42 protein-coding genes and 2 tRNA genes (2 of these 44 cut by a window edge) are annotated in these 57,671 nt (G+C 48.2%); 20 read left to right on the plus strand and 24 right to left on the minus strand.

Going from position 1 to position 57,671, the window contains the following annotated elements:
• Positions 1 to 2,213, minus strand: partial view of an alpha/beta fold hydrolase gene (locus JMX98_RS04635; protein WP_201584973.1) — the 5' portion only. 454 nt of this gene lie to the left of the window's left edge; 2,213 of the gene's 2,667 nt are visible here — the first part of the coding sequence; the start codon lies at positions 2,211 to 2,213; the stop codon falls past the left edge of the window.
• Between the two features lie 196 nt (positions 2,214 to 2,409).
• Here JMX98_RS04635 and JMX98_RS04640 point away from each other — a divergent pair, with 196 nt between their 5' ends.
• Positions 2,410 to 3,321 carry a lysine exporter LysO family protein gene (locus JMX98_RS04640; RefSeq protein WP_201584975.1) on the plus strand — a complete coding sequence of 304 codons (912 nt, stop codon included), beginning with the start codon at positions 2,410 to 2,412 and terminating at the stop codon, positions 3,319 to 3,321.
• 5 nt (positions 3,322 to 3,326) lie between these two features.
• Here the strand turns inward: JMX98_RS04640 and JMX98_RS04645 are convergent, their stop codons facing one another.
• The 3 genes from JMX98_RS04645 to JMX98_RS04655 form a co-directional block, all read right to left on the minus strand.
• Positions 3,327 to 4,568, minus strand: coding sequence for a PIN domain-containing protein (locus JMX98_RS04645; protein WP_201584977.1), 1,242 nt, complete (start codon positions 4,566 to 4,568; stop codon positions 3,327 to 3,329).
• 36 nt (positions 4,569 to 4,604) lie between these two features.
• Complete coding sequence (locus tag JMX98_RS04650) at positions 4,605 to 5,858, minus strand: FAD-dependent oxidoreductase (protein ID WP_201584979.1); 1,254 nt, start codon at positions 5,856 to 5,858, stop codon at positions 4,605 to 4,607.
• A gap of 367 nt (positions 5,859 to 6,225) precedes the next feature.
• Positions 6,226 to 7,521: an FAD-dependent monooxygenase gene (locus tag JMX98_RS04655; protein WP_413786514.1), complete on the minus strand. Its 1,296-nt coding sequence runs from the start codon at positions 7,519 to 7,521 to the stop codon at positions 6,226 to 6,228.
• 564 nt (positions 7,522 to 8,085) lie between these two features.
• Here JMX98_RS04655 and JMX98_RS04660 point away from each other — a divergent pair.
• Both JMX98_RS04660 and ybeY read left to right on the plus strand, forming a co-directional pair.
• On the plus strand, positions 8,086 to 9,180 hold the full coding sequence (locus JMX98_RS04660; protein WP_105244971.1) for a PhoH family protein: 1,095 nt from the start codon (positions 8,086 to 8,088) through the stop codon (positions 9,178 to 9,180).
• A 272-nt stretch (positions 9,181 to 9,452) separates the two neighbouring features.
• On the plus strand, positions 9,453 to 10,058 hold the full coding sequence (gene ybeY, locus JMX98_RS04665) for an rRNA maturation RNase YbeY (protein ID WP_201584983.1): 606 nt from the start codon (positions 9,453 to 9,455) through the stop codon (positions 10,056 to 10,058).
• A 103-nt stretch (positions 10,059 to 10,161) separates the two neighbouring features.
• On the opposite strand, the gene JMX98_RS04670 is transcribed toward ybeY, so the two are convergent.
• Positions 10,162 to 11,037 (minus strand): mechanosensitive ion channel family protein, encoded by an 876-nt coding sequence (locus tag JMX98_RS04670; RefSeq protein ID WP_201584986.1) that lies wholly within the window; start codon positions 11,035 to 11,037, stop codon positions 10,162 to 10,164.
• A gap of 122 nt (positions 11,038 to 11,159) precedes the next feature.
• Positions 11,160 to 12,047, minus strand: coding sequence for an energy transducer TonB (locus JMX98_RS04675; protein ID WP_201584988.1), 888 nt, complete (start codon positions 12,045 to 12,047; stop codon positions 11,160 to 11,162).
• Between the two features lie 381 nt (positions 12,048 to 12,428).
• Between JMX98_RS04675 and JMX98_RS04680 the strand changes: the two genes are divergently transcribed.
• A complete protein-coding gene (locus tag JMX98_RS04680) occupies positions 12,429 to 13,202 on the plus strand; it encodes a hypothetical protein (protein ID WP_105246581.1) in 774 nt (257 codons plus the stop codon).
• Positions 13,203 to 13,382: 180 nt separating this feature from the next.
• Here JMX98_RS04680 and JMX98_RS04685 read toward each other — a convergent pair whose 3' ends face one another.
• The 14 genes from JMX98_RS04685 to ndhC form a co-directional block, all read right to left on the minus strand.
• Positions 13,383 to 14,201, minus strand: coding sequence for a ferredoxin--NADP reductase (locus tag JMX98_RS04685; protein WP_413786515.1), 819 nt, complete (start codon positions 14,199 to 14,201; stop codon positions 13,383 to 13,385).
• 394 nt (positions 14,202 to 14,595) lie between these two features.
• The gene (gene nuoN / locus JMX98_RS04690; protein ID WP_201584990.1) at positions 14,596 to 16,074 is read right to left on the minus strand and encodes an NADH-quinone oxidoreductase subunit NuoN; all 1,479 of its coding nucleotides are present in this window, start codon (positions 16,072 to 16,074) and stop codon (positions 14,596 to 14,598) included.
• Between the two features lie 3 nt (positions 16,075 to 16,077).
• Positions 16,078 to 17,703, minus strand: coding sequence for an NADH-quinone oxidoreductase subunit M (gene nuoM / locus JMX98_RS04695; RefSeq protein WP_201584991.1), 1,626 nt, complete (start codon positions 17,701 to 17,703; stop codon positions 16,078 to 16,080).
• Position 17,704: 1 nt separating this feature from the next.
• Positions 17,705 to 19,579 (minus strand): NADH-quinone oxidoreductase subunit L, encoded by a 1,875-nt coding sequence (nuoL, locus tag JMX98_RS04700; RefSeq protein ID WP_201584992.1) that lies wholly within the window; start codon positions 19,577 to 19,579, stop codon positions 17,705 to 17,707.
• 4 nt (positions 19,580 to 19,583) lie between these two features.
• On the minus strand, positions 19,584 to 19,892 hold the full coding sequence (nuoK, locus tag JMX98_RS04705; RefSeq protein WP_075101564.1) for an NADH-quinone oxidoreductase subunit NuoK: 309 nt from the start codon (positions 19,890 to 19,892) through the stop codon (positions 19,584 to 19,586).
• A 98-nt stretch (positions 19,893 to 19,990) separates the two neighbouring features.
• Positions 19,991 to 20,725: an NADH-quinone oxidoreductase subunit J gene (gene nuoJ / locus JMX98_RS04710; RefSeq protein WP_201584993.1), complete on the minus strand. Its 735-nt coding sequence runs from the start codon at positions 20,723 to 20,725 to the stop codon at positions 19,991 to 19,993.
• Complete coding sequence (gene nuoI / locus JMX98_RS04715) at positions 20,722 to 21,270, minus strand: NADH-quinone oxidoreductase subunit NuoI (protein WP_198335865.1); 549 nt, start codon at positions 21,268 to 21,270, stop codon at positions 20,722 to 20,724. Before nuoI ends, nuoJ begins: the two co-directional genes overlap by 4 nt.
• A gap of 55 nt (positions 21,271 to 21,325) precedes the next feature.
• Positions 21,326 to 22,318: an NADH-quinone oxidoreductase subunit NuoH gene (nuoH, locus tag JMX98_RS04720; RefSeq protein WP_201585024.1), complete on the minus strand. Its 993-nt coding sequence runs from the start codon at positions 22,316 to 22,318 to the stop codon at positions 21,326 to 21,328.
• 52 nt (positions 22,319 to 22,370) lie between these two features.
• Entirely contained in the window at positions 22,371 to 25,442 is a 3,072-nt protein-coding gene (nuoG, locus tag JMX98_RS04725; RefSeq protein ID WP_201584994.1) for an NADH-quinone oxidoreductase subunit NuoG, read from the minus strand.
• 10 nt (positions 25,443 to 25,452) lie between these two features.
• Complete coding sequence (nuoF, locus tag JMX98_RS04730; protein ID WP_198335863.1) at positions 25,453 to 26,877, minus strand: NADH-quinone oxidoreductase subunit NuoF; 1,425 nt, start codon at positions 26,875 to 26,877, stop codon at positions 25,453 to 25,455.
• Positions 26,874 to 27,383 (minus strand): NADH-quinone oxidoreductase subunit NuoE, encoded by a 510-nt coding sequence (gene nuoE / locus JMX98_RS04735; RefSeq protein ID WP_075101455.1) that lies wholly within the window; start codon positions 27,381 to 27,383, stop codon positions 26,874 to 26,876. The genes nuoF and nuoE overlap by 4 nt, the downstream gene beginning before the upstream one ends.
• 173 nt (positions 27,384 to 27,556) lie before the next feature.
• Positions 27,557 to 29,347 carry an NADH-quinone oxidoreductase subunit C/D gene (nuoC, locus tag JMX98_RS04740; protein WP_105244961.1) on the minus strand — a complete coding sequence of 597 codons (1,791 nt, stop codon included), beginning with the start codon at positions 29,345 to 29,347 and terminating at the stop codon, positions 27,557 to 27,559.
• A 145-nt stretch (positions 29,348 to 29,492) separates the two neighbouring features.
• Positions 29,493 to 30,161 carry a NuoB/complex I 20 kDa subunit family protein gene (locus JMX98_RS04745; RefSeq protein ID WP_075101453.1) on the minus strand — a complete coding sequence of 223 codons (669 nt, stop codon included), beginning with the start codon at positions 30,159 to 30,161 and terminating at the stop codon, positions 29,493 to 29,495.
• Between the two features lie 122 nt (positions 30,162 to 30,283).
• The gene (ndhC, locus tag JMX98_RS04750; RefSeq protein WP_192994816.1) at positions 30,284 to 30,907 is read right to left on the minus strand and encodes an NADH-quinone oxidoreductase subunit A; all 624 of its coding nucleotides are present in this window, start codon (positions 30,905 to 30,907) and stop codon (positions 30,284 to 30,286) included.
• 1,006 nt (positions 30,908 to 31,913) lie between these two features.
• Between ndhC and JMX98_RS04755 the strand changes: the two genes are divergently transcribed.
• From JMX98_RS04755 to JMX98_RS04780, 6 genes are all read left to right on the plus strand, one after another.
• Positions 31,914 to 33,947 (plus strand): UvrD-helicase domain-containing protein, encoded by a 2,034-nt coding sequence (locus tag JMX98_RS04755; RefSeq protein WP_201584995.1) that lies wholly within the window; start codon positions 31,914 to 31,916, stop codon positions 33,945 to 33,947.
• A gap of 163 nt (positions 33,948 to 34,110) precedes the next feature.
• The gene (gene mgtE / locus JMX98_RS04760) at positions 34,111 to 35,514 is read left to right on the plus strand and encodes a magnesium transporter (RefSeq protein WP_201584997.1); all 1,404 of its coding nucleotides are present in this window, start codon (positions 34,111 to 34,113) and stop codon (positions 35,512 to 35,514) included.
• A 128-nt stretch (positions 35,515 to 35,642) separates the two neighbouring features.
• On the plus strand, positions 35,643 to 36,107 hold the full coding sequence (gene dut, locus JMX98_RS04765; protein ID WP_201584998.1) for a dUTP diphosphatase: 465 nt from the start codon (positions 35,643 to 35,645) through the stop codon (positions 36,105 to 36,107).
• A 104-nt stretch (positions 36,108 to 36,211) separates the two neighbouring features.
• On the plus strand, positions 36,212 to 37,987 hold the full coding sequence (locus JMX98_RS04770) for a phosphomannomutase (RefSeq protein WP_201584999.1): 1,776 nt from the start codon (positions 36,212 to 36,214) through the stop codon (positions 37,985 to 37,987).
• 62 nt (positions 37,988 to 38,049) lie between these two features.
• A complete protein-coding gene (argB, locus tag JMX98_RS04775) occupies positions 38,050 to 38,961 on the plus strand; it encodes an acetylglutamate kinase (RefSeq protein ID WP_201585000.1) in 912 nt (303 codons plus the stop codon).
• Between the two features lie 18 nt (positions 38,962 to 38,979).
• On the plus strand, positions 38,980 to 39,210 hold the full coding sequence (locus tag JMX98_RS04780; protein ID WP_201585001.1) for a hypothetical protein: 231 nt from the start codon (positions 38,980 to 38,982) through the stop codon (positions 39,208 to 39,210).
• A gap of 64 nt (positions 39,211 to 39,274) precedes the next feature.
• On the opposite strand, the gene JMX98_RS04785 is transcribed toward JMX98_RS04780, so the two are convergent.
• Together JMX98_RS04785 and JMX98_RS04790 are read right to left on the minus strand one after the other, a co-directional pair.
• A complete protein-coding gene (locus JMX98_RS04785) occupies positions 39,275 to 39,634 on the minus strand; it encodes a hypothetical protein (protein WP_198335856.1) in 360 nt (119 codons plus the stop codon).
• Positions 39,635 to 39,788: 154 nt separating this feature from the next.
• Entirely contained in the window at positions 39,789 to 40,169 is a 381-nt protein-coding gene (locus JMX98_RS04790) for a Spx/MgsR family RNA polymerase-binding regulatory protein (RefSeq protein WP_201585002.1), read from the minus strand.
• A gap of 238 nt (positions 40,170 to 40,407) precedes the next feature.
• On the opposite strand from JMX98_RS04790, the gene leuS reads away from it, so the two are divergent.
• The 7 genes from leuS to JMX98_RS04825 all read left to right on the plus strand — a co-directional run bounded on the left by leuS (position 40,408) and on the right by JMX98_RS04825 (position 49,097).
• On the plus strand, positions 40,408 to 43,140 hold the full coding sequence (gene leuS / locus JMX98_RS04795) for a leucine--tRNA ligase (RefSeq protein WP_201585003.1): 2,733 nt from the start codon (positions 40,408 to 40,410) through the stop codon (positions 43,138 to 43,140).
• Between the two features lie 170 nt (positions 43,141 to 43,310).
• Positions 43,311 to 43,997 (plus strand): hypothetical protein, encoded by a 687-nt coding sequence (locus JMX98_RS04800; protein WP_227680035.1) that lies wholly within the window; start codon positions 43,311 to 43,313, stop codon positions 43,995 to 43,997.
• A 91-nt stretch (positions 43,998 to 44,088) separates the two neighbouring features.
• Positions 44,089 to 45,180 (plus strand): DNA polymerase III subunit delta, encoded by a 1,092-nt coding sequence (locus tag JMX98_RS04805; protein ID WP_201585004.1) that lies wholly within the window; start codon positions 44,089 to 44,091, stop codon positions 45,178 to 45,180.
• 219 nt (positions 45,181 to 45,399) lie between these two features.
• Positions 45,400 to 46,713, plus strand: a complete 1,314-nt coding sequence (locus tag JMX98_RS04810; protein WP_201585005.1) for an efflux RND transporter periplasmic adaptor subunit — start codon at positions 45,400 to 45,402, stop codon at positions 46,711 to 46,713.
• A gap of 61 nt (positions 46,714 to 46,774) precedes the next feature.
• Positions 46,775 to 48,772 (plus strand): MacB family efflux pump subunit, encoded by a 1,998-nt coding sequence (locus tag JMX98_RS04815; protein WP_201585006.1) that lies wholly within the window; start codon positions 46,775 to 46,777, stop codon positions 48,770 to 48,772.
• A 151-nt stretch (positions 48,773 to 48,923) separates the two neighbouring features.
• Positions 48,924 to 48,999, plus strand: a tRNA-Lys gene (locus JMX98_RS04820).
• A 22-nt stretch (positions 49,000 to 49,021) separates the two neighbouring features.
• Positions 49,022 to 49,097: transfer RNA gene (locus JMX98_RS04825), tRNA-Lys, on the plus strand.
• A gap of 63 nt (positions 49,098 to 49,160) precedes the next feature.
• Here the strand turns inward: JMX98_RS04825 and JMX98_RS04830 are convergent.
• Entirely contained in the window at positions 49,161 to 49,955 is a 795-nt protein-coding gene (locus JMX98_RS04830; protein WP_201585007.1) for an MBL fold metallo-hydrolase, read from the minus strand.
• A 535-nt stretch (positions 49,956 to 50,490) separates the two neighbouring features.
• Here JMX98_RS04830 and JMX98_RS04835 point away from each other — a divergent pair.
• Together JMX98_RS04835 and JMX98_RS04840 are read left to right on the plus strand one after the other, a co-directional pair.
• The gene (locus JMX98_RS04835) at positions 50,491 to 52,650 is read left to right on the plus strand and encodes a hypothetical protein (RefSeq protein WP_201585009.1); all 2,160 of its coding nucleotides are present in this window, start codon (positions 50,491 to 50,493) and stop codon (positions 52,648 to 52,650) included.
• Between the two features lie 18 nt (positions 52,651 to 52,668).
• A complete protein-coding gene (locus JMX98_RS04840; protein ID WP_201585011.1) occupies positions 52,669 to 53,562 on the plus strand; it encodes a DUF3142 domain-containing protein in 894 nt (297 codons plus the stop codon).
• A 62-nt stretch (positions 53,563 to 53,624) separates the two neighbouring features.
• Here JMX98_RS04840 and JMX98_RS04845 read toward each other — a convergent pair whose 3' ends face one another.
• Positions 53,625 to 55,712, minus strand: a complete 2,088-nt coding sequence (locus JMX98_RS04845; RefSeq protein ID WP_201585013.1) for a catalase — start codon at positions 55,710 to 55,712, stop codon at positions 53,625 to 53,627.
• Between the two features lie 697 nt (positions 55,713 to 56,409).
• Here JMX98_RS04845 and ppc point away from each other — a divergent pair.
• Positions 56,410 to 57,671, plus strand: partial view of a phosphoenolpyruvate carboxylase gene (gene ppc, locus JMX98_RS04850; RefSeq protein WP_201585015.1) — the 5' portion only. Its footprint extends 1,519 nt past the window's final position; only the first 1,262 of its 2,781 coding nucleotides appear in the window; the start codon lies at positions 56,410 to 56,412; its stop codon lies off the right edge, out of view.

Consider the following 57,671-nt stretch of genomic DNA (forward strand, 5'->3'; position numbering starts at 1 on the left):
TCAGTGATACCTAAGCGTTCAGCTTTTGCTTGTAGCGCTTGAATATTATGTACCTCATAATCTCGCAGCTCAGCTTGGAGTCCCGTAAATTCCGTCAACAGATCAAATGCATAATAACCATGACCACTGGCGATATCTAGCAGCTTTGGTTGATGCAGCTTTGGTTGATAGCGCTTAGGGCTACTTGGTTTTTTACCTTGGGGGTTGTTGTCTTCGATAGCTGTCAGTGCGGTACGCGCCAGCTCTAATATATGCTCGCGGCGGATACGAATGCCTTGCCAGCCGATGTTATTAAGATAGAATTTATCGACCGCTTGACCAAACTTGTTTTGGCCACTAGGCTGGTTTTGATAGACATGATCGAGCGAATGCCCTGAGTCAAAGCCATGCTCAAGCCCTGTGGCAATCGCATCGCTGACATGACCAAATGTTTGCATCGCCAACCGAGTCAGCGCAAAGCTTGGATTAAATGGCTTGATGGCCAGTCGATCAACCTTGTCTTTGCTGGCGCTATGTAAATGCGCCGCCCTTAAATCCGCTGTTTGTACCGGTGTGCTAAATACCTCCTCGGCAAACGCTAGACAGTCGGCAAACACGTCGGCTTTGTTGGTCTCATGAAAGATGGCATGGTAGCTATCAGGATACAGTTGCCAGCGTTTGCTTGGACTATTGATTGCCTCATAAAATGTCCGCTCTGCTTGCTTATCCACCACATAGTCTTTGCCAGCACACAAGACAAAGGTCGGTACGGTGATGGCCTCTGCATCATCGAGCAGACGCTGACCGGTCGCGTGCGTGTCGATCAGCAGGTCGGTTGAGATGCTGCTAGAGATCAGCGGGTCGGCATTGTAGGCGTGCTGCGCGTCTTGGTCATGGGTGAGTACTTGCGCTTTGACGTAGCTGCTGACGCGTGACATCAGCCCAAGCGTACGCGCTACCTTTAGCGACGGTATGGCAAAAGGCAGATACAGACGAATCTTGAGCGCAGGTGTGCCGAGTATCATGCCGCGGATGTTGGGCGCATAATCATGCACCCACGCGGCGGCGAGCACGGCACCGATACTACTGGCGACGATTAATGTGTCGTCGATGGCGATGCCGGTTTGTCCCATCACCAGCTGAACAAAGTCATTTAAATCGCGCTCAAGCTCGGTGACGCTCTCGGCATGATCTTTGATACCGCCTGATCGGCCATTGCCGCGCGCATCCCACGCAAACACCTGATAGCCTGCCGCTGCAAACTGCTGCCCCAGCTCTGCCAGACGTCCTGAATGCTCATGACCACGGTGCAACAAAATCACTTGCCGTAAGCATTGATCGGCGTTTTTTAACTGCTCAATAGGCATCGTTAGCCAATAACGGTAATAAATCGCTGTGCCATCATACGCGTTATAGCAGCTCTCGCCTTCTATCACGGCAGCTTGTAATACTTCTGTAGCCGCGCTAGGAGAGGCTGGCATATCCTGCGCCGCTGTATCATTTATATTTATAAAATCAGAAGACATGGTCTGGGACTCCAAAGTAGTATGGACTGCGCGCGGTACAGGCGGCTGATGCTGTAGATACAATGCGGCCATATAGCGCAGACGATTGAGGCACGTTTTTAGCAGTAGTATTTCTATTAGCATAAAAAACGGACTTGCTGAGCGATGAGACAATGATATCGGTACGCTAAGGCTTTTTGCCGCCCCAAGCATGCCCAACACAAACGCACGGTCACTTTTGCCCAGCGGCCCTTGATTGGCTCGAGCGCCCACCGCAGCATCGCAGGCGATGGCTATCAGCTCAGTGCTGACACTCAGTATCATCATCCCAAAGACATGACGCTGCTGATGAGCCTGTTGGTCAATCACATTTTTAGATGGACAGCTTGGCTGAGCGCTATGAGGTAGCAAGCTGCTGATGAGCGCCGTATCGGCAATAATGTCACCTGCTTCATTGAGCACACCGCCCAGCGCAGATGCCTGTGCATGCTCACGCGCCATCATGCCATCGATGGCGTTGAGCGCCATACGCACAAACAGCGACGACGGTAGCAGCGCCCAAAGCGCCTGATGGTGAGCCGCAGGCTTGGCAATCACATAGGCCGTCCCTAGGCTGAGTATCACAGCGGATATCGTCACTTGATTGGCGCTGCATCCTGACTTAGCCAATGTATCGCTTATGGGGCGCAACTGGTCTTGAAACTGAGATTTGAGCTGATAGAGCGACATAGGGCTGACCACAGAGGTTGAGTGCCTTAATGTAGCAACAAAAGTTGATCAGGTAAAGATAAGCCAAGCATATAAAAGTACTATTCGCGGCCAGTATCGTTCTATTTTATGATGAATATCATGCGCGGATAGCCGTATTTATAAATGAATATGATACAATCTTCGGCTTGTTTAAAACCGCTGCGAGCCTGCCGACATGCAAAGCCTGATTACCCTTGTCCTGGTATTAATGCCAATGTTTATTGGCTTTGCCATTCCCTCGAATCCCAAAATGACCAAGCTTGCGGATAAAGGCTTGTCGTACTTGGTGTTTATTATCTTGGCGCTCATCGGTATCGAGCTGTCACAAGTGGAAGGGCTGGGCAGTCAGATAGGTGAGATTGCCTTGTATGTCATTATATTGTCGATATTGACCATAGGTACGGGGCTATTTAGCCTAATGCTCTTTGATCATCTAAAACCTTGGCAAGCCAAAAAACCAGTAGCCAAATCTAAAGAGCACCGCGTCAGTATCCGCGGTAGCTTGGCACAAGTGGTTTGTGTCGTCATCGGCATGGTGATTGGTTATTTTTTACCGGCAGGTTATATGCCGCCTGAAAACACCATGACCGTCCTGCTGATGATATTGATCTTATTGGTCGGTATCGGTCTCAAAGGCTCAGGCATCACCCTAAAAGAAGTGCTACTAAATAAGCGCGGGGTGGAGATGAGTATTATCTTTACCCTCTCGATATTGGTAGGCGGGCTTGTCTTTGCGCTGATGTTTAGCGATGTATCGTGGACCAAAGGCTTGGCGCTGGCGTCTGGATTTGGCTGGTACTCGCTATCGGCCATCGTCATGACCGATGCTTATGGGGCGATTTGGGGCAGCGTGGCGCTGTTTAATGACTTGATACGTGAGTTTTTTGCGCTGCTATTTATTCCCGTCTTTATGCGTAAGTATCCGTCAGCAGCGGTTGGACTTGGCGGCGCAACGAGTTTAGACTTTACCTTGCCGATTATTCAACAATCTGGCGGTCTAAAAGTGGTGCCACTGGCGATTAGTTTTGGCTTTTTGATTAATATTGTCTCGCCTGTACTGATGGTGGCGTTTTCGGCGTTGGGGTAAGTTGACTATATATTATAACTAAGCTTGTTGTTACTAGATATCGTGACAACCTGATTGCCAATCATTTGTTTGACAATATTATCAATTGTTTTAGGGTCTTCATCGCGCAGATGACTGTTAAGGTAATTGATTAAACTCGATTTTTTTGCAGGTCGTGAGCTGACAGGCCGAGCCTTAATAGATGCAATAGCGCATTGATATACGGTACGTTGGTCTATCGTCTTTGAGCTTACGTTTTTGACACTGGTTTTTGTTTTATGGACTGATAAATCATCTAAGGTTGGATAACAAACTTTTTGATTGTTTTGCTTTATCAGTCCTTGACTTTTTAGCCATGTAATAACTAGGTTTACTTGTGACTCGTCGTTTTTTTGACGATAGCTGGCAAGTTTTTGTTTGATGACGTTGATTAATCCAGTCATAGTCTTAGCTTTACTTAGTAATACTTTTTCGGCTACTAAATTTAGTACACCCTGACTGTCTGTGTTGTAGCAGAGTTTTTCGTTTTTACTATCGAGCTCTATCAGGCCTTTCTTGATAAATTTATCAAAAACTTTTTCAACGATATTGTTTTGTTCGGCTTCATCAAATTTAACCAAAGCTTCTGCTAACGCGTATTTCTTCATCGCAGAGAGTAGGTTTGATTTATAGCTTGGCAAAAACATCTTGCGATTTACTATGCTATCGAACACCAAAACATAGCAGTCATGAATGATAGATTGAGGCATTTTTTCTTCACTGATTGGTACTGTAGCGGTCTTCGTATCTATCAGACCATCGCTGCTAGCATCGTCATAGAACACTTCGTTTTGACTGGTATCAAAGATGAGTTGAGTTTGTTCTATATCAGCCTCTATCGTGTTCTCTACCTCATAGGCGAGGCTTAATCGATTGGTATCTCCTGCGCGTGTGATGGCCATACCGTCATACACAGTGTTGAGATGCTCAACCAAGATATCGTAACCACTGTCTCTTGCCAAAATACACACATCCGCCTGTGCATCGATTTCAGATATTTTGCCAAGATAAAAGGACAAGTAAAAATCTAAAGCGTTTTTACCTGCATGCTGCATCTTGATAATATGTACATTATCGCTGTTGAATTCGAGTAATGCTTCGACCAACCCAAGTGGCAAGCTCTTTTGCTGATATATACCCAAAAACAACCATACATGACATTCCTTTGTATCAACGCCCTCAAAACTCTTGGGTTGAATGTTTTCATAATCAATTAAGATATGCTTCATCGAAATACTCTTATTATTTGATTGTCATAACCACCCCTAAACCCCACTCGCCTGCTTCGCAAACAATCGCATGAGTGGTTTTATCTTGCCAACACGGTACATGCCTTCGCTGCGAATCTGCTGAATCGGACGCATCTGCGCAAGCGAGCCTGCAAACAGCCAATTAAGCGCAGAAAAGCTGTGCATCATCAGGCTATTATGCGGTCGGCGTAGACGCTCATAGCTACGCAAGGTTTGGTTACTGCCCCACAGCTTATTGCCGCTACGCGCATAGTCGTGCATCAGCTGCTCACTTAGCGCCTTCACATCGAGCATACCCAGATTTAACCCCTGACCTGCCAGCGGATGCACACCATGGGCGGCATCGCCTATTAGCACCAAATTGTCCTGTACATAACGCTTCGCTTGCTGCGCGGTCAGTGGAAAACTGGCGATGGACTCTATCTGCTCGATTGCGCCCAGCTCATAGTGACTGGCGGCGGCCAATTTATCAGCGATCACGCGCTCGTCTTCCTCGAGCAAAGCCAGTGCGTCATTGCGCGGTAGTGTCCAGACAATGGACTGCCAATGCTGCGGATTGGCTTTATCCTCATCAGTGATATCCGCTAAGGGCAACAGAGCCAGCGTGCCGGTCGGTAGCATGGCTTGGCGCGCGGTCGCTTGATGGGGCTTGGCAGTCTGAATCGCACAGCAAATCGCGGTTTGGTGATAATCAAGCGTGTCCAGCCCAATCGCCGCCTGCTGACGGACAAACGAGCCGCGACCATCGGCACCGACGAGCAGATGCGTATCGATAGCAGCGCCGTCCGCTAGCGTCACACGGTAGCCCTGCTGCGCACCTAGCCAGTCCATATTGACGACTTTTTGCCCTGCGATGACGGTCAGATAATCACTGACATCCTCCTCAGACAGACGCTGCCACAAAGCATACTCGATGACCGCTGGTTCAACCATACTGCCAAGCAGCGCTGGCGTACTGCTTTCACTATCGCCAAATAATAGCTCGCCCATACCATTTAGCTGCCATACCTGCATCTGCGAGTAATCCGCCTTGCGTCCTGATAGCACTATCTTTTGCCAAGCGCCTACGTCTTTTAACAGCGCAATACTGGCGAGGCTCAGCGCATAAACACGAGCATCGCGCTTGCCAAGCATTTGTTGCCATGCAGACTCATCTCGAGCAGGACGCGCATCGATTAAGGTCACGGGCATTTTGGCCTGCGCCAGCTTTAGCGCCAGCGTCGCACCGACGATACCGCCGCCGATAATGAGTGTATGGTTGTTTGTCATAAGTTAGCTCTCGATATCAGGACGTGTTAGGGCGTATCTTCAATTCACTTGATAATTATCTAAATGGGCTAAAAATAGCGCATCACTTTAGGGCGTGTTGAACATTCGCAAATAGGCACTGCTGATCGCTAAAATTGTTCCAGACAAGGCACAAAGCGACGATAATGCAGATGCCTTAGCGAGATTTGTAACGCAGTATGGGGCAATTTTAGCATCAGCCCGCAGGGACAGGACTCTTTTTTGCCGCTTCATCGTTAAAAATAAGCGCTTAGAATGACTAAACTTATTATTTTTAACATCGAATCGCCTAAAAAATAGTCGCTGTCAGTGCCATGGTAGAATGTTCAACACGCCCTAGTTATGGGTATTACGATTTTAAGCCCATGGCATAATTTGCCACCAGCGGTTTGATATTGGGCAGTTTATCAAACGCTACCAGTGCCATGTTACGCGCTAGCTTAATCGCTGGATTGGGATGGGTAAAGCCATGGACGACCGCATCACAAAAACGAATGACACGCTTTTGGTCGGTTTGTCGGGCTTTTTCATAGCGCGTGAGCAATGCCGGACTACCGATATCCTCGCCTCGCAGCACTTGCGCACTCAGCATTTTTGCCAGTACGTGAGCATCGCGCATACACAGATTAAAGCCTTGACCTGCCACGGGATGCAAGGTGTGGGCGGCATTACCCATGATGACGCAGCGGCCAGCGACTTGTTTATCTGCCAGTACGCGCGTCAGCGGGTAGCCACCGCGGCGGCCAGCGTTAACAAACGTGCCAGCACGATCGCCAAATGCTCCCTGCAACGTCGCCAAAAAATGCGCATCATCTTCTAGGTATCTTGTCTCTTCGCCTTTTGGGCAGACCCAAACCACCGAGCGTCTGTAGCCTTGTTGATACTTATTATTGCCGTCGCCTTCAGGATCAGTCAATGGTAGAACGGCTAACGGGCCAGCGGGGCTAAAGCGCTCAATGGCGACGTGGTCGTGCGGCTTATCCGTCTCTACCACTCCGACGATGGCGGTCTGCTGATAGTCATACGTCGTCGTGCCAATGTCCAATAACTGGCGCACGGTAGAGTCGCGACCATCGCAAGCGACCAGTAGACTGGCCTGCAGCTGCTGCTCGTGCTCTTCTTCGCCGTAGTAGCTAAAGCTGAGCGTCACGCCATCAGGCTGCTGCTCGACAGCGATGACGTTGGCATTATCAATGATACTAATCAGCGACTCCTGCTGCGCGGCCAGTAGTAGCTTGCGCCCCAGCCAAGCATTTTCCATCACTTGCCCAAAAGACTCGATCTTTTCTTCTTCCTTTTTAAGCTGCGCGCGGCCAAAGCTGCCTTGCTCGCTGATTTGTACCGCATCAATTCGGCAGGCATGGCTTTGTAGCTCATCCCACAGCCCAATCTCTTGATAAATCTGTACGGTGCGCCGCGACAGAGCGGTGTTGCGACTGTCCAAATAATGACTGCGCGTGCGGTCATCTTGCGGGCTGATGGTTGGGTAACTGTTTTTTTCAAGTAAAGTACTTTTGATGCCGTGATGCGCTAATAGCAAAGCAAAAGATAAGCCGACGTGACCGCCGCCGGCGATCAGCACTTGCTGGTCGGTGATTGCTGCTTTTTTTTTGACAGTTGATGACGTTGCATTGGTATTTTGCATCATGCTATTCCTAATCATATTGCTTTTAATGGTGTGCTTTCTTATTTTCCAGGCGTTATTTATTAATGCCCTAGATTACCACAGTTTGCTTGTATTTCTGTGCCCTGACACGTATGCAAAGCGTGTACTCGCCTGTTTGCGGTCATATCATAAAAGACTGACATGAGGGTAAGCTACGCCAAAGCATACCTCACCCTTGCAGCCGTTTGCCCACCAGCCTGTGGTTGCAATCTACATACAAAAACCCCGCCATCTGGGCAGGCGATGGCTTGAATTTTAAAAACTATCTACCATAATGAAGACAAGACATTGATTTATCATTAACCCCAAAACCAATAATAATTTACCGTTATCTATATCGCTAGCAGATACGCCACCTGCGTGTTAAAAGGCGCGTGACACATTGCCCGCCCAGACACTTTGACGAACGATTTTTATTACCCATTTTATTTTTTATCATTTTATTTTTTATCTCTGAAGCCCGTAGCGCTCTCCATGTTGATCTCATCAGACTAGGCGATAGCAGCGGGTACACAACACAAGGATAATCGCTTGACTGATTCTATGAGCCGCCGTATAAAGTTTGAATCATTGACCCCAGCACAGCTCAAAACCGTGCTTGGTGAATACAACAACCACATGAAATACCTACAAGATCGCCTCGATATCAAGATCATTCAACGCCAAGGCGACTTTTGCCTGAGCGGAGATGTGACTGCGGTCGAGCGCGGCGAACGCATCATTTATAAGCTGGTCGATGAAGCGCAAAACACCAAGGATATCAGTGCAGAAGAGCTGCATTTGATTATCCAATCGAGCGTCTCCCGCGATGAAGACATGGCAGACGATGAGCAAGAGTCTGCCGATGATGAGAGCGATACAGCTGATTTGGATTCGGCAAATGAGTTTACCCCCATTAGCCTGCGCACGCGCAAAGGCCGTATCATCCCGCGCGGGGGCAACCAGCAGCGCTATGTCAAAAACGTGCTCAGCTCCGATGTGTCCTTTGGTATTGGGCCTGCCGGTACCGGCAAAACGTATCTGGCGGTGGCCTGCGCGGTCGACATGCTAGAGCGCAATGAGATTGAGCGCATACTGCTGGTACGTCCAGCGGTAGAAGCTGGGGAGAAGCTTGGGTTTTTACCCGGTGATCTCACACAAAAGATTGACCCCTATCTGCGCCCACTCTACGATGCCCTCTATGAGATGCTTGGCTTTGAGAAGGTCGGCAAATTGATCGAGCGACAAATCATCGAGATTGCGCCGCTGGCTTATATGCGTGGCCGCACCTTAAACAACTCATTTGTCATCTTGGATGAAGCGCAAAACACCACACCTGAGCAAATGAAGATGTTTTTGACGCGTCTGGGCTTTGGCTCACGCGCCGTCATCACCGGTGACATCTCACAGGTCGACTTGCCACGCGGTACCAAATCAGGCTTGGCACAGGCGATGGATATTTTAAGCGGTATCGAAGAGATTCATATTACTAAGTTTGACTCAAAAGACGTGGTGCGCCATCAGTTGGTACAAAAAATCGTCGAAGCCTATGATGTGTTTGATGAAGAGCAAATCGCGCTACAAGAAAAACGTAAGTTTGAGCGCATCAAAGAGCAAGAGCGCAGACAGGCGGTGGCAGATGCAGCCTCTAAGTTGTAGCTAAACGTCGTTCAACCGTTATGTCTAACCCAAAAGACCGGATTACTAAACATAGTGATCTGGTCTTTTCGTTAATATTAAATAAAATGAGTCTTGATAAGCATAATATAGTGATTTCAGTATAAAAACGATACAGTGGGACTGGGATGAATTTTACGCAGCCTCTGTCGGCGTAGGTACAGCACGCAAGAAAAATTTATACCAGCTCCACGTTGACATACAATCTATCTGTTTTATTTAGAATCGACTATATCTCCCCCTAAGGTGACGCTATGAACCAATCTAACAACGATAATATGAACGCCCTAAAGATAAATAATCTAGACAAAGTTGAGCTTGATGTCAGCGCTCTTGATAGTATCGATGAGGGGTTAATCAGTCGTTACTACAGTGCAGATCGTCTATTGCCAATCATGGCTGCAACTTTGAAATATATAGATAGACGTATAGAAAACGGTCTTATGCTCCCTTATTTTACAGATATTAGTCTTGAGACGTGGCAGCACAAAATCAAAGCGCTAGATATCTATATTACTGACAAAACTGAAGGTCGTGAATTAAACCTAGAGGCGCGGGGCAAGGATTATGCGACCAATATCTTATCTTATCCAAGCGACTTACCCGTCGCTATTATTGACTTGATGCCGACCCTACCACTCGGCGAGCTGATCGTCTGTCATGAAGTCGTGGAACGAGAAGCCGCCGAACAAGACAAGACCGTCGCGCAGCATATCAGTCATTTACTGGTACATGGTATGCTGCATCTACTAGGCTTTGATCACGAGCTTGGACAAGCTGAGCAAGAGGAGATGGAAGGGTTTGAGATAGAGATTTTGGCAAGTCTCAACCTACCAAACCCCTATCTACCAAACGCTTGAATTTGACGAGATGGTTTTTGACCGAACCAATCCCTTAGAACAAGCACTGAATAACCAACCATTATTCAGTCTTTAGTCGTGGGCTCATTCTTTAGTTGTATGATCAGTCTTTAGTCATGGGCAGTTTTTGCGACTGACCCATTTGATTAATCATCTGATCCAAGCCTTTGACATGAACGCTACGCTGCGGGAATGGAATCTCAATCTTTTCATCGTCTAAAGCGTATTTAAACTGCTCAAGCAAATCACACTGCATCGTCCACCAATCAGCATTGGTCGTCCAGACATTGAGGGTCAAATCTACCGAATTGTCGCCCAAATTGGTCACGCGTACGATAGGCTCAGGGTCGGTAAAGGCCATTGGGTTGTTTCTGGCCAAGCTCAGCATCACCTCTTTAGCAGTTTTGATATCGGCATCGTAGCCGATCCCAACTGTGATATCGACGCGACGATTGGGCAGCGCCGTATAATTGGTCACCGCAGAGGTGGTAATATCGCCATTTGGGATGATGATATCGTGGTTATTGATCGTGGTTAGGTGGGTGTTGATCAATGTAATCTCGGCCACCGTCCCTGTGTAGCTGCTAATCTGTACATAATCACCGCGCACAAAGGGGCGAAAAGTAACGATCATGATACCAGCGGCAAAGTTTGATAGCTGGTCCTTTAACGACAGACCAATCGCGACCGCTGCACCGCCCAGTATGGCAACGACCGATGTCGTTTGGACCCCAACCTTGCTCAGCGCGGCCAACACCACTACCACCAGTAATACGCCATAAAGCAAGCGCCCTAAAAAGCTGGCCACCGTATCATCTAAATGACTACGGCGCATAATACCATGAGCAAAGGTAACGGCCTTTTTGGCCAGCCAGCGCCCGACCACAAATATAACGATGGCAAAAGCCACTTTGATTACCAAGCTCAATGCGTTACTGGTCAAAGCAGCAACATCGACTGTAAAACCTAAAAATTCCATACTGACTCTTTTTGTTTAAGTGTATTGTGATATCTAAGTGCCGGTTCGCCTTTGCTGGCAAACGGCTTTTATTTGATTTGCTGTATCGCTTATTGATCCGTCACTTATCGATACCTCATCCGCTAATACGTCACATTGACTGTATCGCTGTACTGATAAGTGCGTATCAAACGCAGCTCTACAATATCGTTCATGTCTTCGGTAAATTTGCCAAAGGGTGCCGCTTGACGCACTGACTGCTTTGCCGCTTCATCCAATATCGTCGAGCCTGAGCTCTCTAGCAAACGGATGGCTTTGACATTGCCATCACTACTGATAACCACCATCAAGCGTACGTCGCCGGTGATACCCTGCGCCCGAGCTTGCGCTGGATAATGCAGGTTGCCGACCCGCTCGACATGCTCACGAAACGTATTGATATAATCCGCTGCAGCGCCGCGCGTCGTTGAGTTACTATCGACCGTCACCACTTTTGATTTGGTCGCATATATCTGCTGACGCTGGGACAACTGCGCCTCTAATGTCGCGATTTGTTTACGCAGACGCTCTTCTTGCGCCAAGACATCATCTTGCTCTTGCGTACTGTCATTATCAGACTCGACGGTTGCCTGTCGCCAGCTCAAGGTGGTACGCAGGTAGCTTTCTTGATAGCGCTGCTGACGGGTCTGCCGCTGCAAGTTGATCACATCTTGTGTCTCGCTCATTTGCTCAGCTGACAGCGGGCTGACCTGATCGGTTTCTTGTCTGAGCTGCTCTTCTATCGTGCCGCCACCGACCTGAGAAGCGTTGGCGATAAAGTGCGCGTCCTCATTTGGCTGCATGTTGTCCGTCAAGGCCTTGGCCACATCCTGCATCATTGCTGCCGGATCTTGCCCCATAGAAAAACTGATACCAAAAATAATCAGCACATGCACACTCACAGCGATGACGATCGCCATAGGCAGGCTTCTATCGCGCTTAGGGGCTTGCGCTGAAAAATGATAACTTTGTGAGTCTTTAATATAGGCCACAGTTGCTCTCAGCTTAAGGGTATGAGCGTCGCAGCACAAGTCTGCCGCTCATCTATGTATCAATGAATAGGCACCGCTAAGCGGTTGACTCATGCCGTGCCGAGGCTATCATAACATGACATAGAATTGCGTCGCCAGCACAACCGCCAAACAGCCGCGCCATCCACACTGCAAACAAATCATTTACGATAAAACGCCTGTGTTCATTTTGAAGCCACGATATTTGTTATATACTGCTTTATAAATGCTATAGTCAAGATACTATAAAACAAATACCCTATCATTGGGATGCTTGCTTTCAATAATATGCAGTAACACAACAAGAAGTGCATACTTTAATAGCGCACTATAAGGATAATACGTTTGAGTGACTTTGATAACATGAGTGATAACGTAAACAATTCAGACAGTTTTGATGAGTACTTTGAAAACATTGGCTATCGTTTTGATGAGTCATTTAGCGACGGCTGGGAGCGCCTCACCCAATCTGTCAAAAACCTTTATAACAAAACCACCGATAAGTTTGAAAACGAGCTATCGCTGCCGGTGGCGCAGCAATACGTCAACGATGCCTTGCAAAAGTTTGTCACCGACAATGTAAAGGCCATCTTAGAGCTGCGCGTTGAGATGCACGACGACTGGTTTCGCCTATACTGTACTATTGATATCTCAGGCATCTATATCGAGGTCGCCAGTAACTTTAGCTTGATTCATGTACAGCTCGATCGCAATGTGCAGCGTTTTGTCTTTGGCCAGCAGACCTATACCGATGTACTAAACCTGCGCTGCGAGTCTTTTATCAAGCGCCAAGGCATCAAGCTGTTTATCTGGTTTTATCATCGTATCCTCAAAAAAGACCCACTCGGCTTTATCTTATCGTATATCAACATCGCTCGTGCCAAAGACGAGGTGATCTACCTCGATATCAACCGCTGGCTAAAAAAGAACAAAAAAATCATCAGCACACTGCACAAGGTGCAGGTCAATTATGGCGAGCTTGAAGAAGAGCAGATGATCTTAAAGACTCAGATCAACTATCGTGACCTACTGGCCGCCAGTAGCAATGAAGATATCATTAGCGACGCCGATGAGCCTGAGCTGATGCAAGGCCCGATCAACCCTGTCGCAGATGCCACCGAGCCCAGTCAGGTTTGATATCCAACTATATAGGCTATCAATCGTACGTACTATCAATCGTACGTAATAGACCATTAAAACGCCGCTACTTTTCGTCTATCAAGTAGCGGCGTTTTTGTACAACGGCAATACAACTTTTATTTATCAGATTTAAGCAAACACCTGTAGCGGCAGCTTTTATCAATATATCAATAGCTTTTACCAATAATTTTCTACCGCGATATTGCCCTCGCCGCGGCGGTTCATTACCAGCCCCAATGTCTTTAGAGCTTCTTTGGTGTCCTCTACCATCTCAGGGTTGCCGCAGAGCATCACATGGGTGCTGTCGACATCCAGCGCAATACCTGCACGCTCTTGTAGCGTACCGTCCAATAGCAGCTTTGGCAGGCGCTCCGTCAATGCGCCGTCGACGGGCTCGCGGGTGACAATTGGGATAAAAATCAACTTGGCAGGGTTGTCCACCAACGAGCCAAAGTCTGCTTGCAAGCGTTCAATCAGCTCAATATAAGCCAGCTCTTCCACCGAGCGCGCACTGTAGGCTAGTACGATATGCTCGTAGTCTTCCCATGTCTTTAGGTCTTGGAGCATCGACAAGAAAGGTGCCAAGCCTGTACCTGTCGCCAATAACCACAAGTCTTTGGGCAAGGGTTTTTGGTAGCGAGCCAACGTCAAAAAGCCAAATGGCATGGTATTGAGCAGCAGCTCATCACCCACTTCTAAGTGCTGCAACTGCGAGGTAAAAGCGCCATCAGGAATGACAATAGAGAAAAACTCTAACACCTCATCAAATGGTGAGGAGACAATTGAGTAGGCACGAAATATGTCTTCGTCCAATGCTGCTAATGCCTCCTCCTGCTGCTGATAATACTTCAGCCGACTGGGGTTGACCCCCAAACGCACAAACTGCCCTGCAGTAAATTTAAAACTGTCGGGCCGGCTGACCGTAAAACTAAATAAATTGGGTGTCCACGTGGTTTTACTGAGCACCGTTACTGTCTGAATATTGTCACTCATAATCGTTAATCACTCTCGTTTTTATTAGGGTGTGTCCTCATTTTAAAAATGGCGATAAAAATGAGATCAATCGCCGTCAAACAAGGAAAATAGCGCAGATAATATTGAGATATTAGTCAGCTATTTGACGCCGTTTGGCCAGATTTAGCCATTTTTAGCCCATTTAGATGGCTATCGATTGAATTGAGGACACGCCCTAGTCGTTTTCTTTTAATACTTCTATTGATGGTTGTGTTTATTTGTTTTTAAAGGGGTCAAACCAAAAGATGCGCCAAGCTTATCATAAAGCTGGCGCATCTTGGGTGGTTTACCATCACAGCGGACGTGCGGCACGATAGATTGCCGCACTGTAGCGGTTTATTTGCTACCTATCTATCAGCATATTACTATCAGTACATTACCAGATACGTGCCATGCTCGCCCACTCAATCATACTGTTTGGCAAGATACCAAAGAACAAAATAATCGCTGTGACGGCGATGACCATGATACCACCCGTGCGAATACCCCACTGTCCTGCCACATCAAACTCAATAAACTGCTTAGGACGTTTAAATAAAGTAAGCAACACGCGCAAGTAATAAAACAGACCGATGGCACTGCCTAGGACAATCATCGCAGCCAAGAACCAGTTGGTCCCTTGTACCGCTGCCAATATCGCAAACAGCTTGGTGATAAAGCCTGCGGTAAGCGGAATACCAGCCAGTGACAGCATCATAATAGTCATGACCGCCGTCAGCACGGGACGACGCCAAAACAGCCCTTGATAGTGAGTCAGCTCATCAGCCTCACCTGCCAAGCGATAAGGACTCGACATCAAGGTCACTACCCCAAAGGCACCGATAGAGGTAAAGGCATAGACCGCCATATACATGCTAGAGATGCTATCGGCTGCGGTACCGATACTAACAATAACGATCAGCACATAACCCATATGCGCAATGGATGAATAACCCAATAAGCGCTTGAGACTGGTCTGACGTACGGCTAGTAAGTTACCTACCAATATCGATAAGGTCGCCATCACCATCAGCAGTATCTGTACAGACGGTAGCGCCAATAACGCAGTATCGATTAAGAAACGCACGGCCAAAGCCATCATCGCCACTTTTGAGACAGACGCCAAAAACGTAGCGATAGGAGCTGGTGCGCCCTCATAGACATCGGGGGTCCACATATGAAAAGGCGCTGCTGAGAGTTTAAAGGCAATACCGAACAGCATCATCGCCGCCCCAAGTATCAAGAGTGGCGACTCAAATACATTACCCAATACCAAGCTGATCGGTTTGAACGCCAGCGCGCCCACCTCAGCGTAGATAAAGGCCATGCCCATCAGTAATGTGGCCGATGCGGTCGCTGATAGCACCAGATACTTCAGCCCCGACTCAAGCGAACGATTACGCATATAAGTATAGGCCAATAAGCCATATAGCGGTATCGATAGCATCTCAAGACTCATAAAGAACGCCGCCAAATGCTGAGCACTGACCATCAGCAGCGCGCCGATTGTCGATAGCAACATTAGCAGATACAGCTCATCTTTATTGTCTTTTAGGTTGGCAAGATAAGCATAAGACAGCGTACAGCACGCCAATGCACAGATAAAAATCACCACCATATTAAACTGAGCAAAATTATCGATGATAAATAACTGCTCAGCGCTAGGCGCAGCCGCGCCGCTACTGACGATACCAGCCATCTGCGCCAGCAAGGTAAATAGCCCAATGTTTAAGCCCACCACCGTAACAGTACCTGTCACCATATGTGAGCGTTTTACCGCGATGGCAATCATCACCACCAACACCGTAATCACTACGGCGATGATCGGTGCGTAAGGTAGCAATCCCATCAAATCATTCATCGTAATATCATTCATGACTTAACGTGCCTCCATTGCATCAAGCAGTTGCATGGCATCTACCTGTGTGACTTGACTGTATATATATGCATTATTGATCCACTGCATGGCGTGACTTGACGTATCGAGGAATGGCTGCGGATACAATCCTAGCCAGACCAAACCTGCTGCTAACATAAGCAGCAACGAAAGCTCACGTTTGCCCAAATCTTTTAGTCTACGCGTCGGCAGACCATGCGATTTGGTTTCGTGTATAGCCAGCGCTTCGATATTGTTTTTACCAAACAAGGCGCGGTGAATCAAAATGAGCGAGTATAGGCCTGCAAATACCAAGCTGAACGTAGCAAAAACCACAAACACAGGATACTGAGCAAATGAGCCAAATAAGATCATAAATTCGCCAATGAAGTTACCCGTACCCGGGATACCCAATAAAGCGGCGCAAAAGAACATCAGTATCGGTGCATAGTAGCGGAACTGACCCCACATACCGCCCATCAAAGTCAGATCTCGCGTATGTAAGCGCTCATACAGCTGTCCTGCCATAATAAACAATGCCGCCGAGCTAAGCCCGTGCGCCAGCATCTGAATCATCAGGCCTTGTAAGCTGATGAGCGTACCAGCATAGATGGCCAATACCACAAAGCCCATGTGCGAGACACTGGTATATGCCAGTAGACGCTTCATGTCGGTCTGCATAAAGGCGAGCCACGCCCCATAAAAGATACCAATAGTCCCCAAGGTAATGGCAATCGGTGCAAACTCTTGCGACGCGGCTGGAAATAATGGCAAGACAAAACGAATCAAACCATAGGCGGCAGTCTTAATTAGAACCCCAGCCAAATCCACCGAACCTGCTGTTGGTGCTTGAGCGTGCGCATCGGGCAACCAGCCATGAAAAGGTACAATCGGCAACTTCACCGCAAAACCGATAAAGAAGCACAGCATAATGGGATATTCCCAGCCGCCAAGCGAGGTACCGAGCAAGTCATTATAATTAAAGCTGACCACCCCAGTTTGCGCATAGCTGATAATGACCAACACCAAGATACCGATGAGCATGATTAGCCCAGACGCTTGGGTATAAATAAAGAACTTGGTCGCTGCGTACTCTTTGGTTTTGCCCACCACATCATGACCCCATAGCGCGATCAAGAAGTAAATAGGAACCAGCATCATCTCCCAAAAGAAGAAGAACAAAAACAGATCAATGGCTAAGAACACACCGATGACACCGCCCAAGCTCCATAGTAAGTTGAGATGGAAAAAACCCACACGGCGCTGAATCTCGTTCCACGAACAAGCGACAGCGGCAATACCGAGCAGCCCTGTTAGACCCACCATCAGCAGCGACAAACCATCTAGCGCCAAATGAAAGCTGATACCAAAACTTGGTATCCACGGCACACTAAACTCAGCGACCCATGGCACGTTTGCATCTGGCGCGATCACCTGCTTACTCATACCGCTATAGTCGCCGTACTGCCATAGCACGAGTGACAAAGCAAAGGTTATGATCATCCCGATTAAGGCGATCCAGCGCGGCAGACGTTTATTAATCCGCTCTACCAGCCAGCATAGCAATCCTGCAATAAAAGGAATTGCAATCAATGCTGGTAGCATCCACGTTTGTTGTAACTCAATCATCTTATACCACCGTTATCATTACCAGCACGAGCAATACAGCAACGCCTAAGCCAAAGCTTGCAGCGTAACCTCGAAGTGACCCTGTTTGCGTCGCAGACAATACCTTATTACCTGCTGATGCCAGCTTAGGTAAGACATACCACGTTTTATCGATAGGGTCGGCTTTTAATAAGCGGCCGATGAACAAAAAGGGTTTTACAAAAAGTAAATCGTATAGCGCATCGAAACCTAGGCCGTGATAGCACCAGTGATACAGCGCGCCGCCGATACGCGAGCGCTTAAAGCTGGTAAGCAGGCGACCTTTATTGACCACATATAACAGCGCGGCCAATACCAAACCTGCCAGCATCGCACCCATGGCGATATACTCTGCAGTATGCTTGGCCTCTGCTTGACCAGCCACTTCTAATAGATGCCCAACACTCTGGGGCAATACACCTTGCAATGGCGGCGTAATCCACGCACCGACAGCGGTCGATAGTACCAAAAGCACGGTAAGTGGTAACCAATATGACACCCCTGACAGCTTATGCGCATGGGTCTTTTCTTCACCAAAAAAGACAATCCAGATCATACGGAAGGTATAAATTGCCGTTAAGAATGCACCAAACACACCCATGTAAAATAGTACTAAGTGACCGGTGGCATAAGTTTCCCAAAGAATCGCTTCTTTAGAATAAAAGCCAACGGTGACCCAAGGTATCGCAGCGAGTGCTCCGCCACCGACGATATAACACCAAAACACCAAAGGTATCTTTTTGCGTAAGCCGCCCATCTTAAAGATGTCTTGCTCATGATGTACCGCTAGAATGACCGCACCTGATGCCAAGAACAACAGCGCCTTAAAAAAAGCATGGGTCATCAAATGAAAGATAGCCCCTTGCCACGCGCCCACGCCTAAGGCCAAAAACATATAGCCAATCTGACTCATGGTCGAGTAAGCAAGGATGCGTTTGATATCGGTTTGCGCCAGCGCACAAAATCCAGCGACCACAAGCGTTAACGCCCCGACACCGCCGACCCAATACAATAAAATACCTGGCGTTAGCTCAAACAATGGATGCAGGCGGGCGATTAAATACACCCCTGCGGTGACCATCGTCGCGGCGTGAATCAATGCTGATACTGGTGTTGGACCTGCCATCGCATCAGCAAGCCATGTGTGTAGTGGCAACTGGGCTGATTTACCCATCGCGCCGCCCACCAGCATCATAGTGGTGAGCATCATTATGGGGTTGTTTAGGTCAAAGACTTCGGGCGCGCGGGTGATAATCTCTTGAATATGCAGCGTGCCGAACTCGCGAAACAATAAAAACAAACCAAAGGCTAAAAACACATCACCGACACGCGTGACCGTAAAAGCTTTCATCGCCGCGCGGCCATTGGCTCTGTCGTGGTAATAATAACCAATCAGCAAGTACGAACAAATACCCACGCCTTCCCAGCCCAGATACAGCAAAAACAAGTTATCTGCTAACACCAGTAACAACATACTGGCGACAAATAAGTTCATATAGCTAAAGAAACGGGCAAAGCCGGTATCGCCTTTCATGTACCAAGCGGCAAACATATGAATCAAAAAACCGATACCCGTGATGATGCCTGTCATGGTCAATGCCAAGCCATCAAAACTCAGCCCAAAGCTCGGAGCAAAATCCCCGACCTGAAACCACGTCCACAGCGGCATCTCGACGACCGTACCTGCAGGGTAACTGGTCAAAAAAGTATAGCTGACGACGAGCGTACAAAGCGCAGATAGCAGCATACTACCGACACCGACTATCCTCGCCACCTGCTCGGTGAGTTTATCGCGCATAAAGGCTAAGATTAAAAAGCCAATGAGCGGGAATATAAAGGTTAATGGTAATAAACTCATGACATCATCCTTTCATCTCATTGGCGCTATCGACATCGAGATGCCCACGCTTATGATAAAACCGCAATAATATTGCCAGACCGATTGAAGCTTCAGCCGCGGCCAAAGTCAAAATAAAGATAAACATAATCTGCCCATCTGGATCGACCCAGCGACTGCCTGCTACTACAAATGCCAATGCCGTCGCGTTCATCATAATCTCAAGACTCATTAGCATAAATAAAAAGTTACGTCGTACCATGACGCCGCACAGACCGATGGCAAATAAAATACCTGCCAAAATCAGTCCATGACTCATGGGTATCATACCCAGTACATTTTGCGCCTCAGCAGCTGGCTGTACTAAGCCTGCTACCTCGTGGGCAAACGGCACGTTTGACACATCTTGTGCCACGCTTGCTGCTAGTACCATCAGTCTGACTCCTTGCGCGTGACTCGTTGTACACCTACTTGCTTACCGACATAGTCATGCGGGTCAACATCTTTATATTCATAAGGCTTAGCCATTTTGACGGCGTCACTATCTGTATAGTCATTGTTGTTATAAATACTGTCATTTTCATATTGCTCAATACTACCAACGCTTGGCTGAAAATCTTGGCTTGCATGACCGACGATCTCTTCATCAATCGACTCTTTACCCAAGTGATAGGCGGCAACCAAAGCCGCCAATAGTAGTAAGGCTGCTACTTCAACGAGCATAATATACTTGGTAAACAGTACCGTGCCCACTGCTTTGGCAGAGATGGTGGTACCACCAATCATCGCCGCGTCATCATGCCCCATACCTATCATCGCATACAGTACAACGCCGATGATAACCGTCAGGCCGGTCGGCAGCGCCCACGTGCCAGCATCGAGCCAGCGCTCTTCGCGCTCATCATTACTCATGCCCAAGTTGAGCATCATAATGACAAAGACGAACAGCACCATGATAGCGCCAGCATAGACGACGATCTCTAGCGCCCCTGCAAACGGTGCACCTAAGACAAAGAAAATACCTGAGATGGCGAGCAAAGACACAATCATCGACAAGATGGCATGTACTGGATTGGCTTGCGTCACCACGCGCAGGCTGGCAAATATAGCCACAGCAGCCAGCGCATAAAACCCTGCCAGCTCAGGGCTGTTTAAAATAGTCATCATGGTAGCAAGCTCCTTAGATCAATCGGTGCCGCTTCGTTTTGAGCAGCGCCTTTTGGTTTTTCCGCTACCGCCATACCGGTCACACGATAATAGTTATAATCAGGATATTTGCCTGGACCTGAGATGAGCAAATGCTCTTTTTCATAGACCAAGTTTTGGCGCTTATACTCACCCAGCTCAAAATCTGGCGTCAGCTGAATCGCTGTCGTCGGACAGGCTTCTTCGCACATTCCGCAAAAGATACAGCGCGAAAAGTTAATACGAAAAAACTCTGGATACCAGCGTCCATCGTCACGCTCGGCTTTTTGTAGTGAGATACAGCCTACTGGGCAGGCGACGGCACATAGGTTACACGCCACACAGCGCTCATCACCATCAGGGTCACGCGTCAGCACAATACGCCCGCGAAAGCGTGGCGGCACTGGCACTGGCTCTTCAGGATAAAGAATGGTGTCACGTGGCCTAAGCGCATGACTGTTGACCATCCACATGCTGCGGACAATGGTAAAGATACCAATGACGGTCTTTTTTATGGTAGTAAACATGGGATTATTATCCTTATCAGCTTTACCCTAGTTCATCAATGATGGCTAGTAATGATTACAACGTTGGGGAAAAGATCAAAATGACTGCAGCAGTAACGATTAAGTTAATCAGCGTCACTGGCAGGCAGACTTTCCAGCCAAAGTTCATCACCTGATCATAGCGCGGACGCATGAGTGAGCCTCGAGCCAAAACAAATAGGGTCATAAAAAACAGCGTCTTAATCATGAACCAAAAAGCTGGTGGAATAAATGGAATATCTAAATTAAACGGCGCCAGCCAACCGCCAAAAAACAAGCAGGTCATCAAGGCTGAAATCAGGACGACGTTGACATATTCCCCAATGAAGAACATCCCGAACTTCATACCGGAGTATTCGACATGATAACCTTCAGCCAGCTCTTGCTCGGCCTCTGGCTGATCAAACGGATGCCTGTGGGTCACCGCCACACCAGCGACCACAAAGGTCAAAAAGCCAAAAAACTGCGGAATGATATACCAGCCGTCAATCTGTGACTCAACGATTTCGCGCAAATTAAACGAGCCGGTCAAGGCCACCACTCCCATCAATGATAAGCCTAAGAAAACTTCATAACTGATGGTTTGTGCCGCCGAGCGTAGGCCGCCCAATAGCGAGAACTTGTTGGCAGACGCCCAGCCGCCAAACATCACCGCATAGACGGCGATACCTGCCATGGCAAAAAAGAACAAAATACCGATATCCCAATCCGCTACCCCAAGGGTCGGCGAGATAGGGATAATGGCAAATGAGGCCAATGCGGTAAACATGGCGACCGCAGGTGCCAAGGTAAATATAAACTTATCGGTGAAGTTTGGTGTCCAGTCTTCTTTAAAGAAGATTTTGAGCATATCAGCGACCAGCTGCAAGGAGCCAAACGGCCCGACACGGTTGGGGCCATAACGATCTTGCCATAAGGCAAGCATGCGGCGCTCATAGACAATCATCAACGCCGCCACGATAACGACCACCAAAAATATGACCAGTGCTTGCACCACCATAAATAAAACGGACCAAGTATCAAAGCTCATACTACTGGCCAAAAAGCTTGGCACATCAGGGATAATACGGGTAACTTGCATATTACACCTCCTGTGTGGTGGTCGGCGCGGTGCTGGTTGGCGCTGCGCGGTTGGTGGTATCGTCAGCGCTATCCGCCATTTCGCCCCTCATTGTCACGGGCGCATCGACTTTACGGACTGAGGCTGGCATCGAAGGGTGAATGATGCTCACCTGCCCGACAGGATAACCAATACAGCCTTCTGCTAGATAACCGACAATCTGTACTGGCAGGGTGACTTGCTGTTTGTCAATCTCGATTGCTAAGTAATCACCAGCGGCAATATTCCAGTCTTTGGCATCATCCATACCGATACGCCATGCCGCCACCGGCAGCTGTTCGGCGACGATAGGACTGCGCGATGCCATCATTGAGCTGGCATAGATGTTATAGATAGGCACCAGTTTGGCTTGTCCCTGCTGCATGTCAGTCGTGGTCGCAGACAGGGCTTCTGGTGCGACATACTGACGTGTCGGTAGGCGCTCGAGCATATCGAACAAACGCACGCCTGGGTCACCGTTTTTTAGATGACCACCGACTTTGTCTTGGTATTTGTTCCATGCTTGCGGCGAGTTCCAGCCAGCAGCATGAGCAAAAGGAACCATCGAGCTTGGTGTTTGTTTGCCCGTGTAGCCTTCCATAGAGAAAGTCAATCCTGTATCCAAGTCTTTTGGCTGCATTGGCTCATGCACTGAGATCGGCGCACGCATGGCTGTACGACCAGAGTAACGCCGCGGCTGACGCGCAATTTTAAGACCCGTGATACGGTAGTCCGCCTCGGGCGCGGCGCCCTTGATACCAGCAAGCTTTGGATGGGTGGCGATCAATGCATTGATGACATCATCGAGCTGTGTCCAATCGACATCACGGCCTTCGATACTGCTATGCACCGCATGTAACCAGCGCCAGCCTTCTTTGATACTGCTCATTGGATGATAATACTCATTATCATAAACTTGGAAGAAGCGCTGCGCACGGCCCTCAGCAGAGATAAGCGTACCATCCGCTTCGGCAAAACTGGCGGCTGGCAAGACGATGTCGACGTCTTTGTGCCAATCAAGCAGCTGATGATCAAGGGCGATGACGGTCTTATCAGCGAGTAACTGCGTCAACTTATTGGCATCAATGGCATCGGTCAGCTGGTTTTCTGCAACCACCACCACATCAAAGTCAGTGGCTAGTAGCTCTTCAACTGACTGACCGCCAAGCATACAAACGCCCATGCTATTGGCATCAGGAACCGTTAGATAGATACCTGCTTGTGCCTGATACCTGTTATTTACTTCTTTTAACTCAAGGTTTTCAGCAGGCTCGCGCTCGACATCATCCTGCGCTTCTGTATTCACGCCTGTTTCAGGTTTGTTCGGCTTAGCAGATAAATCTTGGTCTTCTTCAGGCTGGTCATTAGCCGCCTGCGCTTGTGCTGCCTGTACTTTGGCATTATGTGCCTCAACCTGCTGTTGCTCAGTCGCTTTGATTGCCGCACGTTTTTGGGTGAGCACCTGAGTAATCTGCGCCGCTGCTTCTATCAGTGCGGTAGAAGATAAGCTGCTACCCGAAACCACCAGCGGCTGATCGGCTTGAATCAAATCATATGCGATTTGCTGCGCGAGTGCCTGCATCGCATCGGTCTCGCGCTCGGCAGTATCTGCTTGCGGCGCTACAATCTGCGTCAAATCATCTGCCAGACCTGCAATCTCATCAGCAACTTTAAAACCAAGTTTAACAATATCTTCAGGAGTCGCTACCACGCTGGCTTTGCTGATGTCTTCTAGCTTGGTTTGGGTCACATCGATGACATAGACTGGGCTTAACGCATCTTGCGCGATACGCTTGACAGGCTCGGCAAGCCAAGGCTGCGTTTGCAGCGCCGCCGCCATTTTTAAGCCTTCGTTTTTCGCGGCTTGACGTACTGACAGTGCGACACGTGATGAAGTTTGGGTGATGTCTTCGCCCAACACCAGCACAGCGTCATGTGCTTCGATATCAGCCATGCTAGGATTATAGATACCTTCAGTGCTGAGCACTTCGATACATTTATTGACCAATGCTTGCTGCTGATGATTGAGGCCGGTTGAAAAGTTATCAAATCCAACCAGATTTTTTAGCGCAAAGTTGGTCTCAAGACTGGCGCGCGGAGAGCCAATACCGATGACTTTTTTGTCTTTGATGCGTTTGATGGTTTCATCAAGCGCGTAGTCAATATTGATTTTGACATGCTTATCATTGATACGTTCAAGCGCTTGGGTTGGACGATCATCACGATTGACATAGCCATAACCAAAACGACCACGGTCACATAAGAAATAACGGTTTACGTCACCGTTATAGCGGTTTTCGATACGGCGCAATTCACCATAACGCTCACCTGGTGAGGTATTACAGCCCGCCGAGCAGCCATGACAGATGCTGGGCGCATACTGCATGTCCCATTTACGATTGTAGCGATCAGAATGCGTTTTGTCAGTGAATACCCCAGTTGGGCACACTTCGGTTAAGTTACCTGAAAACTCGCTTTCGAACTGACCGTCTTTATCACGGCCAAAATACACACGGTTGTTTGAGCCATAAACGCCCAAATCTTCGCCGCCTGCGTAGTCTTTATAAAAACGCACACAGCGATAGCACGCGATACAGCGGTTCATCTCGTGAGCGATAAATGGCCCAAGGTCTTGGTTATGATGCGTGCGCTTGGTAAAGCGATAACGACGACGGCTATGACCTGACATATAGGTCATGTCTTGCAAGTGACAATGTCCGCCTTCTTCACAGGTTGGACAGTCATGCGGATGGTTGGTCATGAGTAGCTCAACCATCGACTTGCGGAATGCCTTGGCTTCGTCATCCGTCACTGAGATATACATGTCATCGCCAGGAGCGACCATGCAAGACATTACCAGACGACCGCGCCCTGCTTCCATATCGTCTTTGTTTTGGAACTGCTTGACTGCGCACTGACGACACGAGCCGACCGAGCCAAGGGCTGGATGATAACAAAAATACGGCACATCAATGCCGAGTGATAAGCAGGCTTGCAGCAAGTTATCGCTGCTATCTACTTCGACAGTGGTACCATCAATATGTATGACTGCCATGCCGCTCTCCTTATTTCACTTCTGGCTGTTGGTTGGCTGCCGCATCAATGACATCGACACCAACCGCCTGCGCGATTTTTTGATCAAACTCAGGACGGAAATATTTAATCGCACTCATCAGTGGCTCCATCGCACCAGGCGCATGGGCACAGAATGTTTTGCCGATCCACAAGTCACGGGTGAGGCCTTCTAGTTTTTCCACATCGCCGACTTGTCCCTCACCATCATTGATGGCGGTAAGCAGCTTGACACCCCAAGGCAGACCATCACGGCATGGCGTGCACCAACCGCATGACTCACGCTGAAAGAAAATCTCAAGATTGCGCAGCAGCGGCACCATGTCCTGCGCTTCATCGACGACCATAATCAGCCCAGTACCCATACGGCTACCGGCTTTTTGAATGGTGTCAAAATCCATCACCACGTCCAAATGCTCTGTTGTCAAAAAGTCGGTCGAGGCACCACCAGGCAACCATGCTTTGAGTGTCTTGCCATCTTTCATGCCGCCAGCCAACTCTTCGATGATCTCGCGAGCGGTATAGCCAAATGGCAGCTCCCATAGACCTGGGTCATTGACCAATCCTGAGCAGCCAAAGAGCTTAGTACCCGGGGTTTCACTTTTGCCTTTGATCTTTGATAGTGACTGATACCACTCGACACCATGATTGAGAATCGCAGGCATATTATTTAACGTCTCGACGTTATTGACCACCGTCGGTCTGCCCCACGCCCCAGAGATTTGCGGAAACGGCGGCTTGGTACGAGGGTTGGCGCGGCGACCTTCTAGGCAGTTGATCAAGGCGGTTTCTTCACCGCAGATATAGCGGCCAGCACCCGTATGTACATGCAGATTAAAGCTAAAATCTGAGCCAAGAATGTTGTCGCCCATCAGGTTGTTGGCTAGGCATTCTTCAATAGCTGTGACCAAGCGCTCAGCAGCTAAGATGTACTCGCCGCGGATAAAGATATAACCATCGGTGGCACCGATCGCATGCGCAGTAATGAGCATACCTTCGATAAGCTGAAACGGTAGGCGCTCCATCAATAAACGGTCTTTAAAGGTGCCCGGCTCCATTTCATCAGCATTACAGATGAGATAGCGCGGCAAGCCATCTGGCGGCGACATAAACGACCACTTTAGACCAGCGTTAAAGCCTGCGCCGCCGCGTCCTCTGACATTGGCCGCCTTGATCATATTGCCGACTTCTTTTGGTGATTTGGACAATGCCTTTCTTAAACCCGTAAAGCCTTGTAGAGACTCATAAGTCGCTAAATCCAAAACGGCATCATGATGCGCCAAACGCCAAGTCAATGGTTTGGTTTCGCTGGTGGCAGTCGCCTTATCACCATAAATTGGTATACGCTGTTCGTTTAGCTGGCTTGGCGCTTTACCTTGACCGCGACGAGCAATTTGCTCTGAAATCGTTAAACTCATGCGTATAGCTCCAATAATTGCGCGACCTCAGATGGCTGGACAGGACCATAAGTGTCTTCGTCTATCAGCACCGCAGGGCCTTTATCACAGTTACCCAAGCAGCAAATCGGTAATAGCGTAAAACGGCCATCAGCTGTGGTCTGCCCATACTCAATACCCAGCTGTGATCGAATTTCAGCCGATAATGCCTCATAACCTGTTAGATAGCAGGCCACTGAGTCACAAATCAGGATGACATGACGGCCGACAGGCTGACGATAAATACGGTTAAAGAAAGTCGCAACGCCGTCCATATCCGACATCGGAATGTCTAATATATTGGCGATAGCATTGACCTGCGCATCATCGACCCAGCCGTTGCGCTTTTGCACGATTTTTAGCGCATCTAGCGAGGCGGCGCGCGCATGGGGATAGTGATGCATATATTCATGAATGGCAGCAATCTCCTCAGGGGTGAGGATGCTGGCCACATCTACTTTTGGCATTTTGTCGGAAACAATTTTCATAATCTTCTATCTTTCCTCACTCATCATGCTAAGCACCTAACCACTACAGCCTTATCATCACTGACACAAAGACACTGTATGATATTGGCAGGTGATCGCATTTTGGCGTGCCATCAGGCAATAATATATTGATTGACTTATCTTAAAAAAAACACTCATCTCAAGTCACAGCGCTAGCGGTCACAGTCTGCCATCACAATATCAATCGATGCCAGATACATAATGGCATCAGAGACCAAGGATCCATTAATCACTGACGGCATCTGCTGCAAATGAGCAAATGTCGGGGTGCGAATACGAGTGCGATAACTCATTGTGGCTTTGTCAGACGTGATGTAATAGCTGTTGAGGCCTTTGGTCGCTTCTACGATGGTGGCACACTCACCCGCTGGCATCACAGGGCCCCAAGAGACAGAGATAAAGTGGTTGATCAGCGTCTCAATGTCATTTAGCGTACGGTCCTTTGGCGGTGGTACCGCTAGCGGATGGTCGGCCTTGTACGGGCCTTGCGGCATGTTGTCCATACACTGGCGGATAATACGCAGCGACTGGCGCATCTCTTCGACTTTTACCATACAGCGATCATAAGCATCACCGTTGTAGCCAACTGGCACTTCGAAGTCAAAATTCTCATAGCCCATGTATGGACGCGCCTTACGCAGATCAAAGTCCACCCCTGTCGCGCGTAGACCAGCTCCAGTGACACCCCAAGCCAAAGCCTGCTTGGCATTGTACTGTGCCACGCCTTGAGTACGGCCCTTGAGCACACTGTTTTGTAGTGCCGCTTTGACATACTCATCCAAACGCTTGGGCATCCACTCCAAAAACTCACGTACCAAGCGCTGCCAGCCACGCGGCAGGTCAGCAGCCGTACCGCCGATACGGAACCACGCTGGATGCATACGGTAGCCGGTGACGGCTTCAATGACATCATAGGCTTTTTGGCGGTCGGTAAACATATAAAATACTGGCGTCATGCCACCGGCATCCTGAATAAAGGTACCGACATACAATAGGTTGTTGGTAATACGGAAAAACTCGCTCATCATCACGCGGATGGTCTCAGCGCGCGGCGGCACCTTGATACCAGCGAGCTTTTCCACCGACATGATGTAGGGCAGCTCATTCATCACCCCGCCCAGATAATCGATACGGTCGGTATAAGGGATAAATGAGTGCCACGTCTGACGCTCAGCCATCTTTTCTGCGCCGCGATGGTGATAGCCAATATCAGGAATACAATCAACGACTTCCTCGCCATCGAGCTGTAGTACCAAACGAAAAGCACCATGCGCTGAGGGATGGTTAGGCCCGATGTTCAAAAACATAAAGTCTTCATCGCGGCCCGAGCGCTTCATACCCCACTCTTCTGGGACAAAGCGCAGGTTTTCTTGTTCGTATTGTTGTTTTGCCGCGTTTAGGAAATACGGCGTAAACTCAGTGGCGCGCGCGTGATACTCTTTGCGCAGTGGATGGCCTTCCCAGTATTTCGGCAATAAGATACGCGTCAGATGTGGATGGCCACTAAAGACAATCCCAAACATATCCCAGACTTCGCGCTCATACCAGTTGGCATTTGGCCAAATCTGCGTGGCGCTCGGCAGCGTCAAATCGTCTTCATCTAGCGCCACTTTGATACGCACATCACTATTTCGCTCAAGCGACATCAAATGATAAAACACCGTAAAGTCGCTATCTGGCAGACCTGCACGGTGCTGGCGCAACCGCTCATCTATCGCGGATAAGTCAAATAGCATGACATAGGGCTTGGGCAACTTGCGCAAGAATAACAATATTTCAAGCAAATCTGCGCGCGCCACCCACACCGTTGGAATCTCATCAACCGTATGCTGCACCACGAACTTGCCAGCATATTTATGGGTAAGCTCTTGGATGACTGCTGGAGCAGGCTTGCTCTTAGGACCCCTATTGTTAGGATCTGTGTTTTCGACTACCGTGACCATGAATGATGTATTCCTTCATTAATCATAACTAAACGATGTTAATCATAACCGAACTGTGATGGGCGTACGCGTACTGAGCACGTCTACGAATTATTAACGATAAAACCCTCGCCAGACTACATAACCGCTGGCGCTAACAGCGCGCTTAGATACTGTCTGGGCTGCGCAGGTTTTTTACCGCGATACGGTCTGCCTGTTTGCGGTCGCGCTCAGGCGTCATTTGCGGCTGGTAGATACCCTGCTCATTGACATGGACACCCAGCGGACGGCGCTCTTTGGTAATAGACTCTTGTAGCAGCATCAGCCCCTGAATCAGCGCTTCTGGACGCGGCGGACAACCTGGCACATAAACGTCGACAGGGATAATCTTATCCACACCTTGTACGACAGAGTAGATATCATACATACCGCCTGAGTTGGCGCAGGCACCCATTGATATGACCCACTTTGGCTCTAGCATTTGCTCATAAAGACGCTGGATAACAGGAGCCATTTTGACAAAACAAGTCCCAGCAACGATCATCACATCGGCCTGACGCGGCGAGGCGCGAATGACTTCGGCACCAAAGCGCGACAAGTCATGAACTGCAGTTAACGTGGTGGCATATTCGACATAACAGCAAGAGGTACCAAAGTTAAATGGCCAAAGCGAGTGCTTGCGACCCCAGTTTGCTGTTGAATGGACAAGGTCTTCGAGACGACCCATAAAGACGTTTTTATTGACTTCATCTTCGATAGGGTCTTTGACCGTTTGACTGGTCTGAGCAGGATAGGTATCTGCATCAGGGTTGGCTTTTGTTAATGTGTATTTCATAACATACAACCTTTATATGGGGCACTGCAGGACAATCATCTTGCCACCGCGCGCGCCCATTATTCATAAGTGATCATTGATATACCATCATAAACCCTAAGGTTTTTTACAGCTTGACCGTCTTAACGCTCAACACTGTCTTTTTGCGCAGACGTGGCAAAATCCACGGAAGTCACATTGCCCGTGGTATTGATATGATCGATATTTTGTAGATGGCGACGATTGGTCTCGATATTGTTTGAGACATTGATCTGCCCTGATGACTGCGCTGGGACTTTACCTGTCGGATCGACCATCAGCTCGTGCGCGCCATCAAAACGGGTGATATCTGCCAAATTAAAACCAGCTGGCGCAGCATGTAGCCGAGGTTTTTTGCGGCGCTTGTCCGCTGGTGCCCAGTTCATCGCGCCCAGACTCAGCTCATATATCAGACCGATGATTAAGATTGTGATAAAGATAGCGGCGGCAGCAAACCCTAACCAGCCGGCTTCGCGCACTGAAACGGCATACGCATAAAGATACAGCGCTTCTAAATCGAAAATCACAAAGAAAATCGCCACCAAATAAAATTTGGCAGACAGACGAATACGGGCGTTGCCTGCTCCGACAACACCCGCTTCAAATACTTCTTCTTTTTGTGAGCCTTGAGAGCGACCGCCAAGCAAACGTGGCACGACCAGCATAAAAACAACTAGCCCAATGGCGGCTAAGATAAAAGCAATTGCTGACCAATTAAAAGCAGACATGATAATACGTGCTCCTCACCCAATCGAGTATCAAGCGCCGCGCAGAGACTGACCAATAAGGGTCGGTGAGCGACAGGCTTGACGCAGACGAAAACACAAAGCGACTGTCATTGAGCCACTGTATTTAAGTAACGACTAAATAACCATATTAGGTACTGTGCTGGTAATAGCCAATTATCAAGTGTATTGACGACGATGTCAGACATGACCAACTGTAGAGGTTCCGCTAGACATACGGAGCAAGCTGGTCGTCTAACCCCGCTTGTAACAACGTAAGATCAACTTATTAAATCAATATCATATCGCACTGCTTACTTAATTGATTTAATAACTCATTACACGTAGTCAACAATGGACGAGACAACTGGCATAAATTATTTACGTACTATACGCATTTCAGTGCCCAAAAGCTAGTTTTTAACTGTATTGGACGGTCACTTTCTCTATAAAAAAAATATGTTTTTTTTACTATAAATTATGATATAGACATTACCTTATATTAACCCCAAATCCATAATTTTTACTTATAATTGATACCATATCATTATTGAACAAAACCACTTGGCTTTACTCGGCATCTCTGCGCGTCCATCTCCTCCCCAAAGTCGTTGTTTTTGCTTTATAATACCTCACCGAATTTTAATGATGTTTCGCCATTAGCACAAAGACACCTTTGGCAGCGTTTCAATCATCTTTGGTAATGATAAACCTACAGCACGATATCTGATGAAAAATCTTAGCCTATATTGGCAATATTTGTTTGTCCCTCTTAGATGACAGTGATGGTTTATCTTTATCCAGTGGCTGTCGGTACAGTGTTTATACCGCTATAGTCAGTTCACTATAAAATGTTATAGCAAGGCTGATAGAAATTTTTGCAACCTCTGTCTGCAGCGGCATAGTACGCCAGAAAACTTTTATCGGCCTTTCTGGTCAATAAACGCATGACGCTTTTATTTATAATCGACTATATTTTATCTTTTGCTTTTGTCTTACAGGTCACGTTATGAGTCAACTCAATCCCAAACAATCCGAGGCCATGCTCTACGTCTCAGGCCCACTACTGGTGCTGGCGGGTGCCGGCTCTGGTAAGACATCAGTGATCACCCGCAAGATTGCGTATCTAATTGAAGAGTGCAACATGCCAGCGGAGCGTATCACCGCGGTGACCTTTACCAACAAGGCGGCGCGCGAGATGAAAGCGCGTGTCAGCAAGCTACTCCCTAGCGAAAAGATGCGTGGTCTGACGGTCTCAACCTTTCACCAATTTGGTCTGCAGTTTTTGCGTTATGAGCTGATGCATACGCCGCTCAAGGGCAATTTTTCTATCATGGACAGCGACGACAGTAAGCGCCTGCTGATGGAGCTGATGATGCGCGACAACCTAAGCGGCGCTGAGAGTCGTGAGCTGGTCGGCAAAGCCATCAAGATGATCTCAGACTGGAAAAACGACTTGATTGAGCCGGATAAGGCGATGGAGACCTTGGACGATCCAGAGGACATGATTTTTGCCACGCTATATGGTCTATATGAGCGCAATCTGCGTGCGTATAACGCTGTGGATTTTGACGATTTGATCGTCTTGCCGACCAAGATACTGCGTGAAAACAGGGAGCTGCGCGACAAATGGCAAAACCGCATTCGCTACTTATTGGTCGATGAGTATCAAGATACCAACACCGCCCAGTATGAGATGATCAAATACTTGGTCGGGCCGCAAGGTCGCTTTACCGTGGTCGGCGATGACGATCAGTCGATCTATGCGTGGCGCGGTGCCAAACCTGAAAACATGGCACTGCTCAAAGAAGATTTTCCCAAACTAAAAATCGTCATGCTCGAGCAAAACTACCGCTCGACCACCCGTATCTTGACCTCAGCCAACGCGGTGATTCTTAACAACGAGCATTTATTTGAAAAAAAGCTCTGGTCGGATAAAGGCCAAGGCGAAAAAATCCGCATCATCAACTGCCGTAATGACGATGATGAGGCCGAGCGCGTCGCCAAAGAAATCGTCACGCACAAGCTGCGCTTTGGCAACGAGTGGGAGCAATACGCGGTGCTTTATCGCAGTAACTTCCAAGCACGTATGCTCGAGGCACAATTGCGCCAATTGCAAGTTCCCTATAAGCTCTCTGGCGGTCAGTCGTTTTTTGCGCGCAGTGAGATCAAAGACATCATGGGTTATCTGCGCCTGATATTAAACCCAGAAGACGACAGTGCGTTTTTGCGTATCATCAATACGCCCAAACGCGGTATGGGGCCTGCGACGCTTGAGAAGTTAGGCTTATTTGCCCAAGAGCATAGCATCTCCTTACTCGCCTCTTGTACCCATGCGGGCCTTTCGCACGTATTGCCATCCAAAGCCCATGGTACGATAAAGGAGTTTGGCGAGTTTATCGAACACTATACCCGCGAGCTGGATCAGCACCCTGACCCTGTGCCCATCGTGCGCCAGATGATTGATGAGACAGGCTATATCGACTTTGTCCGTAGCGATGCCAAGACGCCGCAGCAAGAAAAAAACCGCCTTGACAATATCGACATGCTCTACACCAGTATTCAGTCGCTGATCAACCGCGCAGAAGACGATGAAGATCGCACCATTGATACCATCATTCGCAAACTGGTATTACTCGATATGCTCGAGCAACAGCAAGAAGAAGAAAACACCAATAAAGTCAATCTGATGACCCTGCACGCGGCCAAAGGCTTGGAGTTTGATTTTGTCTATATCATGGGGTTAGAAGAAGAGATGCTGCCGCATCGCAACTCTATCATCAGTGAGACCATCGAAGAAGAGCGGCGTTTGATGTACGTGGGCATTACCCGCGCGCGCCGTGAGCTGACGCTTACGCTGGCAACTCAGCGCCGCGCTGGTGGACAAATGCGCGTCACCTCCGAGTCGCGGTTTTTAGATGAGCTGCCAGAGGATCATATCGACTGGCCTGCCAAAGCCAAAAAGAAAAAAGCCAGCAAAGACCCTGAAAAAGTCGCTGATGAATATTTGGCCAATATTCGAGCATTATTGGGCAATCGTTAACGGTTACTAAACGTTCAGCGAGCGCAGTTCGTCCCCGTCTTTGTTATCATAAGGGCACAGCACAGAAAACATCGACATGGCTGCGTGATGAGACAACTACCGAGTAAATTGAAGACACGCCCTAGTACCTGTCCTAGCATTTGTAAAAAACATTGGAATCTTTATGCCTACGCCACCGCCTGAACAAGAACGACCATCGACCCTGCAAGGGGATTACAATCCTGCAGAGTATAGCGCTGAGTACAAGCTGCTGTATCTACAAAGTCTGGTGGCTAACAGGGCATTTGAGGACATTACCGCGTTTTTAGAAAAGCAATCAGAATATGAAATTGCCAGCTTACTTGAGTCTTTTCCAACACAAGACCGCCTGCTGATTTGGGAGCAAGTACCCGATAATATCAAAGGTGAGGTGCTGGCCGAGCTAGAAGTCGATACGCGCCAGCCGTTGATGGAAAACATCTCATCCAAAGAGATATCGCTGTTTACACAAGACCTAGATGCCCAAGACATCTCGGAGATTTTGGACACGGTGACCGACAGCGTGCGCACCTCGGTGATGGCGACGCTGGACGAAGATATCCGTGTGCAGGTCAATAAGCTCGACACCTATGCCGATTGGGAAGTCGGTAGCTATATGGACCCTGATACCATTCAGGTCAGAGACGACATTACGCTGGCTGAGGTACAAGACTGGCTGCGCGACAATGTCGATCTGCTCGACGACGAAAGCCAAGAGCTGTTGGTCGTCGATCAAAGCCAGCAGTTGCTTGGACTGCTAAGCTTGGTGGATTTGATCAAACATGATCAAACCACTTTGGTCTCAGAGCTTATCGACCCTGCTATCACCATCAATGATCGCCTCGATATCACCGATGCGGCGGCGATTTTTCGCTCAGAAGACATTCGTTTTGCCCCTGTCATCAACAGCCATGGCGAGCTGGTCGGTCAGTTGAATGCCGAGGACATCATGGAAATTATCCAAGATGATGTCGATAGCACCATGAAAAACCTCGCAGGTGTCAGCCAAGATGAGGAGCTGTTTGCCCCTATCTTGACCAGCGCCAAAAGCCGTAGTATCTGGCTCGGTATCAACCTGTGTACCGCGCTATTGGCGGCGGCGGTCATCGGTCAGTTTGAGGCGGTGTTGGCAAAAGTGGTGGCGCTGGCGATTTTAATGCCCGTGGTTGCCAGTATGGGCGGTATCGCTGGCTCGCAAACATTAACAGTCGTCATTCGTGGTATAGCGATGGGTCAAATTGGTGGCTCCAACCGTTTATGGCTACTGAACAAAGAGCTGTGGGTCGGTGCGATAAACGGTATGACATGGGCAATAATCATGGCGTTTATCGCCCAATTGTGGTTTCATGATATCAAGATCAGTGCGGTCGTTGGCTTGGCAATCGCCATCAATATGACTGCAGCCAATGTCTCAGGCATTAGCATTCCTTTACTCCTAAAACGCATGAATATCGACCCTGCTCTATCAGCGTCGGTGATTTTGACCACCGTCACTGATATTGTCGGTTTTATGTCGTTTTTGGGCCTAGCAAGTGTGCTGATACTGTGAGTGAGCACCAAAGCAGTCATGTAGCAGTCATTGACTTTTTTGTTTTTACAAAGCCAATCGGCGTCGCCTGAATCAGGCATTTTTTTGAATTTAATTTACAACCTATCCAATCGTTGAGTGAGTGCGTTATGCAAGCTGTACAAGTAAAAGTGTTAAACCCGAAAATCGTTGAAGACAAGACATTTTCTTTGCCGACACGTGCAACCGATGGTAGTGCTGGTATTGATTTGCGCGCCTGTATCGATGCGCCTTTGACCATCAAAGCAGGGGAAACACATCTTGTCGGTACAGGTCTGGCTGTGTATATCGAGGACCCTAATTATGCTGGGATGATTCTGCCGCGCTCAGGGCTGGGCCATAAGCACGGTATTGTTTTAGGGAATTTGGTGGGTTTGATCGATGCCGACTACCAAGGCGAGCTGATGGTCAGTATTTGGAATCGTAGCGCTGCGGATTTTGTATTAAACCCAGCAGAGCGCATGGCGCAGTATATTGTCGTCCCTGTCGCTCGCCCTGAATTTACCGTGGTGTCAGAGTTTAGTGATACCAGTGCGCGCGGCGCAGGCGGTTTTGGTCATTCAGGTCGCCAGTAGACCGACTTGCTTTTTTTGACTATTTAATAACTGTCGCTTGAATGGAAGACAGGCTCTAGAAAACCTCTACTATTTTAACCATCACGCCATAAGGAGAGTAAGCGATGCCATCTTTTGCTGCGCAGCAACCCTTATTTCGTGCTTATGATATTCGCGGGCCGCGTCAGCATTTTACCACCGATTTTATTCAGGCATTGGGGCACGCTTTTGCCCATCTATATCAAACCGCCGAATACCGAGACACCACCCACAAACAAAGCATCGTCGTCATCGGCTACGATGTGCGCTGCAGCAGTGATGACATCGCACATACCTTAGAGACTATCTTGGCACAGCATGGCCTGCATGTCATTCAGCTCGGTTTGGTGACCACACCGATGATGGCATATTGGGCGGCGCAATATCAGGGACATGGCATCATGGTAACCGCCAGTCACTCGGCCAAAGACATCTTAGGCATAAAATGGCTGGTAAACCATCAGTCCCCTAGCTGTGCTGAGATTCAAGCGCTTTATCAGCAGCTAGTGCCTCCTGATACGCCGCTTGCTCTGACTGCAGCGATAAGTTCGCTGGGGCATCTGCCAACGGAGCAAGTGAGTCATGGCTATATCGACGCCATTTATCATGTTTTTAGCCAGCTATATCCTCTATTATACCCTATAAGTGGTGAGCAGACCTGCGATAAAGCATCACCCCATCACGGACAATACAGCGCAGCCCAGCGGCCATGCAGCGACTGGCGCTATGCTGCGCCCAAGCTTGAGCTGACGGTAGTGATCGACTGTATGCACGGGGCGACCAGTCACATCGCTCAGCCTTTATTTCAGCGTTTTTGTCAGAGCGTTGTCATGCTTAACGATACAGCAGACGGTCATTTTCCTTTGGGTAACCCCGACCCTACTGAGCCAAGTCGGCTCAAACAGTTGCAGCAAGCGGTCACCACACACAAAGCCGATATCGGACTGGCGTTCGATGGCGATGGCGATAGGCTGATGGTCGTCGATGAAAATGGCAAGACGGTGATGCCAGATCATCTGTTGTATCTACTGGCAAAATCCGCGCTCTGCGATAGCGCGCCTAACCCAGCTTCAACCGCGGTGCCTCAAGTACTGTTTGATATTAAGTGCTCCCACCATCTGCCTGCATTGCTGGCCGATCTGGGCGCTGAGCCTATCGTAAGCCGGACGGGGAGTAGTCTGATGCGCCAGCAGATGCAGCATACCGATAGCCGCATTGTCTTTGCAGGCGAGCTATCGGGGCATTTTATTTTTAATGACAAGCGTTTTATCGCTTATGATGATGCCATGTACGCGGCATTACGGCTATTGCATGGATTGGCCGCTCGGCCGGACGATGCTACCAAAACCTCCTTAGCAGCTATCACCCAAAGTCTGCCTACGCTGGTCAGTACCGCCGATCATTATCTGCCAGTACCGTATGCCCTCACGCGCGAGCGCTCTATCGTGACGCAGCTACAGGTTTTTTGTCAGTATATACAGCAGCTCATGGATGCAGCCCGCGAGCAGTCAGATATAGCAGAGTCTCAAGAAGATTGCTTGGTCAATCCTACCTGCAGCCACACAGTTGTTCATGAACGCTCGTCTTGTGATTGTATAGCGCAACAGCCCGCTATCACCTTAGCGCAGGCGCGGCAGTTATTGCCTATCGGTACAAAACTGAGCTGTATCGACGGTGTGCGCTTGGATTTTGCGCATGGTTTTGGCGTATTGCGGCAGTCCAATACCAGTCATCACCTGACCGCGCGCTTTGCAGGTGATAGTCTTGACGATTTAAAAGAAGTACAAAACAGATTTGCCGCTTTGTGCCGACCCTTCGATCAAAGACTGGCAGAGCAAATCATCGCGATTGCTGCTGAATAACTTATCACCCCCACTTTTTTAGCTTATATTTTTACCCTGTACCTTTACCGTAGGAGTTTATAATGACGCTTAATCTAGACGATGCCAAAATCACCGCTGAAGTATTGACCACTGCCCTGCCTTATATTCAACGCTTTGTCGATAAAATCATCGTGGTCAAATACGGCGGTAACGCCATGACTGACCCTGCGCTTGAGAGCTCATTTGCCCGTGATATCGTCTTACTCAAAACCGTTGGCATGCATCCTGTCGTCGTTCATGGCGGCGGCCCGCAGGTGGACAACCTGCTAAAAGAGTTGGGGCGGCAGTCTGATCGCATCGATGGCATGCGTGTCACTGACAAAAGCACCATGGATGTCGTCGAGATGGTGCTAGGCGGCAGCGTCAACAAATCTATCGTCAGTCTCATCAACAAACACGGCGGCCGCGCTATCGGCCTAACTGGTAAAGATGCCAACTTAATTCAAGCAAAAAAACTGATGATGGACAAAATAGGTACCGATGGCGTCGCTGTACCTGTGGATTTGGGGTTCGTCGGTGATGTGGTGAGTGTCAATAAAGACGTGATAAATATGCTTATTGCCTCCGACTTCATCCCTGTCATCGCCCCACTTGGGGTGGATAGTGAAGGCAATACCTATAACATCAATGCCGATCTGGTCGCGGGTAAAGTGGCTGAGTTTTTGCAGGCAGAAAAACTCATGCTCTTAACCAACATCAAAGGGGTATTGGGCCGTGACGGTGAAGTGGTGACTGGACTAACACCTAAGAAAGTCGATGGCTTGATTGAAGATGGTACGATCTCAGGCGGTATGATTCCCAAGATTCAATGTGCACTTGATGCAGTGCGTAGCGGCGTCAAAAGTGCGGTTATCGTCGATGGCCGTGTGCCTCATGCGACCTTACTGGAGATTTTTACCAACGAAGGCGTCGGTACCTTAATCAGTCGTGACCTTGATGCGGCCATGCTTTAGCTTCTTGAGGAGTCAATCATGCCGCTGTGGCTGTGGTGCCTACTGTTTGTTTTAGAGAGCCTATATTGCTGGTGGATTATTGGCTACGGCGGTGCGCGCTGGATAGAGGGCTGGAAGTCGTTCTTTATGATTGAGTGGTTTGCGCTTGATTGGACAGCAGAGCAAATTCGTCTTTACGTCCTCATTATTTGGTGCTTCAGTTTGATTTGGTTTGTCGTAGGTATTATAAAACCCGAGCTTAGACTCTAAGCTTGGGCTTTTTAACTGTCTATCAATTTTATGACCCATCAACATTCATTCAAACAAGATGAATTTAATAAGCACAGAACTCAACAGAACTATGGTAACTATTGCCATAAACCTTCATATAGTGATTGCCTTTGCTCTCAGTAATATAAGACGTTTCATTATCATAGCGGTCACCGTCCAATCGACCACTTGGCCCTGAGACGTAAGCCACATTGATGCGATCATCGCCGACATTACGAATTACTAAATTCTGGTCTGCTGCAAGCCATAAACGAAACACTTTTCCATCTTTGATATTGCCTGTAAAGTTACCGCAATAGCTGTCTTTTGCAAAGGTTACTTTAGTTGATGAGTCTGCCGCCTGTACGCTTGTGGCCATTATAGGTGTTGCTGCAAGCGTAGCCATCAGTAATAATTTTTTCATCATTCTATCCTCGAACATTAGGGTCTATTGAACATTCAGATATCGTGCTGGTAGCACATCTGAATATTCAATAGACCCTATAAATTAGTAAACTTAATTCTACCTATGAGAGCATAGTTTATTATTTGTCAAAGTGACAGCTTTTTTATAAAAATTATTTATAAATAACCGCCTCAAACTCAGCTTCATCAAAGCCGCACAACAATATTGGCTGACCTTGATTTTTATCGTCAATCTGACCTTCCACAATCGGACGCTTAATCATGCTGGTATTTCCTACCAGCAAATCTATCGCTTTATCTATACTGTCATCAGCTGCTTGCTTTTGCTCATCGGTCAGCTTACGCCATGTGGTACCACGCTTGTTTAGCACTTTATCGATACCTAGCGCATCTACCCAACGCTCTACGCTCTCTTTATCAATACTCTGCTTTTTATAATCATGAAACTCATAGCTGACACCCAGCTCATCAAGCTTAGTAAACGCTTTTTTCATGGTGCTACAAGATTTGATGCCATAAACAGTGATGCTCATAAAAACTCCCAATCTATAATCATTAGTCGCTGTATTATACCGAAGCCGGTTAATTTTTGGTTTGTTAAACAAAAACCTCCTGTCGCTGCTATGACGCCTTCCTCCAACTTGCCAACCTGTCGTCGTGACAGCGCGCAAACGCGTCATCATACCATCGCAATTTTTGCCAAATTACGCTATGCTATGGCATTATTTTGTTTTACCCAATTTATCTGTAATCATCAATTTCGAGCCGACTATGAGCAACGCCGTGACAGCAGAAACTGCTAATACCAATCAGACCAACAATACTTCTATAGACCCTACCCAATACCAACCGCAGCTGATCGAAGCGGCACAACAAAAAAAATGGGCAACGGACAAACGCTATGAAGTGAGCAATGCGCCAAGCGACAAGCCAAGTCGCTATATGCTGTCGATGTTTCCGTACCCAAGTGGCAAGCTGCACATGGGACACGTGCGTAACTATACCATCTCTGATGTACTCAGCCGTTATTATCGCCTCAAAGGCTTTGATGTCATGCAGCCAATGGGCTGGGATGGCTTTGGCTTGCCAGCAGAAAACGCCGCCATCGCCAACCAAACGCCGCCTGCTGCTTGGACATTTGCCAACATCGACAACATGCGCGCCCAGCTAAAATTGCTCGGTCTCTCTATCGACTGGTCACGTGAGTTTGCCACTTGTAGCCCTGAGTATTATCAGTGGGAGCAGTGGTTATTTTTGCAGCTCTACAAAAAAGGCTTGGTCTACAAAAAGCTCTCTACCGTCAACTGGGATCCGGTCGACAACACCGTTCTTGCCAACGAGCAAGTCATCGATGGCAAAGGCTGGCGTAGTGGCGCGCCCGTTGAGAAACGCGACATCCCGATGTATTACTTTAATATCACTGATTATGCCGATGAGCTGCTCGATGATTTAGACCAGCTAGAGGGTCATTGGCCATCTGAAGTTCTAACCATGCAGCGCAACTGGATCGGCCGTAGCGCGGGTATGGAAGTACACTTCCCTTATGAGCTTGCCGGCGAGCGCAACACCTTAGAAGTGTTTACCACTCGCCCTGATACCTTGATGGGCGTCACTTATGTCGCCGTTGCCGCTGAGCATCCGTTAGCGCAGTACGCCTCTGAGCATGATGACGCCATCGCTCAGTTTTGTGCACTGTGCAAAAAAGGCTCGGTCGCCGAAGCGGATCTGGCCAAAGCCGAAAAAATCGGTATGGATACAGGCCTGACCGTGACCCATCCTCTCACTGGTGAAGAAGTCCCTGTGTGGGTCGCCAACTATGTCTTGATGAGCTATGGCTCAGGCGCAGTGATGGCGGTACCAGCGCACGATGAGCGCGATTATGAGTTTGCAACCAAATACAGCCTACCTATCAAGCAAGTCATCCAGTCGCCTGCAGACTTTGAAGCATCCGTCCTTGCTGCGGCTCAAGCGGACGGCTCTGAGCCAAATCTTGCTTATACTGAGCGCAATATCTTGGTGAACTCAGGCGAATTTGACGGCTTGGATTTTGATCAAGCGTTTGAGGCAATGCTTGCCAAACTTGAGCCCCAACAGCTTGCGAAGAAAAAAATCCAGTATCGTCTGCGTGATTGGGGCGTCTCGCGTCAGCGCTATTGGGGCTGCCCTATCCCAATGATCAACTGTGAGCACTGCGGCACGGTGCCTGTCGAAGAGCAAGACCTACCTGTCGTACTGCCAACGGATGTCGTCCCCGATGGCCGCGGCAACCCGCTCAAAAGCATGCCAGAGTTTGTCAATACCACTTGTCCAAAGTGCGGCAACCCAGCTGAGCGCGAGACCGATACCTTTGACACCTTTGTTGAGTCGAGCTGGTACTACGCACGCTTTGCCAGTCCAAACGACACGCAAAACATGGTCAATAAATCTGCCGCCAATAAATGGCTGCCTGTCGATCAATACATCGGCGGTGTCGAGCACGCGGTCATGCATCTACTTTATGCGCGTTTCTTCCATAAGCTCATGCGCGACGAAAACTTGGTATCAGGCGATGAGCCTTTTGCCAACTTGATGACGCAAGGCATGGTGCTCGCGGGCACTTTTTACCGCCGCAACGCTGATGGCAGCACCACTTACTACTTCGCCGAAGATGTCGATATCGACTACAACGAGCGCGGTCAGCCAGTTAAAGCGATTTTAAAATCTGATGGACAGCCTGTCACCATCGGCAAAATAGAAAAAATGTCCAAATCAAAAAACAACGGTGTCGATCCACAAATCACCATTGATAAATATGGCGCGGATACCGTACGTTTGTACACGCTATTTACCGCTCCTGCCGATCAGACGCTTGAGTGGTCAGATGACGCGCTAAAAGGCCCCTATAACTTCGTTAAAAAAGTATGGCGCATCGCAACCGACCATATGCAAGCCATAGCGGCTGCAAGCCTAAGCCCTGATGCATTAAATAAAGCCACGCTCAATAACGAAGTATTAAACACAGAGCATCTTAGCAAAGCGGCGAAAAACTTACGCCGTAAGACTCATGAAACCGTCGCCAAGATTGACAGTGACCTAGGCGAGCGCTTGGCGCTAAACACGCCCGTCTCAAGCCTTATGGAGCTTGCCAATGAGCTGACTGGTTTTAAAGCCAGCAGTGAGCAAGACCTGCGAGTACAGCACGAAGCATTGATTGATCTATTAATCATGCTATCTGCCTACGCACCGCACGTCGGCGAGCACTTGCTTGAGCAGCTGGGTGTCGATACGGTCAACTTAAGCTACCCTGCTGTCGACGAGCGCGCTCTGGTACAAGACACCATCACCATGGTGGTGCAGGTCAATGGCAAGATGCGCGGCAAAATGGATGTCGCCCCCAACAGCGACCCTGAGCAGCTAAAAGCGCAAGCACGCGCACTTGAGGGTGTGGCCAAGTTTTTGACAGGGGACATCAAAAAAGAGATCGTCGTACCCAATAAGCTGCTCAATATCGTGGTTGCAGGCTAGTACATCGTCTTTAGCTAGGCGCTACCCGCTAGCGCTGTTCTGCGATGCGTCTTTATTACGTTAGGGCGTGCCCTCACCTTTATTCGATAGTGGCCTTTACTGCTTTACTAGGCCAAAGACGAGGATTTGAGGGCACCTCCCAAGCTTTTTATCATTAAAGGATAGCGATTATGTCGTATAAGCACCGAGCAGTACCGTCACAATCATCGACCAGCGGACAAAAACTTGCGACAGCGTTACTGGCTGCTTTGCCGATGATGACCGTGCTCGGTGCCACCACCGCACTGAGTGGCTGCGGCTTTCAGCTGCGCGGTTATGAAACACCAATGCTGCTCGATGTGGCCAAAACAGCGGTCATTATCGAAGATGATCGCACGTCGTTTCCGCTCAAGCTGCCATTGACCCAGCGCCTAAAAACCCTAGGCGCGGAAGTCATGAGCAATATGACCTTAGATGATGTGGCACGTAACAATCGACAAGCACATGCAGAGCCCATCGCCGTCATCGATATCAGCAATGTGCGATTTAAGCGTTATGAGCTGGTTGGGGTTTTGACAGAAATCCGTTTGGTGCTCTCAGCCGATGTCAGCTATCAAACCTTTGAAAATGGCAAACCTGTGATACTCAAAAATGCCATCCAAGTCGATCGCAGCTATCAGTACAACGAAGCCTCGGTCAGCACTGACGATCAGCAAGGTGATCAGATTCGTGACTGGCTCTATGAGCGCTTGGCACGCCGTATCACGGATCAATACGTCGCCATCTCCTTACCCAAAGTGCCACCTGCTGGTAAGCAGACAGTACCCGTCATAAACAGCGCCACTGCACCCACCGTGATGGTGCCAAACGCCCAGTAATTTTATAAGTTTGTAGGAATGCTCTGCTATTCTTCATGATCAAGTAACGCCGCTCTTTTCTTCTTTTTTTTAACCTGTGTATCCTCAGCCTATGCAAGATACTTTTATCCAAGCCTATCCAAAACTACTACAACCCGCGGCGGCAGTAGCTGGCTTGTGGCTGGCACACGGTGATGAGCCATTACTCAGTCAATGGCTTATCGATGCCATGCGTCTGCACTGGCGCGCGCAAAACTATGCCATCAAACGTATCGAGCTGGTGTCAGTCAAAAGCTGGCAAGATGTACTATCCGAGCTTGGCAGTCAGTCGTTGTTTGACGATGCCAGTGCACTGATTGTGACAGGCAATCACAAGCCTGATAAAGCCGTCATTGCCGCGCTCGAACGTTTTGCTATCGAGGCACAAGCAGGCACGCACAGTCACAGCCTGCTATGGCTCACGCCTAAGCAAGACAAGCGCAGCCAGAGCAGCAAATGGTTTGCGCCGTTTGCTCAGTACGGTCACGTGATTGATTGCAACTTGTACAATGAGCAGCAGCGTCAGCAGTTATTACAGATACAGGCCCAGCAGTTTGGCCTCACGCTGTCACAAGAAGCGTGGCAGCTGCTGATGTCGCATACCGAGCACCATCTGCTAAGCGCCTATCAAACCTTATGGCGGCTCTCTTATCTGTTTGCGCCGCAGCTCGCACCTGCGGCGACTCCTCATCAACAATCAGCCCATTACTCTACCAGCTCAACTGACGGCGGGACTCATACCGACAACGTCGCATTAGATATTGATGATCTACAAGCCGCGCTGGTCAGTGATGCTCAGTTTAGTGTCTTTGATTTATCCGATGCCATGCTGGCTGGCAACAGCGCGCAGGTAGTCAAAATCATCACGCAGCTCAAGGCCACCGATGAGCCGACAACGTTGGTACTGTGGGCAATCAGTAAAGACATGCGCCAGATTATGCAGCTGCTAGATGGACAAGACCCGCAGGCGCTCGGCATTTGGCGCAGCAAACAAGGCTTATATCAGCAGGCGTGTCGTCGCCAGTCAAAGGCGCAGACCGCGCAGTGGCCGGCGCTGCTTTATCGCTGCGACCAAGCCATTAAAGGACTTATCCGTCAGCCTGCGTGGGAGCTGTTGTTACAAGCAGCGCTTGAGCTGTCCGGCAAACGCTTGTTTATCGCTTGATACACCTCTTGTTTGACCGCCATCTTTAATTTACTTCTACCTAATTTACTTCTATAAACGAATTACTTGTATAAAAGACGACCAAATCCGCCACAGCCGAGTGGTAGGTTTTGGTTCTCTCGATCCTCCTTAACCTTTCTTAAACTAATTGCCATTCCTTTTTGCGTAGCAAGCCTCTACTATAGCTACACTTGATTTTATTGTGATTGGATAGTTGTCATGGGAAAAATAAGCAAAAAACCTGCGATCAAATGGGCAGTGGTCGCTTTGGTCATCGTCGTATTCGGCGCGCTGGCCTATCGTTTTTTTATGCCAAAAGAAACAGCGCCTAACTACCTAACGGCAAAGGTAAAGGTCGGTGATATCGAAAACAATGTCATGGCATCAGGCAAGGTCAAAGCCCTCAATACCGTCGATGTCGGCGCGCAGGTATCAGGTGAAGTCAAAAAGCTGTATGTCGATATTGGCGACCAAGTCCAGCAAGGTGATTTGATTGCTCAAATTGACCAAGTCACGCAACGAAATGCCTTAGACAATCAACAAGCCACACTAGAGCAAAGCGCAGCAGCATTACAAAGCGCTCAGGCGGATGTATTAAGTAAACGTGCCAACTTAAAAAGCGCTTATGCCGATTTGGCCAGTCGTCAATCTGAGCTTAAACAGGCACAATCTGACTTTGCCCGCTTAAAATCCTTAGTAGAAATTGACGCCATCAGTCAGCAAGAATACGACACCCAAGCCACAGCGGTTCAAACTGCTAAAGCGGCAGTGGACAATGCACGCGCGGCGATTGACACTGCCAAGGCCGCTATCGTGACTGCCAATGCCAATATCAGTAGCCAACAAGCCGAGCTTAGAAAATCACAAACCAACGTCAATACTGCTCAGCAAGATTTAGGCTACACCACCATCCGCGCGCCCATGTCAGGTACAGTCGTCTCTATCACCACTGAGCAAGGCAGCACCGTTAATGCCAATCAAACCGCACCGACCATCGTTACCTTAGCCGACTTATCCACCGTGCGTATTAACGCGCAAATCTCCGAAGCAGATGTGATTAATGTACAAGCAGGCATGCCAGTGTACTTTAATATCATTGGTAATCCTGAGCAGAAATTTGATGCCACGCTCAAAGCTATTGAGCCTGCTCCTGAACAAATCAGTGAGACCAGCTCGACCGACACCGCTATCTACTACATCGGTTATTTAGAAGTGCCCAACCCTGAGCGCCGATTTCGTATTGATATGACTGCGCAGGTGTACGTGGTCATTGACCAAGCCAAAGATGCCCTATTGATACCCTCTACCGCCCTTAAAAACAGCAAGACCGATACTAGCGGTAAGACCACGGCGACCGTACGCGTACTACAAGCAGACGGCACGGTTAAAGAACAGCCTGTTACGGTTGGGATTAATAACCGCGTCAATGCGCAAATTCTTAGCGGCTTAAAAGCAGGTGACGATGTCATTTTAAGCGAAGACAATAGTAGCAGTAAAGGCAAACAATCTGGCGGTGGTCGCCCACCATTTTAACGGCAACACAGGTCAACAATGAAGACGTACTAAAAAGAGATGATAAAGGTAGATGCTGGTTATGAATACCCAAAAAATGCACGCTGAAACGGCTGATGCGCCACCATTAATGCAGCTGACAGGCGTCATTAGGGAGTTTCGCGCAGGCGAACAGATAATTCGGGTACTGCATGATATTGACTTGACTATCTATCAAGGTGAGATGGTCGCCATCATCGGGCAATCAGGCTCAGGCAAGTCAACCTTGATGAATATCTTGGGCTGCTTGGACAAAGCCAGTGCAGGCGACTATAAGATTTATGGCAAATCAGTCAACCAGCTTGAGGCCGATGAGCTGGCGACCCTACGCCGTGAACACTTTGGCTTTATTTTTCAGCGCTATCATTTGCTTGGCGACATTAACGCACGCGACAATGTTGCCGTGCCTGCCGTCTATGCAGGTATGGACAAAGAGGCACGTAGCGAACGCGCCGCACACCTGCTCGGTGATTTGGGTCTGGCAGACAAGGTTGGCAACCGTCCCAGTCAGCTATCAGGCGGTCAGCAGCAGCGCGTCTCTATTGCACGCGCCTTGATGAATGGGGGCGAGATTATCCTTGCCGATGAGCCGACAGGCGCGCTCGATAGCCAATCGGGCAAAGACGTGATGCAAATCTTGCAGTCGTTAAACGAGCAAGGGCACACCATCATTATGGTAACGCACGACCCCAACATCGCCGCGCAAGCTGAGCGTGTCATCGAGATTAAAGACGGCTATATTATTGATGACTATCACAATGACCATTATGAGCATAGCACACAGCAGCCTGAGGCCATCTTAGAACAGCACAAAAAAAGCCGCATCGGTAGCTTTATAGACCGCCTGCTTGAGGCCTTTAAAATGTCGCTGCTGGCCATGCGCGCGCACAAAATGCGCACGTTGCTGACCATGCTGGGCATTATTATTGGTATTGCTTCAGTCGTCTCAGTCGTGGGCTTGGGTAAAGGCTCACAGCAGCAAATTTTGACCAATATCAGCTCGCTTGGCACCAATACCATCACTGTCATCGATGGCTATCCATGGGGGGATCCAAGGCGCAGTTACAACGATGACAACTTAACCCCTGATGACGCCAATGCCGTTGCCGCGCAGCCTTATGTGGTCAGCGTCAGTCCTCAGTTAGATGGCAGCGCTACTGTCCGCTATCGCAGTATCCAAGAATCAGCGACCGTCAGTGGTGTGGGTAAAGACTATTTGGATGTGACGGGCGAAACGCTGGCACAAGGACAAGCCTTTGATGAACAAAGTATTTTGCGGCGTACACAAGACGTCATCTTAGATGACAATGCCAAAAATACTTTTTTCGCGGATAATGACAACCCTATTGGTGAAGTTCTACTAATTGGCACAGTACCAGGGCGCGTGATAGGTGTCCTTGAACCCAAAGACAGTGGTTTTGGCCCAAGCTCTGATTCTCCAACCATCTACATGCCCTACACGACTGTCATGTCGCGTATTGAAGGCAGTGCCTATATTGAGAATTTCGTGGCCTTGGTGGATGAAAGCATCTCATCGTCAGCGGCAGAGTCAGCTATCTCGCAGCTGATTGAAGAGCGGCACGGCGCAGACGATTTTCGTACCCGCAATTCTGATTCTATTCGCCAGACTATTGAGTCCACGACCTCGACCATGACGCTATTAATTTCTTCGATTGCTATCATTTCATTGATTGTTGGTGGTATCGGCGTCATGAACATCATGCTGGTATCTGTCACCGAGCGCACCAATGAGATTGGGGTGCGTATGGCTGTCGGCGCGCGTCAAAGCGACATTATGCAGCAGTTTTTGATTGAGGCCATTTTGGTGTGCGTATTGGGGGGCTTGCTGGGTATCGGACTGGCCTTTGCCATTGGTGAGGTGATTAATCGTGTGGGCGGTGACAGCTTTCAGGTTATCTACTCACCGACCTCTATTATCGCAGCTTTTGTTTGCTCGACACTCATTGGGATTGTATTTGGCTTTTTGCCAGCCCGTAATGCCGCCAAGCTCGACCCTGTTGATGCCTTGTCGCGTGATTAAAGCAACATGGGACATAAATATGTTCAAAATCACGGTAAACTAAGAAAAAAGGCAGTTTTCTTAAATTAAGGGTTGCATTACTCAAAATTATCTATATACTATGCTCTCACGTTTAGGGATACAGAACTTCTTAAACGAGAGAGAAAAGTTAGGGCCGATAGCTCAGTTGGTAGAGCAGTTGACTTTTAATCAATTGGTCCCGCGTTCGAGTCGCGGTCGGCCCACCACTTTTTCTTTCACACCCTTTTAGGGCCGATAGCTCAGTTGGTAGAGCAGTTGACTTTTAATCAATTGGTCCCGCGTTCGAGTCGCGGTCGGCCCACCATATTTGAAAAGCCCCATCACTAACTTGATAGTGATGGGGCTTTTTTTTGCGTGCCTGTTACCGCTATCGTTTAGAGTTACGGCGACGCGAAAAGACAGTAAAGTTAGCGTCTTTGCGCCATAGCAGCTTATGTTTGATGGTGTCTTTGATGGTACGCGGATGCTTGGGTGCCTGCGTGATGAGCATATCAAAAGTGGCGTCGTCTATCGCCAGCTCACGCCCATGTGCCATCATGACATTACTCGGCTGCATGTCTTTGATCTTTTGTAGCGATGCAGTATACGCAGGCGGACTGTAAATCGGAAATGGCGCAACAAATTTATGCCGCAGCTTGATAATCAAGTCTGCTGTATATACTTGCCGGCTGGGCAGATGAAATAACGATAAGTCACGGTCGGTATGTCCAGGTGTCTCAAGTACCAACCAATCGCTAAAGTGAGGAATTTTATCCCCCTCACTTACCGTCACATCAGGATGCAGGTGCGCAGGATACCATAGGTTTTTTAGCGGACGGTTTTGGCGATGCGCCACATAATACGCCAGCCCTGTATCGACCAGATGCATCATTTGCCCGCCGATACCTGCATACCATTGCCGTGACTTTTCTGCTGAGACGATACGGCAGCCTGTGGCTTTTTTAAGCGCATTTGCACCGCCTGCGTGATCAGGATGCATGTGTGTCACCATGACTACCTTGAGCTGGCTTATCGGGCGCTGTAGTGTGTCTGTGATGTACGCCAGCACCATCGGCACATCAGCACGGCAGCAGCCGTCAAGTAGCAGCAACTTATTAGCATATACCGCCAAATAGATACTTTGAATATAACCGTCCAATCGCACAATCTTATCTAAGCGCATAAGTCATCCTTGAGTGTTTGCTTAGGGCGTGTCGAACATTCGACCATGGCACTGACAGCGACTATTTTTTAGACGATTCGAGGTTAAAAATAATAAGTTTAGTCACTCTAAGCGCTTATTTTTAACGATGAAGCGGCAAAAAAGAGTCCTGTCCCCTGCTTTTATCGTTGGGCCTGATGACACCCCTTGTTTTGATTGTAGTACAGGAGCTTATGTACCGCTCGACTTTCAATGAACGCTTGTACTCCGTTTGCTCCTTGCAATTCGTCGTTTAGGCGTTTTGCTAAAATTTTAGGTATCAGACTTAGGACTAGTTGATGACACGTTGTGGTATATAAGCTGATTTTTGTGGGGAAAAATAACATTGATAAAATAAAACTCTGTTATGATTACAGACTCCAATCCAGTACGCGCTCACGAGTTGGCTATGAAATCTACCGCAGACAATACAACACGACACCCCTCACCTTTTTTGAACTCTGTTCCCAAAAGTTTGCTTTTAGGCTTGTTGACAGCCAGTCTGATGAGCGTTGGTATGTCTGCACAAGCAGGTGGCGGCGAATACTGTGGCTCTAACTTTTCGTTAGACAATCGCTACTACAATGCCTGTCAGATTAACTTCCCCACCTTAGATACTGGCAATGACACCCAAACCAATTTGTATTTATTACTTGCCGATAAGGGCTTAATCACCTTTGATGAGCCTGACACGCTACATACCAGCGGTTATTATTATGACTTTCCGCTTAACTTACGCACATTAAAGCACGCGGCAGTAAATCAAGTACAAAATCCCAATCAGTCTTTTTTAGAGCCCTCTGAAACCAGCAATTATGCTGAGTACTGTAATAGCTTTTATACAGGTAAAACAGCGCTAGAAAACGCGCTAACACTAGATCAGGCATTAACCCCAAAAGAGCGCGCACAACTGATGCAATTTCGTGACGCCATTCGCAGTGAGTGTGCCGATTCATTTGATGATGAGGCCGCTGCGCTCAAAGAGACTGCTACTTTTCCGTTAAAGTGGTCTGTCCACGCACAGCCCTACGCGGACTACATCATGGCGACACAACTGTTTTATTTGGGCAAAAAATCAGACTTTGATAGCGCGCATAACCTATATAGCGCGTTGACCACGCTTGATGCGGGGGATAATGCAGGACGCGCTTGGCTGCTCGATACGGTCAACTATATGCTGATTCGCACAGGTATCAATCGTATTTATCAGCAAGGCGCGCAAGATTATTTTTATGACCATAAAACGGTTGACCCAAGACTGTTTGCCAGCACGCAAAGCGCCATCAATACTTATCTCAGCCGCTTTAAAAAAGGGCAGTATACGGCATCCGCTCGCGGATTACAGCGCCGACTCTATTGGCTGTCAGGGAAGCAAGAACAATTGGTTGATGAAATAGAATGGCAAATTGAGCATACAAAGTCATGGGCCTTTAACCTAGACAGTCGCCGCTTGCCAGAAGAGATTGAGAGACGATTGTTTTTTCCAGATAGTGATAAACAAGTCGATATCAATGTACTTAATGACCCCATATTGCTGACCAGTTTTGCCTTATATCGTCTACGACCCGCCAGCAACTTCATGAACACCAAACCCATAACATTGGCAGCGCTTGAGCGTCTAAAGCCCAAGTTTAAAGGCAGTATGGACTTGTATCAGTATCTGATCGCGACCTATTATTTTGTACAAGAAAATAATCCAAAACGCGCCCTAACCTATTTGCCCACCGCTACGCCAACGGGTAAGCTGTCTTATACTCAATTTAGCCAATACGCTTTAAAAGCAAAAGCATTACAGCAACTCGGGCGCACCGATGAAGCCAATACCCTATGGCAGCAGCTACATACCTTGCCCAAGCAGCCGTTTCAAAACACCGTTACTGAACTGGCATTAGCACTGCATGCTGACAAGACCAATGATTACCGTTCATTGTTTACTGATACCAGCATACAATCACAAGCCTTAAAGATGCGCGTCATCAAATATTCAGCCGACCCTACCTTGCTAAAGCAAATTGCAGACAATCATGCAAATACAAACGCACTGGGTGCTGAGGCGCGTTACGCGCTGCTCGCCAAATCACTGATACATGGACGCTACGACGATTATTTAACCTACCAGCAGCGTTATTTGCCAAAGGACGCCCAAAAATATCAGGGCTATAGCAGTAAGGATGAGACCTTAAAGCACCTCCCTACTTTTAGTCAATTTAACTGGCAAGGTAAACACATCAGCCCTCATATCAAGTGTCAAAACTTGACAACCACGGTGACGCGCCTCAGTAAACGCCCTAACGACAGACTACAAACCTTGTGTCTGACCGAGTTTATGTATGATACCGATTTGACCAGCTACCTCGATGACTACGACAAAGAGTTTCGCTATATTGTTGACGATGATCCAAGCGAGCCCTATCCGTACTTGAGTGACGTCCCCAGTCGCTTCGCAGGTCAAACGCTCAACAGACTCGATATCTACCGCGCCATATTTACAGACAGTCAAGATGACGAGCTGTCCGCCTATGCGCTGCATCGTGCCATAGGCTGTTTTGCCAGCTCGGGTAACAACCAGTGCGGTGATAAGCAGGTTGATTTGTCCGTGCGCAAAGCATGGTTTAAACGTCTCAAATCTGACTTTAGCCAAACCACTTGGGCAAAAAACCAAAAGTACTACTGGTAAATGTGGTGGGCTACTGGTGTGAGTAATTATCTACAAAAGTATCAGCGATTTACGTTTAAGCGATGGCTGTTAGGCTTGCTGGGTCTGGGTATTATTATGTTTGCCGCTTTGGTTTACTATCAAGGTGCAAGCCGTTTTCCATCTGCGCCATCTAAGCAGATAACGCAGATACCATTACAGGATAGTGATGCCAGTAAAATTAGCTCTATTACCATGCCCACGAACACTACCAATATCCAAGCCAATGATTACCAGCAGTTTTGGCTGTGGACAGCGCCCAAAGACAGTACCAAGCTCAGCCAAGCGCATACGTTGTATCTATTACAAGGTGAGATACGTGCGCCCAACATGCCCTATTATCGCCCCGATACCCGTGACAATGATGCTCAGGCATTACCAGCGACATTGATAACGCAGGGACTAGGTGTGCGACCTTTACGCGGTAAAAAAATGTGGCTGGTCTACCGTGCGACCAGTCAGACGTGGTCTGAGGACGTCATGCCACAGCTTATAAAGCGCTTAGAGCAATGGCAACGCGCAGGCAATCACGTCATGGGTATCCAAATAGATTATGATGCGCCAACCTACCGATTGGGCGAATACGCCGCTTTGCTTAAGCAGATTCGTCAGCAGCTGCCCGCGCAGTATCAACTCAGTGTGACAGGTCTGCTGGACTGGTCAAACCAAGCCGAAGACTCTCAGTTTATTCAGCTTAATGACGCCATCGACGAGCTGGTGATACAAACTTATCAGGGCACGACCACCTTGACGAATTATGCGCAGCACCTCATACGGCTAAAAGACCTGCCCTTTGATTTTAAAGTGGGCATCATTGAAGGTGGTCAATGGCAAGGGGCTGCATTTTTAGAAGACAATCCACACTTTCAAGGTTATGTGGTGTTCTTGCGCTAAAAAATAAAAAAACTCAGCACTTAGGCTGAGTTTTTCTTCATCATAATTACAACTTCATAGGATTAAGCCAAGTCACGAACCTTTGGCTCACGCTCCCATAGACGAGATTTTGCATTCTCTACAAAGCTGTCAAGCTCAGCGAGCGGTGTGACAAACTCATCTTTTTCTACAGGAAGTTTACTTAAGATAAACTCATCCGTTGCACCGCAATAAGCAATGGCTTTACAGTGTACATAAGCATCAGTGAACCAATCTAGCGTTGAGCTATCCTCCGCCAGTTTCTTAGCTTGCTCTGGCATGATGATACTGACCACCGCATCGAAGAATACAGAGGGTGCGCCAGCGACACGCTCATCTGCTTGGATACGCGTATCGTCGTCAAGCTTGACTTCTTTACTCGGCGCAACGATTTTTACCATCCCGCCCTGAGCATTAATAGCATCTTCAAACTTCTTAACTTGCTCATGGTTTGATCCTTCAGCAACTAAGATACCAACCAAGCGGCCTTTTAGTGATTTAGGTGTACGGCCGATGGTTTGTACAGCCTCTGATGTCGCCATGTCCTGTACAGGAGCTGCCGCATCAGCAGGCTCTGGCAACTCCATACCCAAGGCAGTTGCCACGCGCTTGGCCAAATCTTCATCGATATGCAGCAGGTGGCCGAGCATACGGGTACGTACATGAGGAGTATCTACTTTACCCAGCTCAAATGCGTAGGCCGTCGCAATATGTGCCTGCTCAGCTGGGGTTTGACTGCGATAAAACATACGCGGCTGGCTATAATGGTCTGCAAAGCTCTCTGCGCGAATACGGCCTTTTACGTTATCATCTAAGCGCTCTGCATACGACTCAAAGCCCTTTTTAACGCTTTCACGTGGACGGTCTAGATCTAGACTTTGAGGCTCATAAAGAACACGAGTCTTAGGCACTTGCATTTGCATATGACCGTCTTGCTGGTTATTTGCAAATGGGCATTTAGGCGCATTAATAGGAATTTGCGCGAAGTTTGGTGAGCCCAAGCGCGACAACTGAGTATCTAAATAACTAAATAGACGACCTTGTAGTAGAGGATCATTACTAAAATCGATACCAGGCGGCAGATGTGACGGACAAAATGCTACTTGTTCCGTTTCTGCAAAAAAGTTATCTGGGTTACGGTTTAAGACCATTTTACCGATGATTTTAACAGGCACCATCTCTTCTGGAATCAGTTTGGTCGCATCTAGATGGTCAAATGGAAACTCATTGGCTTCTTCTTCAGTAAATAACTGAACACCAAACTCCCATTCAAAATACATACCGTTCTCTATCGCTTCATACATGTCACGGCGGTTATAATCAGGGTCAGCACCAGATATTTTTACCGCTTCATCCCAAGTAAGCGACTGTACACCTGCTACTGGCTTCCAATGAAAACGTACAAAGGTACTTTTGCCGTCTTTGTTAATCAAACGATAGCTATGAATACCAAAACCTTCCATCATGCTAAAGCTACGCGGCAATGCACGATCACTCATCAGCCAAATCAGGTTATGCATCGTCTCTGGGCTTAGCGAGACAAAGTCCCAAAAGGTATCGTGGGCAGAAGCCGCTTGCGGAAAGCCGCGGTCTGGCTCCGGCTTGACTGCATGAATGAGATCAGGAAACTTAATAGCATCTTGAATAAAGAAAATCGGCATATTATTACCAACGATATCCCAATTACCTTCTTCGGTATAAATTTTTACCGCAAAGCCGCGGACATCGCGAGGCGTATCTTTTGAGCCTTTATTGCCCGCCACGGTCGAAAAACGAGTAAATAAAGGTGTCTGCTTCCCTGTTTCTGTAAGAATTTTGGCGGTCGTATATTCTTCTAACGATTCAGTTAATTCAAAATAACCATGCGCCGCACTACCGCGAGCATGGACGATACGCTCAGGGATACGCTCATGGTCAAAATGGTTGATTTTTTCACGCAGGACAAAATCTTCTAGCAAAGTTGGCCCACGTGCGCCAGCTTTTAATGAGTTTTGGTTATCAGAAATCGCAACGCCTTGCTGCGTCGTTAAAACTTTACCACCATCGTCTGCACGCTGGTGCGTCTCGCCACCATGTCCACGTTCAATATTCATGTTATTTGCGGGGTCAGTATGATCAAGATGCTTTTTCATAATATATCCTAGCTGATGAATGAAATGGCCTCTGATGAGACTATCCAAAGCGCGTAAACCCAGTATTTATATCCTTGTATCTATATAGTAACTTCGACTGTCGCTTCATGTTTTATGGGTTACGCGGCGGTTGATGATTTAACTTTTTATTGTTGCTCTCTCGCTACTATGACTGGCAGTGCCAACCGTTCGCAATGTCAACCACTAGCATTGCCAACCATGGTACTCATCACTCATCTTACTTAAAAACTTTGCGATTTATGTCACATATATCGTGAAGCTTGTTGATTTTTGGTTAAACCAACGAGCCAAACTATTAGCACATTACTATCATCAAATATATTGCTAAGTCCTTAACGCTCATGGCAGCGCTCTTTGGATTTCTTGCCTCAAGAATATCGATAGCGTTCGGGCTGATTATCAGTTAAATTATAAGGACAGGCATAAAATAAAGTCAGCCAGCATCAAAGCTGTGGCAAACACTAGCGGCGAGTTCTGATCAAGCAAAATTTTTATAACCATCGCTTATAGCCATCATAAAAGGCTTGATGCATCACTTTGTATAAGGCGGTTCGTAACTGTATTTACGGGCCGTTTTTATTCATCCGTCTAGGGCGTATTGTTCGTTAAGTAAGGAAAATAGCCATATCCAAGCTTTATTGGATATACTCCCTAGTTATAGACAAGGAAGACAGTTATGTTATTAGATAACGACGTATTGCGTGCGCGCATTCGTTTATTAGGATCGTTTTTAGGTGAGGCCATCTCTCGCCAATCTGGGCAACAAACCTTAGACACCATCGAGACCTTGCGCCAAGGTTTTATCCAAGAGCGCCGCGAGCATAACGACGGACAAAAACAACAACTTATCGAGCTCATCGCCTCGCTAGACAATCAAACACTAAAAAACGTCATTCGCGCATTTTCTATTTACTTTTTTTTGGCAAATTTGACCGAAGAAAACTACTTACGTGAGCAGCGGCAAGTGATGCGCGCAGAGTCCAACCAAAGCTGGGAAGGCTCTTTTCGCCGTACTTTATCAGAATGCCGTGAGCGCCAGATCGAACCTGAACAAATCAAAGAGCTCATTGATCAGCTAAAATTTATCCCAGTCTTTACCGCGCACCCTACCGAGGCGCGTCGCCGTACGACGATGAATATCTTGCAAACGCTATATGAGCACACCGATGCCATGGGTGTCTATCCTGAGGGCAGTCGCGCCTTTGAACAGGCCAAACAAAAAACCGCAGAAACCATTGATCTACTATGGTCATCAGATGAGGTGCGGACTCGTAAACCCTTAGTCTATGATGAGATTAATAATGGCCTGCATTATTTTGATGCCAGTCTTTTTACCGCCATACCGAAAGTCTATCGCAATATCAAAGACGCAATCGTAGAGATTTATCCAGAGCTTAGTGACTATGCGCTGCCCGCTTTTGTCAATTTTGGCTCTTGGATCGGCGGCGATAGAGATGGCAACCCCTTCGTCACTCATGAGACCACAGAAATGGCCGTGTTGATGCATGCCAATACCGTGCTGCGCCATTACCAAGTATTGATCCGAAAGCTGCGCCGCGAGCTGATTCATAGCGATAGCATCGTCACCATCGCGCCCGAGATTTATGAGCGAATTAAAGACTATAGCGAGCTGGATCAGCAGGTGTTTTGTTATAACCCTGATGACTACAATCATGAGCCATACCGTAGATTGTTATCACTCATCCTTGCCAAAATAAAAGCCACCAACCAGTATATCCAAAGCCAAGGCACAGACGACAATGCAGCAAAAGACGCGTACTTATCGCCGGCCGCACTGTTAGATGACTTACGCCTTATCCGCAAGAGCGTCAACACGCATGATAGCGCCCATGCCGAAGGGCTACTGCTAGATACCATCCGCTTGGTCAAAACCTGCGGCTTTCATCTGGCCGCGCTCGATATTCGCCAAGACTCAGG

Origin of the sequence: Psychrobacter sp. HII-4 (assembly GCF_904846595.1) — a bacterium.
Taxonomy (GTDB): Bacteria; Pseudomonadota; Gammaproteobacteria; order Pseudomonadales; family Moraxellaceae; genus Psychrobacter; species Psychrobacter celer.

Coding starts and splice junctions, on each gene's coding strand:
- JMX98_RS04640 (WP_201584975.1), top strand. CDS start 2,410: ATGCAAAGCCTGATTACCCTTGTCCTGGTATTAATGCCAATGTTTATT.
- JMX98_RS04645 (WP_201584977.1), bottom strand. CDS start 4,568: ATGAAGCATATCTTAATTGATTATGAAAACATTCAACCCAAGAGTTTT.
- JMX98_RS04650 (WP_201584979.1), bottom strand. CDS start 5,858: ATGACAAACAACCATACACTCATTATCGGCGGCGGTATCGTCGGTGCG.
- JMX98_RS04655 (WP_413786514.1), bottom strand. CDS start 7,521: ATGCAAAATACCAATGCAACGTCATCAACTGTCAAAAAAAAAGCAGCA.
- JMX98_RS04660 (WP_105244971.1), top strand. CDS start 8,086: ATGAGCCGCCGTATAAAGTTTGAATCATTGACCCCAGCACAGCTCAAA.
- ybeY (WP_201584983.1), top strand. CDS start 9,453: ATGAACCAATCTAACAACGATAATATGAACGCCCTAAAGATAAATAAT.
- JMX98_RS04670 (WP_201584986.1), bottom strand. CDS start 11,037: ATGGAATTTTTAGGTTTTACAGTCGATGTTGCTGCTTTGACCAGTAAC.
- JMX98_RS04680 (WP_105246581.1), top strand. CDS start 12,429: ATGAGTGATAACGTAAACAATTCAGACAGTTTTGATGAGTACTTTGAA.
- nuoN (WP_201584990.1), bottom strand. CDS start 16,074: ATGAATGATATTACGATGAATGATTTGATGGGATTGCTACCTTACGCA.
- nuoM (WP_201584991.1), bottom strand. CDS start 17,703: ATGATTGAGTTACAACAAACGTGGATGCTACCAGCATTGATTGCAATT.
- nuoL (WP_201584992.1), bottom strand. CDS start 19,579: ATGAGTTTATTACCATTAACCTTTATATTCCCGCTCATTGGCTTTTTA.
- nuoJ (WP_201584993.1), bottom strand. CDS start 20,725: ATGATGACTATTTTAAACAGCCCTGAGCTGGCAGGGTTTTATGCGCTG.
- nuoI (WP_198335865.1), bottom strand. CDS start 21,270: ATGTTTACTACCATAAAAAAGACCGTCATTGGTATCTTTACCATTGTC.
- nuoH (WP_201585024.1), bottom strand. CDS start 22,318: ATGAGCTTTGATACTTGGTCCGTTTTATTTATGGTGGTGCAAGCACTG.
- nuoG (WP_201584994.1), bottom strand. CDS start 25,442: ATGGCAGTCATACATATTGATGGTACCACTGTCGAAGTAGATAGCAGC.
- nuoF (WP_198335863.1), bottom strand. CDS start 26,877: ATGAGTTTAACGATTTCAGAGCAAATTGCTCGTCGCGGTCAAGGTAAA.
- nuoE (WP_075101455.1), bottom strand. CDS start 27,383: ATGAAAATTGTTTCCGACAAAATGCCAAAAGTAGATGTGGCCAGCATC.
- nuoC (WP_105244961.1), bottom strand. CDS start 29,347: ATGGTCACGGTAGTCGAAAACACAGATCCTAACAATAGGGGTCCTAAG.
- JMX98_RS04745 (WP_075101453.1), bottom strand. CDS start 30,161: ATGAAATACACATTAACAAAAGCCAACCCTGATGCAGATACCTATCCT.
- ndhC (WP_192994816.1), bottom strand. CDS start 30,907: ATGTCTGCTTTTAATTGGTCAGCAATTGCTTTTATCTTAGCCGCCATT.
- JMX98_RS04755 (WP_201584995.1), top strand. CDS start 31,914: ATGAGTCAACTCAATCCCAAACAATCCGAGGCCATGCTCTACGTCTCA.
- mgtE (WP_201584997.1), top strand. CDS start 34,111: ATGCCTACGCCACCGCCTGAACAAGAACGACCATCGACCCTGCAAGGG.
- dut (WP_201584998.1), top strand. CDS start 35,643: ATGCAAGCTGTACAAGTAAAAGTGTTAAACCCGAAAATCGTTGAAGAC.
- JMX98_RS04770 (WP_201584999.1), top strand. CDS start 36,212: ATGCCATCTTTTGCTGCGCAGCAACCCTTATTTCGTGCTTATGATATT.
- argB (WP_201585000.1), top strand. CDS start 38,050: ATGACGCTTAATCTAGACGATGCCAAAATCACCGCTGAAGTATTGACC.
- JMX98_RS04780 (WP_201585001.1), top strand. CDS start 38,980: ATGCCGCTGTGGCTGTGGTGCCTACTGTTTGTTTTAGAGAGCCTATAT.
- JMX98_RS04785 (WP_198335856.1), bottom strand. CDS start 39,634: ATGAAAAAATTATTACTGATGGCTACGCTTGCAGCAACACCTATAATG.
- JMX98_RS04790 (WP_201585002.1), bottom strand. CDS start 40,169: ATGAGCATCACTGTTTATGGCATCAAATCTTGTAGCACCATGAAAAAA.
- leuS (WP_201585003.1), top strand. CDS start 40,408: ATGAGCAACGCCGTGACAGCAGAAACTGCTAATACCAATCAGACCAAC.
- JMX98_RS04800 (WP_227680035.1), top strand. CDS start 43,311: ATGTCGTATAAGCACCGAGCAGTACCGTCACAATCATCGACCAGCGGA.
- JMX98_RS04805 (WP_201585004.1), top strand. CDS start 44,089: ATGCAAGATACTTTTATCCAAGCCTATCCAAAACTACTACAACCCGCG.
- JMX98_RS04810 (WP_201585005.1), top strand. CDS start 45,400: ATGGGAAAAATAAGCAAAAAACCTGCGATCAAATGGGCAGTGGTCGCT.
- JMX98_RS04815 (WP_201585006.1), top strand. CDS start 46,775: ATGAATACCCAAAAAATGCACGCTGAAACGGCTGATGCGCCACCATTA.
- JMX98_RS04830 (WP_201585007.1), bottom strand. CDS start 49,955: ATGCGCTTAGATAAGATTGTGCGATTGGACGGTTATATTCAAAGTATC.
- JMX98_RS04835 (WP_201585009.1), top strand. CDS start 50,491: ATGTCTGCACAAGCAGGTGGCGGCGAATACTGTGGCTCTAACTTTTCG.
- JMX98_RS04845 (WP_201585013.1), bottom strand. CDS start 55,712: ATGAAAAAGCATCTTGATCATACTGACCCCGCAAATAACATGAATATT.